56 protein-coding genes and 2 pseudogenes (1 of these 58 running past the window's edge) are annotated in these 54,796 nt (G+C 59.1%); 35 read left to right on the top strand and 23 right to left on the bottom strand.

The features are described 5' to 3' along the window. The first annotated feature begins 31 nt into the window (after positions 1 to 31). The 16 genes from urtB (at position 32) to CFBP6623_RS11300 (ending at position 12,682) form a co-directional block, all read left to right on the top strand. Positions 32 to 1,645: an urea ABC transporter permease subunit UrtB gene (gene urtB / locus CFBP6623_RS11375; protein WP_046797808.1), complete on the top strand. Its 1,614-nt coding sequence runs from the start codon at positions 32 to 34 to the stop codon at positions 1,643 to 1,645. Further along, the gene (gene urtC, locus CFBP6623_RS11370) at positions 1,642 to 2,817 is read left to right on the top strand and encodes an urea ABC transporter permease subunit UrtC (protein WP_046797809.1); all 1,176 of its coding nucleotides are present in this window, start codon (positions 1,642 to 1,644) and stop codon (positions 2,815 to 2,817) included. The genes urtB and urtC overlap by 4 nt, the downstream gene beginning before the upstream one ends. A 7-nt stretch (positions 2,818 to 2,824) precedes the next feature. Next, positions 2,825 to 3,586 carry an urea ABC transporter ATP-binding protein UrtD gene (gene urtD, locus CFBP6623_RS11365; protein WP_080841869.1) on the top strand — a complete coding sequence of 254 codons (762 nt, stop codon included), beginning with the start codon at positions 2,825 to 2,827 and terminating at the stop codon, positions 3,584 to 3,586. Positions 3,587 to 3,662: 76 nt separating this feature from the next. Then, a complete protein-coding gene (locus CFBP6623_RS11360) occupies positions 3,663 to 4,181 on the top strand; it encodes a hypothetical protein (protein WP_052818216.1) in 519 nt (172 codons plus the stop codon). Between the two features lie 14 nt (positions 4,182 to 4,195). Then, positions 4,196 to 4,891 (top strand): urea ABC transporter ATP-binding subunit UrtE, encoded by a 696-nt coding sequence (gene urtE / locus CFBP6623_RS11355; protein ID WP_046797812.1) that lies wholly within the window; start codon positions 4,196 to 4,198, stop codon positions 4,889 to 4,891. A 254-nt stretch (positions 4,892 to 5,145) separates the two neighbouring features. Further along, positions 5,146 to 6,399, top strand: a complete 1,254-nt coding sequence (locus tag CFBP6623_RS11350) for an alpha/beta hydrolase family esterase (RefSeq protein ID WP_046797813.1) — start codon at positions 5,146 to 5,148, stop codon at positions 6,397 to 6,399. After that, positions 6,306 to 7,157 carry an urease accessory protein UreD gene (locus CFBP6623_RS11345; RefSeq protein ID WP_167379134.1) on the top strand — a complete coding sequence of 284 codons (852 nt, stop codon included), beginning with the start codon at positions 6,306 to 6,308 and terminating at the stop codon, positions 7,155 to 7,157. The genes CFBP6623_RS11350 and CFBP6623_RS11345 overlap by 94 nt, the downstream gene beginning before the upstream one ends. Before the next feature lie 111 nt (positions 7,158 to 7,268). Further along, entirely contained in the window at positions 7,269 to 7,571 is a 303-nt protein-coding gene (locus CFBP6623_RS11340; protein WP_006315002.1) for an urease subunit gamma, read from the top strand. Positions 7,572 to 7,582: 11 nt separating this feature from the next. Further along, positions 7,583 to 7,840: a DUF1272 domain-containing protein gene (locus CFBP6623_RS11335; protein WP_080841870.1), complete on the top strand. Its 258-nt coding sequence runs from the start codon at positions 7,583 to 7,585 to the stop codon at positions 7,838 to 7,840. A 20-nt stretch (positions 7,841 to 7,860) separates the two neighbouring features. After that, a complete protein-coding gene (locus CFBP6623_RS11330; protein ID WP_046797816.1) occupies positions 7,861 to 8,166 on the top strand; it encodes an urease subunit beta in 306 nt (101 codons plus the stop codon). 1 nt (position 8,167) lies between these two features. After that, positions 8,168 to 8,524: a GFA family protein gene (locus CFBP6623_RS11325; RefSeq protein ID WP_046797817.1), complete on the top strand. Its 357-nt coding sequence runs from the start codon at positions 8,168 to 8,170 to the stop codon at positions 8,522 to 8,524. A 9-nt stretch (positions 8,525 to 8,533) separates the two neighbouring features. Next, on the top strand, positions 8,534 to 8,947 hold the full coding sequence (locus CFBP6623_RS11320; RefSeq protein ID WP_137002528.1) for a lysozyme inhibitor LprI family protein: 414 nt from the start codon (positions 8,534 to 8,536) through the stop codon (positions 8,945 to 8,947). 5 nt (positions 8,948 to 8,952) lie between these two features. Further along, positions 8,953 to 9,597, top strand: a complete 645-nt coding sequence (locus CFBP6623_RS11315) for a Urease operon accessory protein (protein WP_080841871.1) — start codon at positions 8,953 to 8,955, stop codon at positions 9,595 to 9,597. A 4-nt stretch (positions 9,598 to 9,601) separates the two neighbouring features. After that, positions 9,602 to 11,311, top strand: a complete 1,710-nt coding sequence (gene ureC / locus CFBP6623_RS11310; protein ID WP_080841872.1) for an urease subunit alpha — start codon at positions 9,602 to 9,604, stop codon at positions 11,309 to 11,311. A 9-nt stretch (positions 11,312 to 11,320) separates the two neighbouring features. Then, a complete protein-coding gene (locus CFBP6623_RS11305; RefSeq protein WP_062654256.1) occupies positions 11,321 to 11,992 on the top strand; it encodes a TIGR02117 family protein in 672 nt (223 codons plus the stop codon). 153 nt (positions 11,993 to 12,145) lie between these two features. Next, positions 12,146 to 12,682 (top strand): peroxiredoxin, encoded by a 537-nt coding sequence (locus tag CFBP6623_RS11300; protein WP_046797821.1) that lies wholly within the window; start codon positions 12,146 to 12,148, stop codon positions 12,680 to 12,682. A gap of 141 nt (positions 12,683 to 12,823) precedes the next feature. Here CFBP6623_RS11300 and CFBP6623_RS11295 read toward each other — a convergent pair. After that, a pseudogene (locus CFBP6623_RS11295) lies at positions 12,824 to 13,988 on the bottom strand (IS481 family transposase); the annotation flags it as partial. A 246-nt stretch (positions 13,989 to 14,234) separates the two neighbouring features. Here CFBP6623_RS11295 and ureE point away from each other — a divergent pair. The 4 genes from ureE to aidB all read left to right on the top strand — a co-directional run bounded on the left by ureE (position 14,235) and on the right by aidB (position 17,101). Then, positions 14,235 to 14,726, top strand: coding sequence for an urease accessory protein UreE (gene ureE, locus CFBP6623_RS11290; RefSeq protein ID WP_046797822.1), 492 nt, complete (start codon positions 14,235 to 14,237; stop codon positions 14,724 to 14,726). A gap of 3 nt (positions 14,727 to 14,729) precedes the next feature. Beyond that, the gene (locus CFBP6623_RS11285) at positions 14,730 to 15,401 is read left to right on the top strand and encodes an urease accessory protein UreF (protein ID WP_046797823.1); all 672 of its coding nucleotides are present in this window, start codon (positions 14,730 to 14,732) and stop codon (positions 15,399 to 15,401) included. Between the two features lie 260 nt (positions 15,402 to 15,661). Then, a complete protein-coding gene (ureG, locus tag CFBP6623_RS11280; RefSeq protein ID WP_046797824.1) occupies positions 15,662 to 16,273 on the top strand; it encodes an urease accessory protein UreG in 612 nt (203 codons plus the stop codon). A 3-nt stretch (positions 16,274 to 16,276) separates the two neighbouring features. After that, positions 16,277 to 17,101, top strand: coding sequence for an AidB family quorum-quenching N-acyl homoserine lactonase (gene aidB, locus CFBP6623_RS11275; protein ID WP_062654258.1), 825 nt, complete (start codon positions 16,277 to 16,279; stop codon positions 17,099 to 17,101). An 89-nt stretch (positions 17,102 to 17,190) separates the two neighbouring features. On the opposite strand, the gene CFBP6623_RS11270 is transcribed toward aidB, so the two are convergent. The 10 genes from CFBP6623_RS11270 to CFBP6623_RS11220 form a co-directional block, all read right to left on the bottom strand. Beyond that, the gene (locus tag CFBP6623_RS11270; RefSeq protein WP_046797826.1) at positions 17,191 to 17,880 is read right to left on the bottom strand and encodes a Crp/Fnr family transcriptional regulator; all 690 of its coding nucleotides are present in this window, start codon (positions 17,878 to 17,880) and stop codon (positions 17,191 to 17,193) included. A 472-nt stretch (positions 17,881 to 18,352) separates the two neighbouring features. Continuing rightward, positions 18,353 to 21,673 (bottom strand): efflux RND transporter permease subunit, encoded by a 3,321-nt coding sequence (locus CFBP6623_RS11265; RefSeq protein WP_046797827.1) that lies wholly within the window; start codon positions 21,671 to 21,673, stop codon positions 18,353 to 18,355. A 13-nt stretch (positions 21,674 to 21,686) separates the two neighbouring features. Beyond that, complete coding sequence (locus CFBP6623_RS11260; protein ID WP_046797828.1) at positions 21,687 to 22,880, bottom strand: efflux RND transporter periplasmic adaptor subunit; 1,194 nt, start codon at positions 22,878 to 22,880, stop codon at positions 21,687 to 21,689. 364 nt (positions 22,881 to 23,244) lie between these two features. Then, positions 23,245 to 24,237 carry an ABC transporter substrate-binding protein gene (locus tag CFBP6623_RS11255; protein ID WP_046797829.1) on the bottom strand — a complete coding sequence of 331 codons (993 nt, stop codon included), beginning with the start codon at positions 24,235 to 24,237 and terminating at the stop codon, positions 23,245 to 23,247. 21 nt (positions 24,238 to 24,258) lie between these two features. Then, positions 24,259 to 25,131 carry an ABC transporter permease gene (locus CFBP6623_RS11250; protein WP_046797830.1) on the bottom strand — a complete coding sequence of 291 codons (873 nt, stop codon included), beginning with the start codon at positions 25,129 to 25,131 and terminating at the stop codon, positions 24,259 to 24,261. After that, positions 25,128 to 26,003: an ABC transporter permease gene (locus CFBP6623_RS11245; protein ID WP_046797831.1), complete on the bottom strand. Its 876-nt coding sequence runs from the start codon at positions 26,001 to 26,003 to the stop codon at positions 25,128 to 25,130. The genes CFBP6623_RS11250 and CFBP6623_RS11245 overlap by 4 nt, the downstream gene beginning before the upstream one ends. A 237-nt stretch (positions 26,004 to 26,240) precedes the next feature. Next, the gene (locus CFBP6623_RS11235) at positions 26,241 to 27,035 is read right to left on the bottom strand and encodes an ABC transporter ATP-binding protein (RefSeq protein ID WP_046797832.1); all 795 of its coding nucleotides are present in this window, start codon (positions 27,033 to 27,035) and stop codon (positions 26,241 to 26,243) included. Continuing rightward, positions 27,032 to 27,469 carry an NUDIX hydrolase gene (locus tag CFBP6623_RS11230; RefSeq protein ID WP_046797833.1) on the bottom strand — a complete coding sequence of 146 codons (438 nt, stop codon included), beginning with the start codon at positions 27,467 to 27,469 and terminating at the stop codon, positions 27,032 to 27,034. Before CFBP6623_RS11230 ends, CFBP6623_RS11235 begins: the two co-directional genes overlap by 4 nt. A gap of 2 nt (positions 27,470 to 27,471) precedes the next feature. Beyond that, positions 27,472 to 28,929: a dihydropyrimidinase gene (gene hydA, locus CFBP6623_RS11225; RefSeq protein ID WP_046797834.1), complete on the bottom strand. Its 1,458-nt coding sequence runs from the start codon at positions 28,927 to 28,929 to the stop codon at positions 27,472 to 27,474. Next, the gene (locus CFBP6623_RS11220) at positions 28,926 to 30,173 is read right to left on the bottom strand and encodes a Zn-dependent hydrolase (protein WP_046797835.1); all 1,248 of its coding nucleotides are present in this window, start codon (positions 30,171 to 30,173) and stop codon (positions 28,926 to 28,928) included. The genes hydA and CFBP6623_RS11220 overlap by 4 nt, the downstream gene beginning before the upstream one ends. Positions 30,174 to 30,433: 260 nt before the next feature. Between CFBP6623_RS11220 and CFBP6623_RS11215 the strand changes: the two genes are divergently transcribed. The 3 genes and pseudogenes from CFBP6623_RS11215 to CFBP6623_RS11205 all read left to right on the top strand — a co-directional run bounded on the left by CFBP6623_RS11215 (position 30,434) and on the right by CFBP6623_RS11205 (position 31,921). Beyond that, the gene (locus CFBP6623_RS11215) at positions 30,434 to 31,075 is read left to right on the top strand and encodes a TetR family transcriptional regulator C-terminal domain-containing protein (protein WP_046797836.1); all 642 of its coding nucleotides are present in this window, start codon (positions 30,434 to 30,436) and stop codon (positions 31,073 to 31,075) included. A gap of 254 nt (positions 31,076 to 31,329) precedes the next feature. Beyond that, positions 31,330 to 31,653: pseudogene (locus CFBP6623_RS11210) on the top strand (DUF2325 domain-containing protein); the annotation flags it as partial. Beyond that, positions 31,634 to 31,921, top strand: a complete 288-nt coding sequence (locus CFBP6623_RS11205) for a hypothetical protein (protein ID WP_046797837.1) — start codon at positions 31,634 to 31,636, stop codon at positions 31,919 to 31,921. The pseudogene CFBP6623_RS11210 and the gene CFBP6623_RS11205, both read left to right, overlap by 20 nt. Before the next feature lie 6 nt (positions 31,922 to 31,927). Here CFBP6623_RS11205 and CFBP6623_RS11200 read toward each other — a convergent pair whose 3' ends face one another. The 5 genes from CFBP6623_RS11200 to uppO form a co-directional block, all read right to left on the bottom strand. Continuing rightward, positions 31,928 to 32,338: a DUF423 domain-containing protein gene (locus CFBP6623_RS11200; RefSeq protein ID WP_408606453.1), complete on the bottom strand. Its 411-nt coding sequence runs from the start codon at positions 32,336 to 32,338 to the stop codon at positions 31,928 to 31,930. Then, the gene (locus tag CFBP6623_RS11195) at positions 32,335 to 32,736 is read right to left on the bottom strand and encodes a group II truncated hemoglobin (RefSeq protein WP_046797838.1); all 402 of its coding nucleotides are present in this window, start codon (positions 32,734 to 32,736) and stop codon (positions 32,335 to 32,337) included. The genes CFBP6623_RS11200 and CFBP6623_RS11195 overlap by 4 nt, the downstream gene beginning before the upstream one ends. 103 nt (positions 32,737 to 32,839) lie before the next feature. Further along, positions 32,840 to 33,193, bottom strand: coding sequence for a HepT-like ribonuclease domain-containing protein (locus CFBP6623_RS11190; protein WP_046797839.1), 354 nt, complete (start codon positions 33,191 to 33,193; stop codon positions 32,840 to 32,842). Further along, a complete protein-coding gene (locus CFBP6623_RS11185) occupies positions 33,193 to 33,489 on the bottom strand; it encodes a nucleotidyltransferase family protein (RefSeq protein WP_003520575.1) in 297 nt (98 codons plus the stop codon). The genes CFBP6623_RS11190 and CFBP6623_RS11185 overlap by 1 nt, the downstream gene beginning before the upstream one ends. 38 nt (positions 33,490 to 33,527) lie before the next feature. Continuing rightward, positions 33,528 to 34,943, bottom strand: a complete 1,416-nt coding sequence (uppO, locus tag CFBP6623_RS11180; protein ID WP_046798396.1) for a polysaccharide biosynthesis phosphomannomutase UppO — start codon at positions 34,941 to 34,943, stop codon at positions 33,528 to 33,530. Between the two features lie 257 nt (positions 34,944 to 35,200). On the opposite strand from uppO, the gene uppM reads away from it, so the two are divergent. Further along, a complete protein-coding gene (gene uppM / locus CFBP6623_RS11170) occupies positions 35,201 to 36,826 on the top strand; it encodes a polysaccharide biosynthesis protein UppM (protein WP_167379135.1) in 1,626 nt (541 codons plus the stop codon). 19 nt (positions 36,827 to 36,845) lie between these two features. Here the strand turns inward: uppM and CFBP6623_RS26805 are convergent, their stop codons facing one another. After that, positions 36,846 to 37,055 (bottom strand): hypothetical protein, encoded by a 210-nt coding sequence (locus CFBP6623_RS26805; protein ID WP_003509414.1) that lies wholly within the window; start codon positions 37,053 to 37,055, stop codon positions 36,846 to 36,848. Between the two features lie 246 nt (positions 37,056 to 37,301). Between CFBP6623_RS26805 and uppL the strand changes: the two genes are divergently transcribed. Continuing rightward, entirely contained in the window at positions 37,302 to 38,096 is a 795-nt protein-coding gene (gene uppL, locus CFBP6623_RS11160) for a polysaccharide biosynthesis UDP-hexose transferase UppL (RefSeq protein WP_046797840.1), read from the top strand. A 241-nt stretch (positions 38,097 to 38,337) separates the two neighbouring features. Then, positions 38,338 to 38,583 (top strand): hypothetical protein, encoded by a 246-nt coding sequence (locus tag CFBP6623_RS11155; protein WP_046797841.1) that lies wholly within the window; start codon positions 38,338 to 38,340, stop codon positions 38,581 to 38,583. 24 nt (positions 38,584 to 38,607) lie between these two features. On the opposite strand, the gene uppJ is transcribed toward CFBP6623_RS11155, so the two are convergent. Both uppJ and uppH read right to left on the bottom strand, forming a co-directional pair. Further along, a complete protein-coding gene (uppJ, locus tag CFBP6623_RS11150) occupies positions 38,608 to 39,552 on the bottom strand; it encodes a polysaccharide biosynthesis UDP-hexose transferase UppJ (RefSeq protein WP_046797842.1) in 945 nt (314 codons plus the stop codon). 8 nt (positions 39,553 to 39,560) lie between these two features. Beyond that, positions 39,561 to 40,472 (bottom strand): polysaccharide biosynthesis endo-1,4-beta-xylanase UppH, encoded by a 912-nt coding sequence (gene uppH, locus CFBP6623_RS11145; protein WP_225339246.1) that lies wholly within the window; start codon positions 40,470 to 40,472, stop codon positions 39,561 to 39,563. Positions 40,473 to 40,684: 212 nt separating this feature from the next. On the opposite strand from uppH, the gene uppI reads away from it, so the two are divergent. Together uppI and uppG are read left to right on the top strand one after the other, a co-directional pair. After that, a complete protein-coding gene (uppI, locus tag CFBP6623_RS11140) occupies positions 40,685 to 41,755 on the top strand; it encodes a polysaccharide biosynthesis UDP-hexose transferase UppI (RefSeq protein ID WP_046797844.1) in 1,071 nt (356 codons plus the stop codon). 2 nt (positions 41,756 to 41,757) lie between these two features. Next, positions 41,758 to 42,837: a polysaccharide biosynthesis glycosyltransferase UppG gene (uppG, locus tag CFBP6623_RS11135; protein WP_046798398.1), complete on the top strand. Its 1,080-nt coding sequence runs from the start codon at positions 41,758 to 41,760 to the stop codon at positions 42,835 to 42,837. Positions 42,838 to 42,879: 42 nt separating this feature from the next. Here uppG and CFBP6623_RS11130 read toward each other — a convergent pair whose 3' ends face one another. Next, a complete protein-coding gene (locus CFBP6623_RS11130; protein ID WP_046798399.1) occupies positions 42,880 to 43,950 on the bottom strand; it encodes a hypothetical protein in 1,071 nt (356 codons plus the stop codon). A gap of 524 nt (positions 43,951 to 44,474) precedes the next feature. Between CFBP6623_RS11130 and CFBP6623_RS11125 the strand changes: the two genes are divergently transcribed. The 4 genes from CFBP6623_RS11125 (at position 44,475) to CFBP6623_RS11110 (ending at position 49,802) form a co-directional block, all read left to right on the top strand. Further along, a complete protein-coding gene (locus CFBP6623_RS11125) occupies positions 44,475 to 45,824 on the top strand; it encodes an O-antigen ligase family protein (RefSeq protein ID WP_046797845.1) in 1,350 nt (449 codons plus the stop codon). Between the two features lie 182 nt (positions 45,825 to 46,006). Next, on the top strand, positions 46,007 to 46,207 hold the full coding sequence (locus tag CFBP6623_RS27080; protein WP_062654262.1) for a hypothetical protein: 201 nt from the start codon (positions 46,007 to 46,009) through the stop codon (positions 46,205 to 46,207). A 2-nt stretch (positions 46,208 to 46,209) separates the two neighbouring features. Next, positions 46,210 to 47,409 carry an MFS transporter gene (locus CFBP6623_RS11115; protein ID WP_046798400.1) on the top strand — a complete coding sequence of 400 codons (1,200 nt, stop codon included), beginning with the start codon at positions 46,210 to 46,212 and terminating at the stop codon, positions 47,407 to 47,409. 443 nt (positions 47,410 to 47,852) lie between these two features. Continuing rightward, positions 47,853 to 49,802 (top strand): methyl-accepting chemotaxis protein, encoded by a 1,950-nt coding sequence (locus CFBP6623_RS11110; RefSeq protein ID WP_080841876.1) that lies wholly within the window; start codon positions 47,853 to 47,855, stop codon positions 49,800 to 49,802. 170 nt (positions 49,803 to 49,972) lie between these two features. On the opposite strand, the gene CFBP6623_RS11105 is transcribed toward CFBP6623_RS11110, so the two are convergent. After that, positions 49,973 to 50,302 (bottom strand): hypothetical protein, encoded by a 330-nt coding sequence (locus tag CFBP6623_RS11105; RefSeq protein ID WP_046797847.1) that lies wholly within the window; start codon positions 50,300 to 50,302, stop codon positions 49,973 to 49,975. A 366-nt stretch (positions 50,303 to 50,668) separates the two neighbouring features. Between CFBP6623_RS11105 and CFBP6623_RS11100 the strand changes: the two genes are divergently transcribed. From CFBP6623_RS11100 to CFBP6623_RS11090, 3 genes are all read left to right on the top strand, one after another. Next, the gene (locus tag CFBP6623_RS11100; protein WP_232370392.1) at positions 50,669 to 52,087 is read left to right on the top strand and encodes a tyrosine-type recombinase/integrase; all 1,419 of its coding nucleotides are present in this window, start codon (positions 50,669 to 50,671) and stop codon (positions 52,085 to 52,087) included. Positions 52,088 to 52,177: 90 nt separating this feature from the next. Then, positions 52,178 to 53,362: a DUF262 domain-containing protein gene (locus CFBP6623_RS11095; protein ID WP_080841877.1), complete on the top strand. Its 1,185-nt coding sequence runs from the start codon at positions 52,178 to 52,180 to the stop codon at positions 53,360 to 53,362. Further along, on the top strand, positions 53,352 to 53,981 hold the full coding sequence (locus CFBP6623_RS11090) for a HEPN domain-containing protein (protein ID WP_080841878.1): 630 nt from the start codon (positions 53,352 to 53,354) through the stop codon (positions 53,979 to 53,981). The genes CFBP6623_RS11095 and CFBP6623_RS11090 overlap by 11 nt, the downstream gene beginning before the upstream one ends. A 254-nt stretch (positions 53,982 to 54,235) precedes the next feature. Here the strand turns inward: CFBP6623_RS11090 and CFBP6623_RS11080 are convergent, their stop codons facing one another. Next, complete coding sequence (locus CFBP6623_RS11080; RefSeq protein ID WP_137002527.1) at positions 54,236 to 54,694, bottom strand: hypothetical protein; 459 nt, start codon at positions 54,692 to 54,694, stop codon at positions 54,236 to 54,238. Next, positions 54,691 to 54,796, bottom strand: the 3' end of a protein-coding gene (locus tag CFBP6623_RS11075) for a hypothetical protein (protein WP_080841881.1). It continues 239 nt past the right edge of the window; the window shows 106 of its 345 coding nt (coding positions 240-345); its start codon lies off the right edge, out of view; the stop codon is at positions 54,691 to 54,693. Before CFBP6623_RS11075 ends, CFBP6623_RS11080 begins: the two co-directional genes overlap by 4 nt.

Below are 54,796 nucleotides of genomic sequence, written 5' to 3'. Positions count from 1 at the left end.
GCCCCGTCGTAAAACGCCCAAGGAACCCGACATGACGATCCGATCTTTTCTCGGAGCCATCTTCCTCTGGCTCACCCTGGGGATCGCCGCCCAATCCTTCGCGCAAAGCGAGCCGAAGGCGCTGATCGACCAGCTCGGCACGGCGGATTTCAAGCAGGCCGAAGTGCTGATCGGGCAGATCGCTGCCACGGGCGATGCGCGTGTCGTGCCGGCGCTCGAGGCTTTTGCGGCGGGCGATCTTTACGTGCGCAAGGCCGACAATCTGGTTTTCATGACGAAACCGGCAGGTTCCAATTTTACGCTGATCGATCCGCTGACGGGCGAAAGTGCGGGTGAAGCGCCGAAGGCGGCTGTCAGCAAGATCAAGGTCAACAATAATCTGCGTCGCGTCATCCGCGCCGCACTTGGCGGCCTGACCCTGCTCAGCGCGGAAAAATCCGTGCGGCTTTCTGCGGCCGATGCGGTTCTGAAAGCGCCGAGCGCCGAAAATCTCGAATTGCTGGAAGCGGCCATCGCCAAGGAGACCGATACTGAGGTGCGGACCCGGATGGAGGAGGCGCGGGCTGTCTCGCTGCTCTCCTCCGAACGGTCGCTCGAAGAGAAAAGGCAAGCAATCGCGACCATCAAGAAGCTCGGCGGGCGCGATGCCATCGGCATTCTCATGGCGGCGTCGGCCTCCGTGGATCAAAGCCTGAAACCCGATATAGACGAGGCCATTTCCAGCATCGAAAGCGCGCTTGCCTTCTGGGATTACGTGCAGAATGTCTGGTATGGCCTTTCACTCGGTTCCGTGCTGCTGCTCGCCGCCATCGGTCTTGCCATCACCTTCGGCGTCATGGGCATCATCAACATGGCCCATGGCGAAATGGTGATGATCGGCGCTTACTCCACCTTCATGGTGCAGGAGGTGATCCGCTCCAGCTTCCCCGGCCTGTTCGACTGGTCGCTTGCCATCGCTTTGCCCGTCGCCTTTCTGGTGACGGCCTTTGTCGGCCTTGTCATGGAGCGCGGTGTCATCCGCTTTCTTTACGGGCGGCCGCTCGAAACGCTGCTCGCCACCTGGGGCATCTCGCTCATCCTGCAGCAGGGCGTGCGCTCCATCTTCGGCCCGACCAACCGGGAAGTCGGCAGCCCCGGCTGGATGTCCGGCTCCTTCAGCGTCGGTTATCTCAATTTCACCTGGAACCGGGTGTGGATCGTCTGTTTTTCGCTCTCGGTGTTCTTCGCGCTGCTGGTGCTCCTGAAGCGCTCCGCTTTCGGGTTGCAGATGCGCGCCGTGACGCAGAACCGTCGCATGGCCTCTTCCATGGGCATTCGCACGCCGTGGGTGGATGCCTTCACCTTCGCGCTCGGTTCGGGCGTTGCCGGTCTCGCCGGCGTAGCGCTGTCGCAGATCGACAATGTCTCGCCCAATCTCGGCCAGAGCTACATCATCGACAGTTTCATGGTGGTGGTGTTCGGCGGCGTCGGCAATCTCTGGGGAACGCTGGTGGGCGCCCTGTCTCTCGGCGTGCTCAACAAGTTCCTCGAGCCGACGGTGGGCGCCGTTCTCGGCAAGATCCTCGTGCTCGTTCTCATCATCCTGTTCATCCAGAAGCGGCCGCGCGGTCTCTTCGCACTCAAGGGAAGGGCGATCGAAGCATGATTACCGGCTTCCTCCTGCGCGCGCTCGATCGCCGCATTTCCATCGCCATCGGCATCATTCTCGCCATCGCCGTGCTGGTGCCGGCCTCCAACCTGCTGTTGCCTCAAGACAGCGCGTTCCGCATCCCGACCTATATCATGTCGATGCTGGGCAAATATCTGGCCTATGCGCTCCTGGCGCTCGCGCTTGATCTCGTCTGGGGTTATTGCGGCATCCTCTCGCTCGGCCATGCCGCCTTTTTCGCGCTCGGCGGTTACGCCATGGGCATGTATCTGATGCGGCAGATCGGCACGCGCGGGGTTTATGGCCATCCGGTGCTGCCTGATTTCATGGTCTTCCTCAACTGGAAGGAACTGCCGTGGTTCTGGCAAGGCTTCGACATGTTCTGGTTTGCGGCGCTGATGGTGCTGGTGGTGCCGGGCCTGCTCGCCTTCGTGTTCGGCTGGTTCGCCTTCCGCTCGCGCGTCAACGGTGTTTATCTCTCCATCATCACCCAGGCCATGACATATGCGCTGCTGCTCGCCTTCTTCCGCAACGACATGGGTTTCGGCGGCAATAATGGCCTCACCGATTTCAAGGACATCCTCGGCTTTTCCGTGCAAGCGGATGGCACCCGCGCCGTGCTGTTTGCCATGACGGCGGTGATGCTGGCGCTCTCCCTGCTGATCGCATCGGGCATCGTCAATTCCAAATTCGGCAAGGTGCTGGTGGGCGTGCGCGATGCCGAAAGCCGGGTGCGTTTCCTCGGTTTCCGGGTGGAAAACATCAAGCTCTTCACCTTCGTCGTTTCGGCCATGATGGCGGGCATTGCCGGCGCGCTGTTCGTGCCGCAGGTGGGCATCATCAATCCCGGCGAATTTTCGCCCGCCAACTCCATCGAAGTGGTGGTGTGGACGGCGGTGGGCGGGCGCGGCACGCTGATCGGGCCGATCATCGGTGCGCTGCTCGTCAATGGCGGGAAAAGCTATTTCACCGGCGCTTTCCCGGAATTCTGGCTGTTTGCGCTGGGTGGCCTGTTCATCGCGGTGACGCTGTTCTTCCCGAAGGGCATCGTCGGCACCGTGCAGCATTATCTGGCCGGGCGGCGTGAAAAGCGGGTTGCGCGGGCGGCAAGCAGCGCAGAGCCGGGCAATGACGGTGCCGTAACAGTGGCGCAACAGGCGGCGGAGTGAGGCGGATATGAACACGATTTCCGAAAAGAGAACGAAGAGCCTGCTTTATCTCGATGGCGTCTCGGTATCCTTCGACGGTTTCAGGGCGCTGAACTCGCTCTCCTTCGTGGTGGAGCCGGGCGAGCTTCGCGCCATCATCGGCCCGAATGGCGCGGGCAAGACGACGATGATGGACATCATCACCGGCAAGACAAGGCCGGATACGGGCACGGTGCTGTTTGAAGACAGTATCGACCTGACCAAGAAGGATGAGGCTGACATCGCCCAGCTCGGCATCGGGCGAAAATTCCAGAAGCCTACGGTGTTCGAAAGCCATACCGTCTGGGACAATCTGGAACTGGCGCTCAACCGCAAGCGCGGTGTTTTCGCGACGCTCTTCTACCGGCTGACGGAGGAAGACAAGGCCCGCATCGAGGAAATCCTCGCCACCGTGCGCCTTGGCCACCGCCGCGGCGATCTTGCCGCCAACCTCTCGCACGGCCAGAAACAATGGCTGGAAATCGGCATGCTCTTGGCGCAGGAGCCGAAGCTGCTTTTGGTGGATGAGCCGGTGGCGGGCATGACGGATGCGGAAACGGCGGAAACCGCCGTGCTTTTGAAGGAAATCGCCAAGACCCGCTCTGTTGTCGTGGTGGAGCATGACATGGGCTTCATCCGCGAGCTGGGGGTGAAGGTGACGTGCCTTGCCGAAGGCTCGGTGCTGGCCGAAGGGTCGATCGATTTCGTGTCCAGCGATCCGAAGGTGATCGAGAATTATCTGGGGCGATAGAAAGAGCTGGCCTCTACTTGTGCCTGTAATAATAACCGGATTTAAGTTGAAAAATTTAAAATCTGGAGTTGATCGAATGGCGTTGATTGGAATTCTGGTTATGGCAATCGGTGCTGCGGCAGTCTGGTATTGGCGATTGAAGATGGTGCGTGAGGCCGGTAGCGAAATCATCGACACCGTCGAGAAAATGCGGGGCGCCTATAAGCGCAGGGCATTTCGGAAAAAGGCCGAAGTCGCACCAATCGCGTCCATTCGTGATCCTGCGATTGCTGCGGTGGCATTCTTCATGTGCCTTGCCAACGAAAAGCCGATGTATCTCGACGCGGCAAAAAAAGTTGTCCGTGAAAAGATGAGAGACATCATTTCGCCGGCGGATATGGAAGAAATTATCGTCTTCGGAGAATGGGCATCCAGAAATGTCGTCAATCCCGAAGACCCGATCCGCAGATTTCGCGATTTATGGGCGAATGCGCTCGATTTCGATGAAAGACGACAGTTGATCGATATTGCCGAAGAGGTCAGCCAGGTCGGTGGCGACAAGACCAGCGAGCAGGAAAATGCCCTGCAGGCTTTGAGACGAACATTGCTGAATTAGAACAGGTGGATGAAATGCTGAACGTCGACAACATCAACCTCCATTACGGCGCAGCGCAGGCCCTGCGCGGCGTTTCGCTGACGGCGGAGATGGGCAAGATCACCTGTGTCCTCGGCCGCAACGGGGTGGGCAAAAGCTCGCTTCTGCGCGCCGTTACCGGCCAGCACGCCACCAGTGCCGGGACGATCAGCTTTGAAGGGGCGGCGCTGGATGGGCTGGCGCCTTACCATCGGGCCAAGCGTGGTGTCGGTTACGTGCCGCAGGGACGGGAAATCTTTCCGCTGCTCAGCGTTCAGGAGAATCTCGAAAGCGGCTATGCGCCGCTGCCGCGTAAGGAGCGGTTCATCCCGGATGATATTTTCAGCCTGTTTCCGGTGCTGCAATCCATGCTGGGAAGGCGCGGCGGGGATCTCTCCGGTGGTCAGCAGCAGCAGCTCGCCATCGGCCGGGCGCTGGTGACGCGGCCGAAAATCCTCGTTCTCGACGAGCCGACCGAAGGTATCCAGCCGTCGATCATCAAGGATATCGGCCGGGCGATCAAATATCTCAGGGATTCCACCGGCATGGCCATCCTGCTGGTCGAGCAATATCTGGATTTCTGCCGTGAGCTTGCCGATTACGTTTACATCATGGATCGCGGTGAGATCGTGCATGAGGGGCTGGCTGAAACGCTGGATACGCCGGAAGCGCGGCGTCATCTGACAGTATAAATCGAGACTAAAAATGCTGCGCGCCGATCACGGCGTGCAAACGGCCGATTAATATTTTGAAAGCCTATGCGCCTCTGCATGGCTTTTATGCGCAATTTTAGCATTTCGTTGAATAAAAGCCTGTGATATTGGCAGCGCAAATGCTGCATGCGAGACACAGGAAAAGTCTATTCGCACGCCGCGACAGTTGATCCCTTACATTCCATGCACCTCCGACGTATCGTCGGAGACATAGTGCCAATAAAGGCGTGTCAATGCATCAAGACTTTGCAACTGGCCGGGCTGCCCGGTTGTTCCGCTCCGCCCGCACCCTCGTTCTGGGCATTGCGATGTGCGCAAGCGCCGGTGCCGCGGCGTCGGCATCGACCTGCGGTCAGCTTCCCGGACCCGGCATGGAGCCAGGCCGGCATGATTTTTCCATTCTCTCTAACGGGCACAAACGCGACGGCGTCTATTTCGTTCCCTCCGCCTATGACGGAAAAAAGCCGTTGCCGGTGGTATTCGATTTCCATGGCTCCAACAGCAATCCGCACGGTCAGCTGAACCGCAGCGGCTGGGACAAGCTTGCCGAGCGTGATGGCCTGATGGTCGTGGCACTGGCTGGCAGTTTGAACGGCGAATTACCCGGCACCCATGCCTGGAACGTGCCGGGCGTTACCACGCGCCCCGGTGGACTGGATGAGGTCGGTTTCATTCGCAATGCGATTGACATGGTCAAGGGCAAATTCTGCGTGGATGAAGAGCGCTTTTACGGTTCCGGTTATTCCGGCGGCGGGCGCATGCTGTCGCAATTCATCTGCAATGGCAGCGCGGATTTCACCGCCGCGGGCTTTGTCGCTTCGCTGCGCGCGGGTTATCCGCTGGAGACCGAAGGCAAGTGGGGACCGGATGCGGCAAGCTGCGCACCGGCGCGGCCTATGTCGATCATCGCCTTTGCCGGGTTGAAGGATCCTGCCAACCCCTATCAGGGTGGTGGCAAATCCTATTGGCAATATGGCGGTGAGACGGCGCTGAAGCGCTGGGCCGAGATGGATGGTTGCAAGGGCGGCGCCAAAACCAAGCCGGGTGAGAGCTTCACCGTGAATTCCTATGATGTCTGCAAGGGCGGTGCGCGCATCCAGTCCTATGTCATTGAAAACTGGGACCATGCCTGGCCGCGCGCCGCCATGAAGGCGGAAGTGCTGGCCGCGAGCGCCGTCGTTACCCGCAAACCCGGCGGCGAACAGACGCCGAAGGCGGAACCCGCCGTGGAGCGCAAGATGCCCACAGGCGAAGTGACCCGCACGGTTGATGCGGCCGAAAGAATGTGGGACTTCTTCCGTAATACGGAAGGGCAGCTGGTGGTGGACGCCGTCGTCAAGAAGGATTGTGGCGCCAAGGCCTCATCCGCTTCCGCAACTACATCGGAGACCGCGTGCAGCAGCAACAGCAAGCCATCGGCACTTCCGGTTGCGAAGACGCTCAACCTGTCCGGCAGCAGCGCGCCCGTGGCAGAGGACGCATTGTAACCAAGGCGGTTGAAGGGCGCAGCCGGCTGGACGAGTTGTTTCAGGAAGGCTGCGCCAAAATCCGACTGCCGGATACGTTTTCGAACGAAGCCGAGGCCATTCTCATCAATTCTTCCGGCGGGTTGACCGGCGGAGACGAAATAGAGTGGCAGGCCACGGCCGGTGCCGGCACCTCGCTGGTGGTGACAACGCAGGCCTGCGAAAAGGTCTATAAGGCATCATCAGGCACAGCCACCGTCACCGCCCGCGTTTCGGCCGGGCCGGGTGCCCGGTTACACTGGCTGCCGCAGGAAACCATTCTCTTCGACCGCGCTTCCCTGAGCCGAAGACTAGAAGCCGATCTTGACCAATCTGCCGAATTCATCGCCGTCGAAGCCGTTTTACTTGGCCGCCAGGCCATGGGCGAGATGATGACGCATGGCCTTTTTCGTGACCGCTGGCGCATTCGCCACGGCGGCAGGCTGGTGCATGCCGAAGAGCTTCTGCTCGAGGGTGAGGTGGCGGAGCTGACCGTAAGGCCGGCGGTTCTGGCCGGTCAGGTCGCCTTTGCGACGCTGCTTTATATCGGGCCTCTCTCCGAGGCGCTTCTGCCTAAAATCCGGGCTATTGCCGGTGAAAGCGGCGGCGCCAGCGAATGGCAGGGCAAGCTTGTCGTGCGCGTCTCTGCCGCCGATGGTTTCTCCCTCAGAAAATTGCTTTTTCCGATCATTTCGCTCTTGCGAAACGGCGCGCCAGTGCCGAAAGTCTGGAATCTGTAACCTCCGGATCGCTCGCGACAGGCGACCTACCGGGGTCTGTCAAACAAGTCGGATCTGTTCCCCCAAACCCTCAGTGGTTTGCGGAGCAGGTGCGAAAGCTGCGGGACGACGATGAACCTTAGCCCAAGAGAAAAAGACAAGCTGCTGATTTCCATGGCCGCCATGGTGGCGCGCCGCCGGCTGGAGCGTGGCGTGAAGCTGAATTACCCGGAAGCGATTGCGCTGATTAGCGATTTCGTCGTCGAGGGCGCCCGTGACGGCCGCGCCGTTGCCGACCTGATGGAAGCTGGCGCGCATGTGATTTCCCGCGATCAGGTGATGGAAGGCATCGCCGAGATGATCCATGATGTGCAGGTGGAAGCGACGTTTCCGGATGGCACCAAGCTGGTGACCGTCCACGAACCGATCCGATAGAGGAGGGTGGCATGGCGCTGGAACTGAGGCCCAATTGCGAATGCTGCGACCGCGATCTTGCACCCGACAGCCGGGATGCAATGATCTGCTCGTTCGAGTGCACCTTCTGCGTTGATTGTGTGACGGATGTGCTTCAAGGCGCCTGCCCGAATTGCGGCGGTGAGCTGGTTCGCAGGCCGGTCCGCCCGGCGGCAAAACTCGTCAACAATCCGGCGTCAACGACGCGCGTGCTGAAGGCCGAAGGCTGTGCGGCCGCGGCGGCCGCCTGAGACAGATGAAGGAGAGCACCATGAAGCCAGGCGAAATCATTGCCGCAGAGGGCACCATCGAGCTCAATGCCGGCCAGCCGACGGTGACGATCGAGGTGGCCAATTCGGGCGACCGGCCGGTGCAGGTGGGCAGCCATTACCATTTCTTCGAGACCAATGCCGGGCTTATTTTCGAGCGCGACAAGGCGCGCGGCATGCGTCTCGATATCCCGGCAGGCACGGCGGTTCGTTTCGAACCCGGCCAGAAGCGGGAAGTAACGCTGGTGCCGCTTTCCGGCAAGCGTGAGGTTTACGGTTTTCGTCAACAGGTCATGGGGAGGTTATGAAATGGCCAGTGCGCATTATCATGGAAGCTGCCAATGCGGCGACGTCAGCTTCGAGGTCGATGCCGATCTCGATCACACCATTGTCTGCAATTGCTCACGCTGCAAGCGTCTGGGTTCCACGCTTGCCTTTGCCCCGCGCGAGAAATTCACCCTGCTTTCCGGCGAGGACAAACTGACGGAATACCTCTTCAACAAGCACCATATTCATCATCTTTTCTGCTCCACCTGCGGCATTGAGAGTTTCGCCTATGCCGACGGGCCGGATGGAACTCCGATGGTGGCGGTGAACGCCAATTGTCTCGATGGCGTCGATCCGCGGGCGCTGAAGCCGCAGGCTTTCGATGGCGCGGCGGCCTGAATGATGGGTATGAGCAGGAAAAACTTCGGTTTCGTGGCAGCCTTGCTGCTGACCGGCGGCTTGTCGCTGCCGGCGGCGGCGCAGGATGAGCCGGATTGCAAAGCGCCGGAAACGCAGACGGATATGACCATCTGCGCCGGCAAGGATTATGAAAAGGCCGACAAGCAGCTCAACGCCGAATACCAGAAGCTGCGCAAGGCGCTCACTGCGCGCGACAAGACGGCGGATGCGGACGGCAAGGGCGCGACCGAGGCGCTTGTAGCGGCCCAGCGTGCCTGGGTGGCGTTCCGCGATGCCAATTGCGCGCTTTCCGGCTTTCAGGCCCGCGGCGGCACGATGGAGCCGATGCTGATTTCGTCCTGCCTCGCTGAAATGAGCGGCAAGCGGGCGGAAGAACTGCGCCAGCTTGGCGAGGGTTTCTGAACGGCATGGGGCGGCGCATCACGATTGTCGGAAACGGGGAATTGCCGTTGGGTGCGGCTGATTTCATCGACCGTTCCGACATCGTCATCCGCTTTAATGATTGCCGGTCGCTGGGGCCTGGCGGCACGCGCACCGATGTGGTGGCTGTCTGCAACACGGGGCGGCCGGGCCGTGAGATGACTGAAGGCACCGACTGGCGCGAGAGTGACGGGGTGCGGCAGGCTACCGCCATCTGGTCGGTGCGTGATCCGGCAAAGTTTGCCGAAATGGAGCCGGATATTCGCCGGCGCTGGCCGGAACTGACCGATTTCTGTGCCGATTATACCGCCGCTTTCGCTGCAATTGCGCGGGAAACCGGCAAGAGCCACATCGTCATTCCCCGCGGCGTGCATGACAGGATGGATGTGGCGCTCGAAGCCTATACGCCCGCGCCCTATGTCTGCCCCAGCACCGGCCTTTTTGCCATCGCCCATGTTCTTGAGAGTGTGAGCGGCGATGGTGACGAGGTGGCGATTGCCGGTTTCGGCCATCAGGGCTGGAGCGGCCATCCATTTGCCGCCGAACAACAACTGGTCGAAGCCCTCACAAATGAGGGCCGGCTGACACGAATTTCTCCCACATCGATTTTCTCCGCGTCCGAAGGAGCCTGAGCCTATGCCTTACAAGATTTCCCGCGCTGCCTATGCCGGCATGTTCGGCCCGACCGTTGGCGACAAGGTGCGTCTTGCCGATACCGAACTCTTCATCGAGATCGAAAAGGACCACACGACCTATGGCGAGGAAGTGAAATTCGGCGGCGGCAAGGTCATTCGCGACGGCATGGGCCAGAGCCAGGCGACGCGGGCGCAAGGCGCTGTCGATACCGTTATCACCAATGTGGTGATCGTTGACCATAGCGGTATCTACAAGGCGGATGTGGGCCTGAAGAATGGCCGCATCCACGCCATCGGCAAGGCGGGCAACCCGGATACGCAGCCGGGCGTGACGATCATCGTCGGTCCTTCGACGGAGGCGATTGCCGGTGAAGGCAAGATCCTGACGGCCGGCGGCATGGATGCGCATATCCATTACATCTGCCCGCAGCAGATCGAGGAAGCGCTGATGAGCGGCGTGACCTGCATGCTGGGCGGCGGCTCCGGCCCGGCGCATGGCACGCTTGCCACCACCTGCACCGGTGCATGGCATATCGAGCGGATGATCGAAAGCTTCGATGCCTTCCCAATGAATCTGGCGCTGGCCGGCAAGGGCAATGCCTCGCTGCCCGCACCGCTGGAAGAGATGATCCTCGCCGGCGCCTCCTCGCTGAAGCTGCACGAAGACTGGGGCACGACGCCCGCCGCCATCGACAATTGCCTGACGGTTGCCGATGAATATGACGTGCAGGTGATGATCCACACCGACACGCTGAATGAAAGCGGTTTCGTGGAAGATACGGTCGCCGCGATAAGGGGCCGCACCATTCATGCCTTCCACACTGAAGGGGCGGGCGGCGGGCACGCGCCCGATATCATCAAGGTCTGCGGCAATCCGAACGTCATTCCGTCTTCCACCAACCCGACGCGGCCCTATACCGTCAATACGCTGGCCGAACATCTGGATATGCTGATGGTGTGCCACCACCTGTCGCCGTCCATTCCCGAAGATATCGCCTTTGCCGAAAGCCGCATCCGCAAGGAAACCATCGCGGCGGAGGATATTCTCCACGATATCGGCGCGTTCTCGATCATCTCTTCCGACAGCCAGGCCATGGGCCGCGTCGGCGAAGTGGCGATCCGCACCTGGCAGACCGCCGACAAGATGAAACGCCAGCGTGGCCGCCTGAAGGAAGAGACCGGCGAAAACGACAATTTCCGGGTGCGCCGTTACATCGCCAAGTATACGATCAACCCAGCCATTGCCCAGGGTGTCAGCCACGAGATCGGCTCCATCGAAGTCGGCAAACGTGCGGATCTGGTGTTGTGGAACCCGGCCTTTTTCGGCGTGAAGCCGGAGATGGTGCTGCTCGGCGGCTCGATTGCCGCCGCCCCGATGGGCGATCCGAATGCCTCCATCCCCACACCGCAGCCGATGCATTACCGGCCGATGTTTGCCGCCTATGGCAAGCTGCGCACCAATTCCTCGGTCACTTTCGTCTCGCAGGCGTCGCTGGATGCCGGCCTTGCCCAGCGCCTTGGCGTCGCCAAGACGCTGCTGCCGGTGAAGAATGTGCGCGGCGGCATCTCCAAGGCGTCGATGATCCACAATTCGCTCACCCCGCATACCGAGGTCGATCCGGAAACCTATGAGGTGCGGGCGGATGGCGAACTTTTGACCTGCGAACCGGCGACCGTGCTGCCGATGGCGCAGCGTTATTTCCTGTTTTAACGGCGTTTCGTGTTGAGATTTATCACAAAGTGGATCGGCGGCGGCGTGCTGCTGATTGTCCTGTTTCTTGTGCTCGGCACCCCCGTGCCGCGTCCCTTTTTCGCTGACAATGCAGACGGCGGCGCGAAGGATCGCGAGATTCTGCTATTGTCCAATCCGATCCACACCGATATCGCCCTGCCGGTCGATGACGATCTGCGGCGGGTGTTTTCCGAGTTGCAGGAGGACGGTATTGCCGTCAATCATCCCGCAGCTGCCTATCTGGTGTTTGGCTGGGGTGGACGGTCGTTTTACATAGAGACGCCCACCTGGGCCGATCTGAAACCGCTGCCGGTGCTGCGCTCGTTCACGCTTGACCGATCGGTGATGCATGTGGACGTGACGGGAGACTTTCCCGCCGATATGGCCGGAGTGAAACGGCTTCGTATTTCAGAAGCAGGCTATCAGCGCCTTCTCGCCGGTATCAGGGCAAGTTTTGTCAGAAATGACGGCAAGGTCCAGCTTGTCCCCGGTGCCGCCTATGGTTTGACGGACGCGTTTTTCGAGGCGAATGGCTGGTTTAATGCGCTGGCCGGCTGCAACACGTGGTCGGCAGCCATGTTGCGCGAGGCCGGTATTCGAACAGGCTGGTGGACGCCCTTGCCGCCGCTGTTGCGCTGGTCGGTCGATCTCCACAATTGATCTTCCACAGATGCGGGATTTCGTACATTCGATGACTTGAATCCGATTTTTATGCTGCACCGCAGCGCATCTTGCGCTATGGAAACGGCAAAAGAATTCCGTGCGGATTGATCCCAAGCGATCCGCGTAAAACACCTGATCAGGAGAAAAGCCATGCTCGGCAAAAAAGTGCCCGCCGTAACTTTCCGCACGCGCGTTCGTGACGAGGCCGTGGGCGGCCCCAACCCGTTCCGCTGGCAGGACATGACCTCCGATGATTATTTCAAGGGCAAGAAGGTCGTTCTGTTTTCGCTGCCGGGCGCCTTCACGCCGACCTGCTCGACCTATCAGCTTCCCGATTTCGAAAAGCTGGCTGGCGAATTCCGCGCGCTCGGCGTGGATGAAATCTATTGCCTGTCGGTCAACGATGCCTTTGTCATGAATGCCTGGGCAAAGGGCCAGAACCTCGAAAACGTCAAGGTCATTCCGGATGGTTCGGGTGAGTTCACCCGCAAGATGGGCATGCTGGTCGCCAAGGACAATCTCGGTTTCGGCATGCGCTCCTGGCGTTACGCCGCCGTCATCAATGACGGTCTGGTGGAGCAGTGGTTCGAGGAAGAGGGCTATCAGGATAATTGCGAATCCGACCCTTACGGCGTTTCCGCGCCGCAGAACATTCTGGAAAACCTGAAAAGCCGCGCTGCGGCCTGATTTTGGTTTTGTGAAGGCCCGGCACCGATGTCGTGTTCGGGGTGCCGACAGCAGGCGAAAACCTCTCCTCCGTCATCCTCGCCCCTGAGGCGAGGATCCATAAACGCCTGACGGGTGGATCCTCGGGTCAAGTGTAAAGACCGGAGACATCCCTGACATGTGTTCGGAGAGATCCCTGACAGTCAGACTTTGTCTTCGAGGTTTATCTTTGCGATCTGCGTTGCCCCGAAGAACACGCCGAAGAGACCTGGGCTGTTGAGTGGCCGGATGGCCAGGCGCTCGCTTCTGAAAGCGTTCGGGATGCGCCATGCTTTGCCCTTGAAGCTGAGATAGCCTTTGGTAGAACTGACGCTGCGCACGATCTCGCTTCTGTCGTAGACGGGCTCAGGAAGCTGGCTTGGAAATGGGCGTGCAGAAGGCCGATAGCGGCTTGCAGGCACAGCCATGTCGATCGCTTCATGCGGGCGATGGTGATTGTAAATCTCACGCCAGCGGTCGAAAGCTCTCTGGGCATGGGCCTGATCCTTCAGCGCGGCGAAGTCCGTCACCTCGGCCTTGAGGCTGCGATGGAAACGCTCGTTCTTGCCGCCCCCTGCGGATGATAGGGTCGTGAATGGATCAACTCGATGCCAAGCTTCAAAAGCCAGACCCGCAAGCGCGTCCACTGGTTTGGAACACCTGCACCCCACGGGTTGCCATTGTCGCAGTAAATCGCCAGCGGCATGCCATAGCGGCGAAAGATCGTCTCCAGCTTCGTCTGTACGGTCTCCAGTTGCTCGTTGAGGCAGGCCTCTATCGCGATGGCAAAGCGGGAGTGGTCATCGATGATCGTCAGGGGGTAGCACCAGTTGCCGCAGCCCATCTGCGTACGCCCCTTGAAGTCCATCTGCCACAGAAGGTTCGGTGCTTCACGCTCGAAGCGGCTCTCTGTCATGCGCTCACTTGCCTGCGGTCCGATCCGACCATGGCGGGACAGGACAGCATGCACGGTGGATGCTGAGGGAGGCTCGATGCCCAGATCCTGCATTCGCCTTGCGATCTTGCGAGCACCCCAGGCAGGGTGCTCGTCACGAATGGCAAGCACGCAGCGCTCCAGATCATCGGATGTCCGTCGAGGGCTTGAGTGCGGACGACGGGAGCGATCCTTTACCGCCTCTCCCGCATTCGCCCGACGCCGCCAGAGATAACCCGTTTGCCGACTGATGCCGAAGCGCTTGCACAGGGCCGAAACATTGGCCCCGTCCAACGTCGCAAGCAGCACGAACTCCCTACGCTGGTCCATGACAGAAATCTCCCGCCAAGCCATCCCGCCCCTCCTCTGCCAACCGGCAAAAGTGTCAGGGATGTCTCCGAACATCTGTCAACTATGTCTCCGGGCTGAACATCAAGCCCGAGGATGACGGCGAAAGTGGAGAAAGGTTTGCACCTGGCCCGGCTGTGATGCCGGGCTTTGTCATTCTGGTGGCCATGTGCCCTGAAATCGCGCCTTGAAATCCCCCCGCCTATCCGGCAAAAATCAGACCCCCAAGACAGTTTTCGAACGGATCATCCCATGCTGCGCGTTACCTCTTACCATCCCGCCGGAACCCCTGGCGACGAGCCTTCCGGTTATGTCACGCTGGCGCATGACCAGCGGCATCTGCGCCGCAAGCTGCTGCATCTGCAAAATGACGAGATGGTGATGCTCGACCTGAAGGAAGCCGTGCTGTTTGCCCATGGCGACCTTCTGGTGGTGGAAAACGGCGATCTGATCGAGGTTCGGGCCGCGGCTGAAAAGCTGTTTGAAATCACGCCGAAGGATCGGCTTCACCTGATCGAGCTCGCCTGGCATCTGGGCAACCGGCATCTTTCGGCACAGATCGAAGAAGAGCGCATTCTCATCCTGCGCGACCACGTCATCCGCGCCATGCTCGAAGGTCTCGGCGCCACGGTGCGCGAGGTGGAAGAACCTTTCCAGCCGGCCCGCGGTGCCTATCACGCCCATGGCGGCCATTCCCATGGTCACGGGCACGGCCATGATCACCACCATCATGATCACGGCTGATCCGTGAGCGACGATCGCGGCGTTGCCGCGCTGCTGCGGCTGATGGCCTGGCTGTCGCCGGCATTTCCGGTTGGCGGTTTTTCCTATTCCGGCGGGCTTGAAAAGGCGGTTGAGGATGGGCGTGTGCCTGATGCAGCCGGTCTTCTTGGCTGGGTGGAGACGCTTCTGCGCCACGGCAGCCTGTGGAACGACGCGGTGTTTCTGGCGGAAGGCTGGCGCAGGGCCAGCGATGCCGCCGCCCTGAATGAAACAGCCAATCTGGCGCGGGCGCTGGCCGGCTCGGCGGAGCGATATCGTGAAACGATACTTCTGGGTGATGCCTTCGTTGCTGCCGCAGGCGCATGGCCGCATGTGGTTCTGGAACTGTTGCCGGAGGAATGTCCATATCCTGTCGCCGTCGGGGCAGTGGCCGCCGCGCATGGGGTGCCGCTTAAGGAAACACTTGCCGCTTTCGCACATGCCGGCGTCTCGCAAATGGTTTCGGCCGGCATCCGCCTTGGCGTGGCAGGCCAGAAGGATGGTGTCGCCATTCTGGCAGCAAGCGAGGCGGTGATTGCGGAGATGGCTGCGCGGGCTGCGCAATCCACGCTCGATGACCTCGGCAGCGCGACGATCATCGCCGATACGGCGGCGATGCGCCACGAGGTGCAGGGCACGCGGCTTTTCCGCTCCTGAAAGTTACAGCATCGATGGAGCGAGCGCATGCCGCTTGTTTCTTCTCCCCGAGGGGGGAGAAGTCCGCGGCAGCGGGATGAGGGGGCGAGCTCCCCGAAATCCGGCGACGTTGCCCCCTCATCCGACCCTTCGGGCCACCTTCTCCCCCTCGGGGAGAAGAAACTCGCGGCACGATCCTTGCATATCTTGAAGCGAGTAGCGGAGGAGATATGGTGAGACAGAACCAAAGCATAGAAGGAAACACAGTCGTGAAATCGGGCATGAAATCGGGCAATGGCCCGCTGCGCGTTGGCATTGGCGGGCCGGTTGGTTCGGGCAAGACGGCGCTGACGGAAAAGCTCTGCAAGGCGATGAGCGCTGATTATTCCGTCGCCGTCGTTACCAACGATATCTATACGAAAGAGGATGCCGAGGCGCTGGTGCGCATGCAGGCGCTGCCGTCGGAGCGTATTGTCGGTGTGGAGACGGGCGGTTGCCCGCATACCGCTATCCGCGAGGATGCGACGATCAATCTGCAGGCGATTGCCGGGCTCAATGCGCGCTTTCCCGATCTGGATGTCGTCTTCATCGAATCCGGTGGCGACAATCTCGCCGCGACCTTTTCGCCCGATCTTGCCGATATCACCATCTATGTGATCTCCGTCTGTCAGGGTGAGGAAATTCCGCGCAAGGGCGGGCCAGGCATCACCCGCTCCGATCTGCTGGTCATCAACAAGAAGGATCTCGCACCTTACGTCGGGGCCGATCTGACCGTAATGGATAATGATGCGACCCGCATGCGCAATGCCATGCCCTTCGTCTTCACCGATATGAAGCGGGGCGATGGGGTGGAGCATATCGTCGGCTTCCTGAAAGAGCAGGGCGGTCTCTGAGCCATGAATACGCCTCTTCGTTTCAGCCCCTATGCCGTGTCCCGTTTTGTCGACGGCGTCTACAAGGCGCCGGTCGGCCATCTCATCCATCGGCAGGGCGAGGTTGCGCTGGCCGCGGTTCTTGCCGGGCTTGAAGGCGAGACGGTGGATGTGGACGTCAATTGTTTCGCGCTCTCCGGGCCTGATGGCATCTGGCTGATCGATGCCGGTTGCGGCACCGCCTGGGGTGCGGCCTATGGCCATGCCCGCGCGGCGATGATCACCGCCGGTATTCAGCCGGCCGATGTGACGCGTGTCATCCTCACCCATATTCACGGCGACCATGCGCTTGGCCTCATTGATGGCGACCGGCCTTATTTTCCCAATGCGGAAATATGGGTGCCGGAGGCCGATCTTGGCTTTTTCTCCAGCGCGGATGCCCGCAAGAGCTTGCCGCCAGCCCGGCAGGGCGGTTTCGATCTCGCCGCCCGGCTGCTCGATATCTGTGGTGCCATGCTGCGGCCGATCCCCATGGGAACGGTTGCCGACGATATCGAGGCGATCGCCATGCCCGGCCACACGCCGGGGCATGCCGGCTATCTCATCGGCAGCGGTGATAACCGGCTGTTATTGTGGGGTGATGTGCTGCATGTGAGTGGATTGCAGGCTGACGATCCTGAAATCGCTTTCGTTTACGATATCGATTCCGAACTTGCCTATGCCACCCGTCTTGCGGCGCTGGCCGAGGCGGCCGATCACGGCTGGCTGGTGTCCGGTGGCCATCTTGGCGGCTTTTTCCATATTGAACGGCAGGGCGACGCCTTCCGCTTCGTGCCGCAGCCGGGCTGATCTGCCCTTTCCACAATGGCGAAATCCACAATGGCGAAAGGCGGGCTGCCGGCTGGCATCCCGCCCTTCTTCCTCTCCCGCTGTCTTTTCTAGATCTGCTTCAATGCGGCGACGTCATTGACCTGCACGATGCGGCCACGCACGGTGACGCCTGATTTTTTCAGCGCCGAGAAGGCGCGTGACAGGGCTTCCGGCGCAAGGCCGAGCTTGCCGGCAAGCAGGCTTTTCTGGAACGGCAGCCGCAGCGAAAAGGATGTCGCATCACGCGGGCCCTGATTGATGAGATAATGGGCGACGCGTTGTGGCGCGGTCTGCAGCCGATCGTTGGCGATGCAATCCATGGTGCCAAGCAGGCTGTTGGAAAGACAACGCATGACGGCTTTGGCGATTGCCGGTTCCTGATCGATCAACGCCCGGATTTTCGCGAGCTCGAAACGCGCCACGGTGCAGCTTTCCGCCGCCTGCGCGCTGTAGCGATAGGTGTCGCTGCCGAAAATCAGGCATTCGTTGAAGGTATCGCCCGGACCACTGACGCGCACATCCGCCTCGCGCCCATGCCTGTCCAGCCGGTAAAGCCTGATATAACCCGACAGAACGCAATAAAAATGCTGCGCCGCTTCGCCTTCCTTGAAGAGCACATGGCGGGCGTTGACATTGATGATGGTCGCCGCCTCCATCAGCTTCAACGCCACTGCGTCATCCGCTATCCCTATCAAGGGCGCGCGCAGCAGAATGTTCCTGTCCCTGTTGCTCAGTTTCACGGTCTTGTTCACGTCCATCCGGCTCCCGCTCAAACCTTTTGCCGGGCTGTCCGAAGCGATACGAAACCGGGGATGTTCCGTCTCTCTCACGCCTATCTGCAAAGAACTCATCGCATTATCCTTCGACCGGCAATTCCCGATGCGAGGGAGATTAGCAGTTCACCTGAAAAGCGAATTGATTTCGATCAAACGGGGTTGCAGTCGTTATGTGAGAGGAAATGACGGGCCGTTCGTGTTTCAAAGCACAGAGGGAAATATGGGGCGGGCGATTGCCACATATTTCTTCTCCCCGAGGGGGAGAAGTCCGCGGCAGCGGGATGAGGGGGCGAGGGTAGAGGGATTCGGCAAGGTTGCCCCCTCATCCGACCCTTCGGGCCACCTTCTCCCCGGCGGGGAGAAGAAACAAGCGGCGACGTTTTGCCCTTTAAACGTCCGCCCAAAAGAAACGCCGGGCACAAGGCCCGGCGTCTCAATCGTTATTCTGCAAGCTTTATTCCGCAGCAAGCGGCGGCAGCCGCAATATGTTGCTGCCCTTGTCTGCGGCCTTGTCGCCGGTGCCCTTTTCCATGCCGGCGACCCGCGCCTCCAGCGAGGAGAGCGCCAGGCTGTTTTCGCGGGCGATCTCCGAGAGTTTCTCGTTGGAGAGAGCCTCTTCCTCCTCTTCCTTCTTGCCGACGAAGCGGCCGAAGAGGTGGGCGAGCAGGCGCGACAGGTCGTCCATGATCAGGAAGAAGGCAGGAACCACGATCAGCGACAGAACGGTCGAGACGATGATGCCGCCGATGACCGCGATTGCCATCGGCGCGCGGAACGAGCCGCCTTCGCCGACGCCGAGTGCCGAGGGCAACATGCCTGCCGACATGGCAATGGAGGTCATGATGATCGGGCGGGCGCGCTTGCGACCGGCCTCGATCATGGCATGCACCCGCTCCATGCCGTGACGGCGCATCTCGATGGCGAAGTCTACCAGGAGGATGGCGTTTTTCGTCACGATGCCCATCAGCATCAGGATGCCGATGAGAACCGGCATGGACAGCGCGTTCTGGGTGATGATGAGCGCGACGGCCACGCCGCCGATGGCGAGCGGCAGCGAGAACAAGATGGTGAAGGGCTGGATGACATCCTTGAACAGCAGGATGAGCACGACAAGCACCAGCAGCAGGCCAAGCAGCATGGCGTTGACGAAGCCCTGCTGCATTTCACCCTGCACCTTGGCATCGCCGCTTTCCGCCAGGCGCACACTTGCCGGCAGCTTGGTTTCCTCGACGATCCGCTTGAATTCGGCCGTCGAGGTATCGAGCGCCGTGCCGAATGGCACGTCGGAGCCGATGGAGACGACGCGGTTGCGGTCGTTGCGCTTGATCGAGCTCGGACCTTCCGAATAGTCGATATCGGCAACGCTGTAGAGCGGCACCAGCGAGCCGGATGCGGTCTTGATCTTCAGGGCGCGGATGGTGGCGAGATCGCGGCGGGTATCGATGGACGCCTGCACGCGGATCGGAATCTGCCGGTCATCCAGCGAAATCTTCGTCAGCTGGGCGTCGATATCGCCGATGGTGGCGACGCGAACCGTCTGCGAAATCTGCTGCGGCGTGATGCCGAGGCGGGCGATTTCATCCTTGCGCGGGCGGATCTGCAATTCCGGACGCGGCAACGCGCCTTCCGAGCTGACATTGGCAAGGATGGGTGAGGCGCGTAGACGGCTTTCGAGAATGCCGACGGCGTCGTTCAGGTCCTTCTCGTTCGACGACAGGAAGTTGAAGCTCAGTTCGCGTTCCGCACGGTCGTTCAGCTTGATGATGCGCACATCCGGAATGGCGCGGACCTTGGCGAAGATGTCCCGCTCCACATCCCATTGCGGACGTGTGCGGCCCTTTTCTTCCACCTTCGGAAGATATTGGCCGATGAGCGGAATGGAGCCCAGCCCCTTGTTGACCAGCACCTTCAGCAATGAGTGGTCGATATGCTGGAGGATGACGTTGACGGTGGCGCGGCGAAGTTCCAGATCGCCCTTGGGCGAAGCACCGCCGAGAATGAAGACGCTTTCCACGCCGTTGATGTCACGGATGGCATGGAAGATTTCGGTCGTCGTCCGGTCGGTTTCATCCAGCGTCGCATTGGGCGGCAGTTCCACCGAGAGCGTCACGCGCGATGCGTCGTCCGGCGGCAGGAAGCTGCCCGGAACGCCGGCGAGAAGAATGACGGAGGCGACGAGGAAGCCGACGGCGCCGATGAGCGTGAGGTAACGCGCCCACCATTTGCGGGTGGTGGCGGAAACCATGCGCGTATAGGCCTTCATCAGCCGGCCGTCATTGTCGTGATGGTCGTCCATCGCGTCTTCGGCGCGCATCAGATAGGCCGCCATCAGCGGTGTGATGAGGCGGGCCACCGCCAGCGAGAAGAACACCGAGAAGGCAACCGTCAGACCGAACTGGATGAAGTACTGACCGGGAATGCCGGGCATGAACGAGACAGGCACGAAGACGGCGATGATGGTGAAGCTGGTGGCGATGACGGCGAGACCGATTTCGTCGGCGGCCTCGAGCGCTGCCCGATAGGGCGTCTTGCCCATCTTGATGTGACGGGCGATGTTCTCGATTTCCACGATGGCGTCGTCCACGAGAATACCCGTGGCGAGCGTCAACGCCAGGAAGCTGACGAGGTTGAGCGAGAAGCCCATGATATCCATGATCCAGAAGGTCGGGATCGCGGAAAGCGGTAGCGCGACGGCGGCAATCAGGGTGGCGCGCCAGTTGCGAAGGAAAAGCAGGACCACGATGATGGCGAGGATGGCGCCCTCGATCAGCGTATCAAGCGCCGCCTTGTAGTTGCCATAGGTGAAATAGACGGCGTCATCGACCATCTGGATCGAGACTTCCGGATGATCCTTGCGGACCTTTTCGAGGCTTTCCGCCACGGTTTCGGCGACCGAGACTTCGCTTGCACCCTTGGAGCGGAACACCGCGAAGGTGACGGCGGGGTTGCCGTTGAACCGCGAGAAGGATTTCTGTTCCTGATAGGTGTCGGTCACCGTACCCAGTTCGGAAAGCTTGACGAAGCGGCCGTTGGAGAGCGCGATGGTGGTGTTGGCAAGCTGCGTCACGTCGCGGGTGTCACCGAGCGTGCGGATCGTCTGCTCATTGCCGCCGACCTGGCCGCGGCCGGATCCGAGATCGACGTTGGTGCCGCGCAGCTGGCTGTTCACCTCGCTTGCGGTGATGCCATAGGCATCAAGCTTTTCGGGGCTGAGCGAAACGCGCACCTCCCGGTCCGCACCGCCGTAACGGTCGACCTTGCCGATGCCGGACTGGCCCTGCAGCGAGCGCTTGATCGTGTCGTCGACGAACCAGGACAGTTCTTCGAGCGTCATGTTCGGCGAAGAAACGGCAAAGGTCTGGATCGCCTGGCCTTCGACGTCGATCTTGCTGACGACAGGCACTTCGATATCGGCGGGCAGATCGCTGCGGATCTTGTCGATGGCGTCCTTCGTGTCCTGAACCGCCTCTTCCGTCGGCTTTTCGATGCGGAAGACGACCGTGGTCGTCGATTGGCCGTCGACTACGCTGGACTGTATTTCATCGACGCCGCTGATGGCGGCGACCGCGTCTTCGATCTCCTTCGTCACCTGCATTTCCAGCTCGGAGGGCGAAGCGCCGCTCTGGGTCACGGTGACGGCAACGACGGGGACGTCGATATTCGGAAAACGGGTGATCGGCAGGGTCTTGAAGGCCTGCATGCCGAGGATCATCAAAAGCGCGAAGCCGAGAAGCGGCGCAATCGGGTTACGGATTGACCATGCGGAGAAGTTCATTTCATTCCCTCAGTCAGTTGGACGCAGCCGTCTGGGCTTCAACCGGGCGGATCCGGTCACCATCGCGCACGAATGCTCCAGCTTTCTCGACAACCTTGTCTCCAGCGGCAAGGCCGCTGACAATTTCGATGAAACCGCTGTCTTCTATGCCGGTCTCGATCTTCACCTGCTTGACGACGTCGCCTTCCACCTTGCGGGTGGTCGAGCCTTCGCGTCCGGAAGTGACGGCCGATAGCGGCAGGGCAAGCGCGTTCGTCTCTTCAACGATGATCTCGGCGCTAGCATACATGCCTGATCGTGCCGGGCTGTTTTCCGGCAGCACCACATGCACGGAACCGAGGCGCGTCGTCGGATCGACGGTCGGCGAAACGAGGCGCACCTTGCCCTCTATTTTCTGGGCTCCGCCGGCAACCGTCAAATAGGCTTTCTGGCCGGCCTTGACCTTCTGGATATCGGTTTCCGAGAGATCAGCGACGAGTTCGATCGCGCCATCCTTGATGACGGTGAAAAGCGGATTTCCGGCACCGCTGGCAATGGCCCCGACCTTGGCGTTCTTGGCTGAGACGATGCCGGCGACAGGAGTTTTCACGCCGGTGCGGGTCAGTTTCAGATCGATATCGTCGATCTGCGCGGCGACGACCTTGATGTCAGCCTCGCCGGCGGACACCGCCTGTTTTGCTGCCTCCAGCCGGGCCTGTGCCACTTGCGCGGCGGCTTCGGTCTTTTCCGTCTCCGAAACCGAACCGGAGCCGCTCTGGCCGAGCTTGGCGGCGCGGTCACGCTGACGAAGGGCATCGTTGAGATTGGCCTGCGCTTCCAGCACCTGCGCCTTCGACTGGGTGACGGAGGCTTCGGCCTTGGCCTTGTTGGCCTCAAGCTGGCTCTTTTGCAGCACAAGGCTGTCGGACGAAAGCACGGCCAGAACTGCATTGGCTTCCACCCGGTCGCCAATATCGGCATTCAGCGTGTCGATCGACAGGCCGTCAACCAGCGGCTGGACGTAGATCTCGTCCACGGGGCGGATTGTGCCTGTCGCGATGATGCGGTCCACGAGATCGCGTTTTGCGGCGTGCGCCACGATGATGGAGGGCAGGTTCTGCTGTTTGACCGGTGCCGGCGCTTCGCCTTCGGCGGCAGCCGAAAAGGGCAGGGCCGTTGCGGAAAGAAGGACGAAAACGAAGCGGTTAAAAGTAACTTTATGCTGCATGTGTCTTGGCTCGCGCAATATCCGATCACATGTCCTGCAGCCGTGAGGCGTGTTTTAATAGGTCATGCGATAGCGAATGTGAAACAAGGGATCACAATACTTCCTTTTCGATCCTCCCGATTCAAACGCCCCTCAACGCGAATCTCAAGCACCTTGCCCTTGTGCTTTTTCTACAAGATCAAATTTGGCAGTCTTGTGGGCGGGACTCTAATTGTTGTTGTCGTGCAAATCAATCCGCATAGCCGCGATGGTTGATATACATTTTTGTATAGGCCCGGATATTGCAATTCATCAAATACGTTACCACTGAAAAACGAAACGCGCGGGCGGAGCCGCGCGTTCCATGCTTTCGGGTTCGATTTGACTATTTCAGCGCCGCATCGGTGATTTCGGTGGTGTAGGCGCCGGATGGTTCCTTGGTGATGACCGGATCGGACCCGCCGCCGAGCAGCGTCTTGACGGTGCGGTCGTAATCCGCCTTGTCGAGCGCGCCTTTCGAGCCGGCCGTGAGTTTTGCCACTTCGCCCATCATGCGCTTCTGGTGCTTTTCGGTCTGGGCGCCGGAGGCGTCGTTTTCGAGAACGATGTCGGCCGCATCGTCAGGGTTTTCTTCCGCCCACTTCCAGCCCTTCATGGAGGCACGGACGAATTTGACCATGTCTTCCTTGAACTTGGCGTCCTTCAGCTTGTCTTCGAGAACATAAAGCCCGTCTTCGAGCGTCGCCACGCCTTCGTCCTCATATTTGAAGGTGACGAGTTCCTCCGGCTTGATGCCGGCGTCGATAACCTGCCAATACTCATTATAGGTCATGGTGGAAATGCAGGCGGCCTGCTTTTGCAGCAGCGGATCGACGTTGAAGCCCTGCTTCAGGACGGTGACGCCATCCGCGCCGCCGGTGGTTGGGATTTTCAGGTGCGCCATCCATGACAGGAACGGATATTCATTGCCGAAGAACCAGACGCCCAGCGTCTTGCCCTTGAAGTCGTCGGGCTTGGTGACGCCGGTTTCTTTCAGGCAGGTGAGCATCATGCCCGACGATTTGAATGGCTGGGCGATATTGACCAGCGGCACGCCCTTTTCACGGGTGGCGAGTGCGGATGGCAGCCAGTCGACGATCACATCCGCACCGCCGCCGGCCAGAACCTGTGCCGGTGCAATATCCGGGCCGCCCGGCTTGATGTCGACATCAAGGCCTTCGGCTTCGTAAAAACCCTTGTCCTTGGCAACGTAATAACCGGCGAATTGTGCCTGGGTCACCCATTTCAGCTGCAGGGTGATCTTGTCGGCGGCCTGCGCACTGAAGGCCGTCATCAGTGACGCGCCGGCAAGAAGCATGGATGCAAGTTTCATTTTCATCGCTGTTCCCTTTTTCGTTATTTACGTTCGTCCCCCACGGACGGACGGATGCCAGAAGGTGACGGCCCGCTCTGCGAGCGCCACCAGACCGTAAAAGCCTGAGCCGGCCAGTGCGGCGACCGCGATTTCGGCCCAGACCATATCGACATTGCTGCGGCCCATTTCCGCCGAGATGCGGAAACCCATGCCGACGATGGGTGTGCCGAAGAATTCCGCGACAATTGCGCCGATCAGCGCCAGCGTGGAATTGATCTTCAGCGCATTGAAAATGAAGGGCCAGGCGGCGGGCAGGCGCAGCTTTACCAATGTCTGCCACCAGCCGGCGGCATAGGTGCGCATCAGGTCGCGTTCCATGTGGCTGGAAGCGGCAAGCCCCTGAACCGTGTTCACCAGCATCGGGAAGAAGGTCATAATGACGACGACCGCCACCTTCGACTGCCAGTCGAAGCCGAACCACATGACCATGATGGGGGCGATGCCGACCACCGGCAGAGCGGAGACGAAATTGCCGATGGGCAGCAGCCCGCGCTGGAGGAAGGGTGAGCGATCGATGAGGATGGCGACGATGAAGCCGAGGCCGCAGCCGAGCACATAACCCGTCAGCACCGATTTGAGGAAGGTCTGGCGGAAATCCGCCCAGAGGATCGGCAGGGAGCCGAGAAGGCGGGCAAGAATGGCGCTGGGTGCCGGCAGCAGGATGGGCGGCACGGAAAACCCGCGCACCACACCTTCCCAGATGGCGAGAATGGCCAGCCCGAAGAGAAGGGGTACGGCGATGCGGCTTGCGCGTTTTGCCGCCTGCGCGGAAAATCTGCGGCGCACCAGCCATTCGTTGCAGGCCCAGGCGGCAAGCCAGAACAGGATCGCGCCGAAAAACCAGCCGGGGTTCGTCATGGCCTTGCTCCCATTCGTTTCAGGACCGCGGCGTGGGCGATGCCGATGATGGACACCAGAAGCGCTGCGACACCGGCGGCCATGAACAGTGCCGCCCATATCTGCACCGTCTGGCCATAATAGGAGCCGGAAAGCAGCCGCGCACCGAGACCGGCGACGGCCCCCGTCGGCAATTCGCCGACGATGGCGCCGACCAGCGCAATCGCAATGGCGATCTTCAGCGAGGTGAAGAGATAGGGGAGTGCGGCGGGCCAGCGCAGCTTCCAGAAGATTTGCGCAGGCGAGGCATAATAGGTGTGCATCAGATCAAGCTGGATGGTTTCCGGGCTTCTGAGACCCTTCACCATGCCGACGACGATGGGGAAGAAGGAAAGATAGGTGGAGATCAGCGCCTTCGGCAGCAGCCCGGAAATGCCGATGGAATTCAGGACGACGATGATCATCGGTGCGACGGCGAGGATCGGGATCGTCTGGCTGGCGATGATCCACGGCATGACGGAGCGATCCATGGCGCGATTGTGGATGATCGCGACGGCAAGCAGGATGCCGAGCACCGCACCGATGGCGAAACCGAGCAGCGTGGCGGAGAGTGTGACGCCGGCGTGATAGATGAGGCTGCGTTTGGAGGTGATGGCCTTGTTGACCGTGGTGTCCCACAGTTCGGCGGCAATCTGGTGCGGGGCGGGGAGAACCGGGCGTTCCTGTGCGAAGGTTTGCGGTAGGAGTTCGAAGAAGCCCGGCGTCTGGCCGGCGCGGGTGGCCTGATCGCGGGCGAAGGGGATGTTGAGATAGATGACGGCGAGGTGCCAGAGGATGAGGATGGCGAGGAGGACGGTTAGGATGGGGAGGATGCGGTGGCGGAGGAGGGTCATTGGGGGAGCCTCCGTGGGTGGGATTTGCGCTTGCTCCGAGGGTGACGCTTACCCCCCTCTGCCCTGCCGGGCATCTCCCCCTCAAGGGGGGAGATCGACTCGTGGTTAGGTCTCGACCATCTCAATGTTTGCGAATGAAGCGGCGGTCGCGCCTCTTGCCAATCTCCCCCCTTGAGGGGGAGATGCCCGGCAGGGCAGAGGGGGGTAACGCCTGCCGCGAAGGCCTCGTTTCTCAAGTCACCCCTCATAGCTATGCCCCGCCTTCAACCCCTCACGCACACGATGCGCAATCGCAAGGAACTCCGGCGTTTCCCTGATCTCAAGCGGCCTCTCCCTCGGCAAGGTGGACGTAATCACATCCGTCACCCGACCCGGCCGCGGCGACATGACGACGATTTTCGTCGAGAGATAAACGGCTTCCGGAATGGAATGGGTGACGAAGCAGATGGTCTTGCCGGTCGTATCCCAGAGTTTCAGAAGTTGTTCGTTGAGGTGATCGCGGACAATTTCGTCCAGCGCGCCGAAGGGCTCATCCATCAACAGCAGGTCGGCGTCGAAAGCGAGCGCGCGGGCGATGGAGGCGCGCTGCTGCATGCCGCCGGAAAGCTGCCAGGGGTACTTCTTGCCGAAACCGTTGAGGTTGACGAGGTCCATCGTGCGGTCGATGCGTTCGCGTTGCTGGGCTTTGGTGTAACCCATGATTTCGAGCGGCAAGGCGATGTTCTTTTCGATGCTGCGCCAGGGATAAAGCGCTGCGGCCTGAAAGACATAACCGTAGGATCGGTCTTGCCGGGCGTTTTCCGGCGTCGTGCCGTTGACGGTGATCTCTCCCGACGTGTGTTTTTCGAGATCGGCGATGACCCTGAGAAAGGTGGTCTTGCCGCAACCCGACGGACCGATGAAGGAGACGAATTCGCCCTTGCCGACCTCCAGGTCGACATTGGACAGCGCATGTACCGGGCCATCCCCCGTTTCGAAGGTGAGGCCGAGATTTCTGGCGGAAACGACGGAATAGGGGGAGGCCGGATTCATCGTGGCTTGGTTTCGCTTTCCATCAGGGCCGCGCGCGCCAGTGGCAGCATGCGGGTTTCGGTGAGTCTGGCGATCGGCAGATCGGGTTTGGCGTCGAGATCGAGCCAGCGCACTTCCTCGATTTCCGCCTGCGGCAGGACCTCGGTATGAAGTCTGGCTGTAAAAGCATGGGCGACGACATCTGCCCCCGGCTCATTGGCGGCTTCCTCGCGAAAAACGCCCTCATAACGAACGGCATGCTCGGGCAACATCAGGCCGATTTCCTCGGCAAGTTCGCGGTGAAGCGCCTGTTGCGGTGTTTCGCCCGGGTCGATCTTGCCGCCCGGTTGCATGAATTGCGTGGTGCCGCGCTTGCGCACCACCAGCATCTGCCGCCGCTCGTTTAAAAGAACGGCAGCGGCGATGATGATCTCACGTCTTGCTTCGGTGCTCATGGTTACACGCCCGATGCCGGGATGCCGCTGCGTTCCACCCGGCGTGGCGAAACGAGTTCCTTCCAGGTGGAGAGCGCGCGGCTGACGGCGGGGTAGGGGTCGCGGGCGACGAACTGGCCGTGGCCCGGCTGTGTTTCGATGCTGCCCTCCTCGATGCTGACGAGACCGCGCGACAGGGTGAAGCGCGGCAGTCCCCTGATCTTTTGTCCCTCAAACACGTTGTAATCGATGGCCGACTGCTGGCTCGCCGCGCTGATGGTCTTTTTCAGTGCCGGATCCCAGACGACGATATCGGCATCGCTGCCAACGAGGATTGCGCCCTTTTTCGGATAGATGTTGAGGATCTTGGCGATGTTGGTGGAGGTGACGGCGACAAATTCGTTCATCGTCAGGCGTCCGGTCGCCACACCATGGGTCCAGAGCAGCGGCATGCGATCTTCCAGCCCGCCGGTGCCGTTCGGTATCTTGCGGAAATCACCGATACCGAAACGTTTCTGCTCGGTGGTGAAGGCGCAATGGTCGGTCGCCACGCATTGCAGCGAGCCGGAGGCCAGACCCGCCCAGAGGCTGTCCTGATGCTGCCGGTTGCGGAAGGGCGGCGACATCACCCGGCGGGCGGCGTGATCCCAGTCGGCATTGGCATATTCGCTTTCATCGAGGATCAGGTGCTGGATCAGCGGTTCGCCATAGACCCGCATGCCGTTTTGCCGGGCGCGGCGGATCGCTTCATGGGCCTGCTCACACGATGTGTGGACGACATAAAGCGGCGCACCCGCCATATCGGCGATGATGATGGCGCGGTTGGTTGCTTCACCCTCCACGGAGGGAGGACGGGAGTAGGCGTGCGCCTCCGGCCCGACATTGCCTGCCGCCATCAGTTTTTCCTGCATCTGCGCGACGATATCGCCGTTTTCCGCATGCACGAAGGGAATGGCGCCCAGTTCGGCGCAGCGCGAAAAGGAGGCGAACATCTCGTCGTCATTCACCATCAGCGCGCCCTTATAGGCCATGAAGTGCTTGAAGGAGTTGATGCCCTTTTCCCGAACCACCGTCTTCATCTCGTTGAAGACCTGCTCGCCCCACCAGGTGACGGCCATGTGGAAGGAATAATCGCAATTGGCGCGTGTCGCCTTGTTGTCCCATCGTTGCAGGGCATCGAGAAGCGACTGCCCCGGCTCCGGCAGGCAGAAATCCACTACCATGGTGGTGCCACCGGCGAGCGCCGCCCGCGTGCCGCTCTCGAAATCATCGGCGGAATAGGTGCCCATGAAGGGCATTTCCAGATGCACATGCGGATCGATGCCGCCGGGCATGACATAACATCCGGTGGCATCGAGCACCGTGCCGCCCGTCAGATCGGGCCCAATCCCGGTGATCCTGCCGCCTTCGATCTTCACATCGGCCTTGTAGGTCAGGTCGGCGGTGACGATGGTGCCGTTCTTGATGATGGTGGCGGTCATTCCACGATCTCCGCCGTCTCCAGCACCGCATGCAGCAGCACGTCGCAGCCGGCCTTTGCCCATTCCTGCGAAATCTCTTCCGCCTCATTGTGGGAAAGCCCGTCCACGCAGGGGCAGAAGATCATGGTGGAGGGGGCGACCCTTGCCGTCCAGCAGGCATCGTGGCCGGCGCCGGAGATGATGTCCATGTGGCTGTAGCCCAGTCTTTCGGCGGCGGCGCGCACGCGGCCGACCAGCACCGGATCGAAGGTGACGGGGTCGAAATGGCCGATGGCCTCGATCGTGCAGCCGACGCCGAGTTCTTCGGCGATAACAGGCACCTCGCGCTCGAAAATGGCGCGCATGCTGTCGAGTTTCGCCTGTGAGGGGGTTCTGAGGTCGATGGTGAAGACCACCTTGCCGGGCAGCACATTGCGGGAATTGGGGGTGAAGATCATCTGGCCGACGCCGGCGACGGCGCCCGGCTGGTGGGCCATCGCCACTTCCTGCACCTTTTCGAGAATGCGGGCGGCGGCAAGGCCGGCATTGACGCGCATGGCCATCGGGGTGGAACCGGTATGGGCTTCCTTGCCGGTTAACGTCACTTCCAGCCACCATAGCCCCTGGCAATGGGTGACGACGCCGATCTGTTTGCCTTGCGCCTCCAGGATAGGTCCCTGTTCGATGTGATATTCGAAATAGGCGTGCATTTCGCGCGCGCCGACGTCTTCTTCGCCCAGCCAGCCGATGCGCTTCAGTTCGTCACCATAGGTCTTGCCGTCGGTGTCGGTACGGCTATAGGCGTAGTCGAGATCGTGGATGCCGGCAAAGACGCCTGATGCCAGCATGGCGGGCGCAAAACGTGCGCCTTCCTCGTTGGACCAGTTGGTGACGGTGATCGGGTGTTTGGTCCTGATATTGAGGTCATCAAGGCTGCGCACCACCTCCAGCCCGGCCAGCACGCCAAGCACGCCATCGAACTTGCCGCCCGTCGGCTGGGTGTCGAGATGGCTGCCGATATAGACGGGAAGCGCATCCGGGTCCTCGCCCGGGCGGGTTGCGAACATGGTGCCCATGCGGTCGACGCCCATCGTCAGCCCGGCCGCTTCACACCAGCGCTGGAACAGGCTGCGGCCTTCCCCATCCTCATCGGTCAGAGTGCGGCGATTATTGCCGCCGGCGATGCCGGGGCCGATCTTCGCCATGTCCATCAGACTATCCCACAGACGGTCGCCATTGACCGTCAAGTTCTTACCCGCCGCCATGAAATGTCGTCCTCACCTGTTTTGTTTTTATCGAAGCAAAGCTTGTGCCGTTCCCGTTTTTGCCGACTAAGATAACAGCCATTGCCTTGTGCTGGCGATGATGGATAAATTGACCGGCTGGTAAACAATGCAAATTTGCGATGACGTCAGCAAGGGACTTTCGTGACGAATCGCACTAATTTTGCCCAAACTGTACGCGTCGATTATTTTTTAATCATACTGTAGCGGCAATTGCATCGAAAAGAAACAGAGAGCAGAGAATGGCCATACCGCGCGCAGCGAAAACACAGAAGCGGACCCGCATTCAGGAGGAAAAGCAGGAAGCTATCCTCGAGGCAGCGCTCAGCGTATTTTCCATCAACGGCTTTCGTGGTTCCACCATAGACCAGATTGCCGAGGCGGCCGGCATGTCCAAGCCGAATGTGCTTTATTATTTCCGCACCAAGGAGGCGATGCATCGCGCGCTTATCGAGCGGGTGCTGGATACATGGCTTGATCCGCTCAGGGCTTTTGACGCCGAGGGCAATCCGGAAAGCGAAATCCGCTCCTATATTCGCCGCAAGCTGGAAATGTCGCGGGATTTCCCGCGTGAAAGCCGGCTGTTCGCCAATGAAATCCTGCAGGGCGCGCCGCATATCGAGGATGAGCTTAAAGGACCGCTGAAGCAACTGGTGGATGAAAAGGCCGAGGTGATCCGTGCCTGGGTGAAGGCCGGCCGGATCGCCAAATGTGACCCCTACCATCTCATCTTCTCGATCTGGTCGACCACCCAGCACTATGCGGATTTCGATGTGCAGGTGCGGGCGGTGCTGGGTGACAAAAACGGCGGCGATGGTCGTTTTGAAGATGCGGCCCGGCATCTGGAGCAGCTTTTCATGGGTGGATTGCGGCTAAACGGCTAAGCGGGATGGGGTCTCGCGAATATGTGATCGATGTTTTGCGTCAAAACATGAGGAAAATGATCACCTTTATACTTTACTCCAAAACTCATCTTTATTATGGTGCCGCTATCCCGAACGTCCGGGGCATGAAAAATCAACCGGCAGGTGAGGGAATGGCACGCAAGGAAAAGAAGAAGGCCGAACGCGGCGGCAAGCAGGGCAAGGGCGCGCCTCAAAACGAAAAGGACGTGGCCGAACAGCAGCTTTCCGGGCCGAAGAGCTTTCTTTATGTTGGCGGCCGTGACTGTCAGGTTGCCCATCTTCGCCAGATCGCCAGCAATTTCGGCGCCGAACTTATCCATCACGATGGGGGATTGCGTGAGGCGGTGTCGCGCATCGATACCGTTCTTCCTTCCGTCGACTGCGTTTTCTGCCCGATCGACTGTATCAGCCACGATGCGTGTCTGCGGGTGAAGTCGGGTTGCAAGAAATTCGGCAAGACGTTCATTCCGCTGCGCAATGGCAGCAAATCCAGTCTGGAGCGGGCGCTGCAGACGATGAATGAACGGACCTCCGGCGATGAGCGACGAGCGCAATAATTTCCATGATGATGAGCCCGCGGCAGCAGAAGCCTGCCGCGTGGAACTGCACAAGATGGCTGAACAGGGCGCCGATCCGGCCCTGACGGACATGTATGAAATCGTCGGCGAACGGGAGCGGCGCAACCGTGCGGCGGCGGCCGACAGCAATGTGGTGGTCTTTCCCCATCTGCGTACCCGCCAGCCCGGCGAAACGCCGTCCTTCGCCCTGGGCGAAGCGGCTGAAGGCGGCCGCAACATCCTGTCATTTCGCTGGACGCGGCGTTAAGGCCGATCAGCCTTTCGGCTTCAAAAATGCCCCGGCGCAGAGCACGAGCCACCCGGCAATCATGCCGAGGCCACCCGTGGGCGCGGCGAAGGGAAACAGGCTGTGGCCGGAAAAATGCCTGACGACGAGATCGCCGACGAAGACCGCCGTGCCGAGGCCGAGGATCAGGCCCGCCGGAATGGCCGTTCTGATGCGATCCGCGCCGATATGGAGCGCCACCAACACCGGGGCATGCGCCAGCGCCATGGCTGAGGCATTGCCCAGCATATAGGTTTCGCCCGTGTGGGTGGCGGCGGCGGCAAGCATCACACCGGCAGCCCCAAGCAAACCGCCCAGCAGCAGAATGAAAGATCGCAACCGTTCGCGCGGCACTGTTGCGTCTGTCGAACTTCCGTCGCTCATGCTTGAATTGCTCATGGGCTGTCCGCCTCCTGGTTCTGCATGTGAAAGGCCAGCCGCTCCACCGGCGCCCAGATGATCTCGCGCAGCTTCGGGTTCTCGATGGTTTCATCCATGGCGCGGCGGAAGCAGAGCAGCCATTCGTCGCGCTCGGCAGGGCCGATGGGCGCGACGAAATGGCGGCGGCGCAACATCGGATGGCCGTGTTTCTCGACATAGACGGGCGGTCCGCCAAGATATCCCGTCAGATAATCGTAAAACTTCGCTTCACTACCGGAAAGATCGGCAGGGTGAATGGCACGGCAACGCGCCGCCTCCGGCAGGGTGTCCATCAATTCATAGAAACGCCTGGTCAGGGCCTTGACGGTCGCATCGCCGCCGATCGCTTCATAAAGGGTAATGGTCTCGCCGCTCATCGTCCGCCTCATCTGGCCCTTCGGTCCTTATCGCTTTCTCAAGCGGGAAGAGCAACAGGGAAAGGCGGGATGCGACATTTGGGACATTGTGCCGATAGAAACCTCAGTTTTCGGGCCCGACGGATCGTTGAATAGCCTGAACGGCTATTTTGAGTGGCGCGACATGTTCGGTCACCACGGCCCAAACCACATCGTCCGCGATCTTGTGGTATTCATGGCGGAGAATATTGCCGATTCCGAAAATCTGTTTCCATGGAATGTCCGGCGCGAGGTTTAGCAATTCCTCCGGTATGTGTCGCGATGCCTCTGAAACGATCTCCAGAGCGCGCTGTACAGCAAGCTTGAGGAGCCAATTTTGCTGGAAATCAGCAAGCGACAGGCCTGCGGTGTGGGTCTCAATACCGTTTATGGCCTCCAGAATTTCGGCGAGAACCGGCCCGACCCTGCGTCTGGTCATCAAAATATCCGTACGGCGGATTGCTCGATGTCATTCCGGAGCAGCGGATGGAGGCTGTTGCGTGTTGTCACGTCGACTTCCACGGCTAATTCCTCTTCCAGAAACTGCTTGATACCGACGAGATCGATCAACGAGAAACGGCGGCCCGGATCATAGTCGATGAAGATGTCCAGATCGCTGGAGGCAAGGGCCTCATCGCGGGCCGTCGATCCAAAAAGATAGAGCGACGTCGCGCCCATGCTTTTCACTGCATGGGCGTGTCGCTTGAGTTTTCTTATTGCGTCCGTTCTCTTCATGCGCGCAGCTTACACCATCGCGTATGCGGCATCCACTCTCACCCAAAATTGCGGATGAGATCGAGCCCCTTGTTCAAAAGCGTTTCGGCTTCGTCCTGATTGGCGGCTTCGACGTAGCAGCGCATTTCCGGCGCGTTGCCGGAAGGGCGGAAGTGGATGGTGCTGCCGTCGGTGAGCGCCACGCGCAGGCCGTCGATGTCGCTGAGCGTCTTGACCTTGCCGACCGGGGCAAGGAAAGCCTCGAGATTGTCGCGAGACGCGCGCAGATGCGTCATCAGGGCGGCGCTTTTTTCCTGGGCGAAATTCTCTAGACGGTCGGCGGCGGCGACTGGCAGATTGTAGGCGGCGGCGATCTCCGACAGCGGCTTTTTCTGCTCGGCCGACAGAAGCAGCACAGCGAGAACCGGCAGGAAGCTGTCACGCGTCGGTAGTGGCGAAACTGCCCTTCCATTGAGCGTGAATGCCGAAGCCGTCAGCAGGCCGCCATTGGCTTCGAAGCCCATGACGCCGTTTCTGCCGGCGGCAAGCGCCTCTGCCATGCCGGCGATGACGAAAGGCGAGCCGACCTTGGTGCGAACGACCTCGAAGGAACCGCTCGCTTCAATGCCGGAATTGGAGGTGACGGGGGTGACGACCACGCCGGCATCGAGGAAATTGGCGGTGATGAGCCCGATCAGGTCGCCGCGCAGCGGCACGCCGTTCTCATCGGCAAGCAACGGGCGATCACCGTCACCGTCAGCGGAAACGATGGCGTCGAGACCATGCTCCGGGGCCCACTTCCTGAGAAGCGCCAGCGTTTCCGGCGAGACCGCCTCGGTATCAACAGGAATGAAGGTCTCCGAGCGACCGAGCGCCACGACGTTAGCGCCATAATGGGCGAGAACGTCGACGAAGAGATCGCGGGCCACGGTGCTGTGCTGGTAAACACCGATCTTGAGGCCCGACAATGCCTTTTCCGGCAGAAGGGCGATGTTGCGTTCGTAAAACAGTTCGGCTGCGGTTGCGGAATGGTCTTCCGCCGTCGCGGCCTCGTCGCTGATGCCTTCCGCTTCGACTTCGGCTGCAAGGGCGGCGATTGCCGTTTCATCCTGCTTGTCGATTTCGCCGTCCGGGCGATAGAATTTGATGCCGTTGCGATCGGCCGGAATGTGCGAGCCGGTGATCATCAGCGCGCCGGCCTTCAACGACAGGCCGTAAAGCGCCAGAGCGGGTGTCGGCACGGTGCCGCAATCGAGGGGGGTAAGACCGGCGTTTTTCAGCGCGGCGATGCAGGTTGCCGAAACATCGGGGCTCGAATCCCGGAAATCGCGGGCCACGAGAATGGGGTCGCCCGCCTTTGCCTGACCCGATGTGAGAAGGTGCCTTGCAAATGCCGTGGCATACACGGCCGAGGCTTTTCCCTTCAGATCGACAGAGAGGCCGCGAAGGCCGCTCGTTCCAAATTTCAGGCTCATGCCAAACTCCGTTTCGATAAAATCTTTGAGGTTCAAATGGATAATGCAAAAATATAACGCCTGAAAGAACCGTATCGATCCATTCACGTCAATCCTCTCTTTCATGATGGACGCGAATGGGCGATGATTGCGGGGATGAAGCGGGTAACTTAAAATTCACCCGTCATATTTAAACTTGTCCGTCTATAGCGGCTGTGGCGACGATGGAAACCATCTGTTGCCGGCCTTTTTGTGGTTCATTCGAGTTGGATTGGCTGATGTACAGGCTTCAAAAGGCGGGACATAAGCAGGCACGTCCGCTTGATGAAAAAACGGCGCCCGCCGCGAGAACCCACGGTTCCCTGCTGGACGATCTGGTGGATGAGGACGAGGTTTTCGAACGCACGGTGCTGAAAGAACATCTGGAGCCGAAACCGGTCGCCGCAGCAGAGCCGGCTCCAGCCGAAAAGCCAGTGAAACCATCCTCGCCGACCGGTAGTCTGGTGGCCGCGCTGCCGGGCCTGAAATATATCGACAGGATCGGCGTGGACGATATCCTCATCTGGCTGCGTAACGGCATTGTCTGGATCGTGCTGGCGATCATTCTCTGCGTCGCCGCCGCACTTACCTATGCTTCCATGACGCCGCCGCGTTACACCGCCTATACGGATATCGTCGTTAATCCCTCCAATCTCAACGTCGTCAATGACGGCGTGTTTTCACCGAGCCAGCAGCGCGACACCCAGATCCTCGAAGTGGAAAGCAAGCTGCGCACCATCACCTCGCGCAACGTGCTGGCACGGGTGGTGGATGAGCTGAAGCTCGATCAGGATGCCGAATTCATCAGCCCGCCGCCGCTTGCCCGGCTGAAGGCGATGTTTTCGTCGAAGCCGGAAGATGGCGACAACCGGGTCGGGGCGCTCCGTTCCCTCGGCGACCGGGTGGCGGCGGAACGCGATCCGCGCTCCTTCGTGGTGACGCTCTCGGTCTGGACCAACGATGCGGAAAAATCCGTGACGGTTTCCAAGGCCATCGTCAAAGCCTTTGAAAGCGAGTTGTTCCAGACGACCTCCGACAGCAGCCAGCGCGTTGTCGACGATCTCAAGAAACGGCTCGAGGAGATGCGCGAGAACGTGACGGCTGCCGAAAAGCGGGTGGCGGATTTCCGTCGTGAGAACGGGTTGCAGGAAAATAACGGCCAGCTGGTCAGCAATCTCGCCTCCGGCGAACTGAACGCGCAGGTTCTTGCGGCACAGCAGCGCGTCATTCAGGAAGAATCACGTCTGAAGCAGATGGAAGCGGCGATTGCCCAGAACCGCACGCAGAGCGATGCCATCTTCGACAGCCAGACCATGAACACCATCCGCGCACAATATAGCACCCTGCAGCAGCAGATCGGCGCGATGACGCTGACCTATGGCGCGCGGCATCCGCGTCTGGCAACCGCAGGGGCGGAGCGCGCCATGCTGGAACGCGGCATGGCGGATGAAGCGCGGCGCATCCTGCAGGCGGCCAAGACCAATGTCGCCGAGGCCCGCTCCTCGCTCGATGCCCTCAGATTGAAGGCGGTAGCGGAACGGGCCAACGTCTTCACCGACAACGAGGCGCAGGTGCGGCTCAGGGATCTGGAGCGCGACGCCAATTCGGCCGCCGCGATCTACGAGACCTATCTTACCCGCTCGCGCCAGCTTGCCGAACAGCAGTCGATCGATTCCACCAATGTGCGGGTAATTTCACAGCCTGTCGCCCCGAATTCCAGAAGCTGGCCGCCAGGCAAGCTGACCTTCCTGATTGCCGGTGGCGCAGGTGGTCTGTTCCTTGGTCTCGGCATTGCCGGGGCGCTCGGGCTCTGGGGTTATCTGCGCCGCAACGACCACGATGAAAGTGCTGCGCGATACGCCTGATGAGGCTGGCCCGCTGCGCCTATTCTTCCGAAATCAGGCCGTCATACACTTCGAGCAGGGCAGCGGCGATGGCAGCACCCAGCGCATTGCCTGCATCCCGAATGCCAGCCTCGTCGCCGTCGCGGACCGAAATGGCGAGATCGGACGCTTCGTTGGCGACGATTTCCTTTGCCCGTTCTATTGCCCAGAGGCCGAAATCGCCGCGGTTGTCGATCGAGATGGTTTCCATGGCCGGGACCTTTTCTGTGGTGTGGTTTCGCCGTTCCTTAACCCATCGGCCGGGAAACCGGAATAGGCGGAAAGCGTGGTCTCAACCTCCGGGCGTGTAAATCGTCCGCTTCAAACGATGGGTTTATAAAAATATTAATGATAGTTCTTCGTAGTGTTTGAAGCCTTATACCTTAAGCATATGTGTGACTATAACAATGAAACGATGCCTATCTTGGACACCGGACAGATTATGACAGGGAGCGAAATGCCGGATGCGAAAGGGCCGAACACGACCTGGCCCGTCATTCCGCTTGCGGCTTTACCCATCACTGACGCGACGATAGAAGAAACGGCTGAGGATTTCATCCTGCGGGCGGGGCACGTGCGCGCTGTCGGCGCAAGGCCGTTCTATTCGACCTCGGCGAACGGTCAGGTCATCGCGCTCTGCCATCACGACAGGGAATTTGACGCCATGCTGCGGCAGGCGGACCAGATTCACGCCGACGGCATGTCACTGGTCATCTTTTCCCGCACGTTCTGCCCGAATGCACTGCGCGAACGCGTGGCCACGACGGATCTCGTTCATGCGGTTGCCCGCCGGGCCGAAGAGACGGGTGCGCGGTTTTATTTCCTCGGTGGCTCCGAAGAGGTCAACCGCGCCGCGGTGGAGGAAATGCAGAGGCTTTATCCGCGCCTGGTTTTTTCCGGGCGGCGCAACGGTTATTTCAGCCGGGACGAAGAAGAGGCGATCCTTGCCGATGTCGTCGCATCGCAGACCGATATTCTCTGGGTCGGCTTCGGGATTCCGCTGGAGCAACGCTTCGTTTCGCGCAATCTGGACAGGCTTTCCGGCATTGCCGTGGTCAAGACGTGCGGTGGTCTGTTCGATTTTCTCGCCGGCAAGAACAGCCGCGCGCCGCAATGGATGCAGGATATGGGGCTGGAATGGCTCTACAGGGCGATGCTTGAGCCGAGACGCCTCGGCAAACGTTACCTGCTGACCAATCCCATCGCTATATATTCGCTTCTGAAACACAGTTACCGGGCTTCGGGACGCTGACGAAGCGGAGAGGAAGACGGCGGTTTTGCCGTCCTCGGTTTTGCCATTCTCAGTTTTGCCATTCTCAGTTTTGATTGCGCAGCGGATTTTTTGAAAGCCGCGCGCTCCAATCTATATGAGATCATCCTAACGTATTGAAACGATGCGCCTCGCCGCTAAAATACGTTGCAACTGGGCGCAACGGCGTTACACTGGGGAAATATTATAAATTTATTCGAATCAGAGATATTTGAGGGCAGCGATGGTCATTACGTCCATTTCTCTTTTTGTCTATGGGATTGGCACTGTTACCTCTCTCGCCATGACCTATATTGAAGGCGCCCGCCGCGACAGGGATTGGGATTTTTATCGGGTGACCGGTATCGTTCTTTGTTTCTTGTGGCCGGTTCTCGTTCCGGTTCTCATTCTTGCAGCCGTGTTTTCTTCCTTCGGTTTCCAGAAACGCATGAATGCGATTTCGCTGGGCAGGGAAAAAACGCTGAGCTGACACGGGTGCCCGTAATGAGGAATATCAGGCCTTTTTCACCGGCGCCTTATAGGGCGTGAGCGTGATGCCCAAGCTCGCCATCACGCGGCCGATGGACATCAGCGGCGGATGGGTGGCAGGCAAAAGCGCCCCGGTTTTCAGGAAAGCGGCAATGGCGCGGATGAGCGACAGGCACAGGCTGACGACGTTTTTGGCGGCAAGCAGCAGTCCACCCTTGAGGCCAGGGCGGCGAGCGCGGTCGATGCTATAATTGATGATGCCGGTTCTTAGCGAGCGCTCCATGATCCAGCGCGGCGCCATGCGGTTTTCCGGCACATATTCGATGATGAGGGCTTGAGCGTTCCAGGCGAATTTGAAACCGGCCTTACGGCAGCGGGTGAAGAAATCCATATCACCACCGCCGAGGAAATTGAACCGCACGTCGAATTCCGGTTTTGACAAGCTTTCGAAAACTTTCCGCGAAATCAGGCAATTGCCCGATCCGTGGATCTGCTCGACGAGACCGGTCGGCGCTTCGATGGAGCCGAACAGCGGATGTGACAGCACCGCCTTTGGTGCGGGTGCGTCGAATTCACGGTTGACCGGTCCGCCGACGATATCGGCGCCGAAGGACCTGGCCGCCGACACCATTTCGGCGAGCCAGACGGGGGAGGCGGCCTCGTCGTCATCGATCATCAGGAACCATTGAGCGGAGGGATAGCTCTGCCGGGCGGTGCGGAAGGCGGTATTGATGGCGTAACAATTGCCCTGCGTCGGCTCCACCAGTGTCTGGCCGGTCATGCCGCTTTCGCCAAAAAATGCACGCGCGACGGCAAGGCCCTGCTGGCCTGCGCCATCATTGTCGACCACGACGATGGCGAAGGGGAAATCGACCTTCTGGGCCGCGAGCGACAAAAGCGTCTTTCGCAAGCCTTCGGGCCGGCGGAAACTGGGAATGCACACCACCGCTTCCGGCATGATCTCGGGCATGGAAACTCCTAAATACCGGCAAGCGCTGCGGCGGAAAAAACGACGGCCCTGAGGCTTTGGCGGGGGCGATGAATGAGGGTATCGGCAAGCGCCGAAAAGGCCTCACGGTACCGGCGGGCGCGGAAGGCCTGCGCCACTGTGTAGGCATTCATGTGGTTTTCGGATTTGTGGCGAAGCCGCCGCAGTTCCTGCGGGGAAATGGCGGCGACGATGGCGGGGTCGGAAAACACCGCCTCGATGGCCGGCTCGCAATCCCGGAAGGTCAAAAGCCGGTTCATCATCACGCTCGTCCGATGCACCCGGTAATCGAGAACATGGCAGCCGGGCAGATAGACAAAGCGGCCGGCAGCGGCGAGCCTGCACCAGCCATACCAGTCTTCCGCGTAACGCAGGGTCTCGTCGAAACCGCCGAAATCCTGAAAGATGCGTGTCCTGACCAGCATGATGCCGCCATTGACGATGAAGTTTCCGCCCAGCAGCGGCTGGAGGATGAAACCGTCAGGCTTTTCACGCCGGCGGATGAGATTGCGCCGGCCGATCTTTGCGCCGTTTTCGTCGATACGCTCATAATCGCCATAGACGGCAACGACGTCAGGGCCGGAGATGCCGGCGCAAAGGGCGGCGATGGCGCTCGGCTTCAGACGGTCGTCGGCATCGAGGAACATCGTCCATTCGCCGCGTGCCTGCGACAGGCCGAAATTGCGCACGGCGGAAACGCCCTGCCGGCCCTGCGGCCGGGCAAGCAATTTGACACGCGGATCGGAGAAACCTTCCACCTTTTGCGCGGTGGTATCGGTGGAGCCGTCATCGACCACCAGCACCTCGCAAATGGTCTCGCCCTGAAGCAGGACGCTTTCGATCGCTTCCACGATGTAACGCTCGCCGTTGCGAACGGGAATGACAATCGAAACGGAAACCAAGGTTTTCAACTCCATAAGGGTGGGCCAAGAATTCGCACAGCGAAGTTACTACCGGATTAAGCGGGCCTCGCCAATTATGACGTGGTATAGCGTCGGTTAACCTTGCAAATCTTTAATATCCTTTTGGCATGATCGTGGTGTTATGTTTTGAGAATTAGAGCGCGGTTGCGTCCTGTTGGACATTGATGCGCCAGGGTTGCGGAGGCGGGTAAATGCGGATCGGGCGACGGAATTTTCTGGGCGGTGCGGCAAGTGCCGGCCTGTTGCATGCCATGGCCGGCCCGGCCCTTGCCGTGCAGAAGAAGACACCGGTCAAAACCGCCCCTTACGGCGCCGCCGTCTATCTGCCGGATCTTAATGCCGATAGCCGCATTGGCACGGCTGTTGTCAAATATTGCTCGCGCATCACCCCGGTTACCGAAATGAAATGGGAGGTCATGCGGCCTTCCGCTGACGTGTTCGATTTCGCTGCCGCCGATGCAATCGCCAACTTCGCGCGTCAGCACAAGCTTTCCATGCACGGCCATCCGCTGATCTGGTACGCCTCCAACGCACCCTGGCTTGCAAGTATCGGCGGCGGCGGCAAGGTCGAGAAACTGATGGAGACCCACATCGTCAAGGTGATGGAGCGTTACAAGGACGTGATCCACAGCTGGGACGTGGTCAATGAGCCGATCCCCGACGTGCCGGGCAATGTGCGCGCGCGGCGCGATGCCTGGTATTACGGAGCGGGGTCGGACGCCATCAAGAAGGCCTTCGATATTGCCCATGCGGTCGATCCGAAGGCGCAGCTTGTTCTCAACGAATATGATGTGGAATTCGCCGTCGAAAAATCGCCGGCCAAACGCGCGGCCTTCCGCAACCTCATTCTTGAACTGCTTGAGAAGGGCGCGCCGATCAACGCCATCGGCCTGCAGGGGCATCTGCGCGGCGGCTGGCCTATCGCCAAGGACGAGCTCGCCGCCTTTGCCACGGAAATGCGCAGCTACGGCCTTGCCATTCTGGTGACGGAGCTGGATGTGATGGACCAGACGCTGCCCGGCCCGGAGGCCGAGCGCGATATGCTGATCAACGGTCAGGTCCGCGATTTTCTCGAAGCGGCCTCGGCGGGTGGGGGGCTTTCCTCGATCACGACCTGGGGCATTTCGGACCAATATAGCTGGATCCGCTGGGCCTATCCGCGCCGGGACGGCACGGCCAATCGGCCGCTGCCGTTGGACTGGAGCTTCAACGAAAAACCGATGATGGCCGTCATCAACGAATTCCGGAACCGTGGTGCATGAGCATGAGTGCTGAAACTTTGCTTCCTCCCGTACAGAAAGCACTGCAGATCAATCTGCATCCCTTCGACGCACCGCATGCGGCCCTTACCCTGCCACATCAGCTGCGGGTCTGGGGCGGTCAGGTGGACCGCATTCTTCTGACTGTTGATACCGGGCAGGTCGGGGCAGGCCGTTACAAGGGCAACGGCTTTGATGCGGCCAGCAAACGCCTTTTCGACATGTTGGAGGAAATGCAGACCAATTATCCGCATCTGTATGTGGATGTGGTTGATTACAGCGATGCGGCACGCAATCTGGTGGCAAAGACCTTCTTTTCGCGCTCGCCGATCCCCTATCCGGCCAAGGCCTTCGATGGTGGGCCGTTTCATGTTTATTTCTACGGGCTGAAACGCGCCAATGCCCGTTATGTGCTGCATATGGACAGCGACATGATGTTTGGCGGCGGCAGCCAGAACTGGTTCGAAGAGGCCGTTGCCCTGCAGAGGGCCAACCCCGATGCCCTGTGCATCACGCCGTTTTCCGGGCCGCCGACCGTGCGCGGCGATCTTGATATTTCCCGCCATGTCGGCATGCCGGGCGTGAGGAATATTCCAGAGCCGCGCAAGCTGCCATCGCGCGTCCCCACATGGCGCTTCGCTACTGTCTCCACGCGGCTTTTCATGATTGACATGGACCGCTTCGCCAAACGGATCGGCTCGCTGGAACTGCTGCGGCCGGATGCCAAGCGGCGTATCCGCTCCTACGCCTATAACCAGCAGCCGGTCTCGATGCCCGCCGAAGAGGTGCTGAGCACCAACATGATGCGCGTGGGCGTGCACCGGCTGGATTTTCTCGGTACGGGAAAGGGCATGTATTCGTTGCATCCGCCCTATCGCTCGCCGGAATTCTACGCGGCGCTGGGGTCGATCGTCGAACGTATCGAAAAGGGTGACGTTCCCGAAGGGCAGCTGGGCGACTTCGATATCAATGGATCGATGGTGGACTGGACCAGCGCGCTGGCGGCCAAGACGCGCTCCAAACGTTACGCGAAGGCGCTGCGCCACCTGATCTCGGCGAATGTGCAGCGTTTCACCAAGGCGTAAAACGTTGCGGCCTGCCTTCTGCGTCAAACACGTGGGGGCGGCTCAATAGTCGGTTATCAGCTTGCTCCAGCGTTCCGAGCACAGGCCGCCAATATAGATGTCGCCGGCAATCGCCCGCTCCCGCAGTGCTTCATCCCGGGTTGCCATGCAGAAATATCCGTCATGGCGAAAGCTCATATGGTTCTGGCGGTACAGTGCATTTATGAGAAAGGGCTGCGACATGCCGGTGACGTGGGCGTAGTTCTCGTCGTCGAAATGGCGGAACAGGGTGTTGAGCACGTCGTTTTCACGACCGGCATCGCAGACGAGATTGAGCACATAGGCGGTTCTTCCCGGCTGGCCAAAAAACAGGGCGGCGCCCATGACATGGCCTTCGGCGGTTTCGATGGTCAGGCTTTTCAGTTCACCGAGGCTCTCATTGGTCCTGCTCATTTCTATCAGCCAGTGGAACTCGTCGTGAGACCATTCCGGACGAATGGAGAACCGCTCGATCATCGTCAGCGCCTTGCGGCGGAATGTCTCGAAATCCACGGTTCTTACCCTGGCGCCGGCGACTTGATGCGGCCTCAAGCCTTTTTTCCATGATCGCAGAATACCGTCGACAAATCCAAGCGCCGACAGGGCAAGGGTGGTCTTGGCCAGTTTCGAGCGTCGCGGCATGCGCAGCGCGATCGTGCAGAAGGGCTTGAGGGCCTTGTGCCATTGCAGGCTTTCGATCGGCATCATGGTGCCGCCGATCGCGACCCAGTGATCGGCGCTGACGGGGGAGGCCGTGTCCGAAAACAGCATGTCATGTTTCGCTGCCCGCATGCTGCGAGACAGGCGGGCAGCCCCCAGCGCGCCGAGTTTCCCATCCGATGCGAAAGCGCATAATAATCTGGCGGTAATGGCTTTTCCATTCGCGATAAACCGCATGGGGACCGCGAGAATGACGCTTGTGACCCTGTTTTCCCCCGCGTCATAGACGACGCTGCCATACTCCGGATCAAAGATGGGGCTGCTGAAGAACAATGTCTCGACATAGGAGCGCAAATCGAAGTTTACTTCACGCCCGGTCTTCTTGAAAGCGCTGTTGAGCACCGCCTCGACCGCCTCGACATCGTCCCTGCGCATGGGGCGAATACCGACCGTTCCGGACTTGTCCGGGCACCGTGTCGATTGACCGCTATCGCCATCGTCCATGTTGGTGTGTCTCGGAACGTCCACCTTAGGTCTCCAGCCTTATGCGCAATTATGAGATCAACTCAAGGATATATCTTAAGTTGTTAATAGAGGCTAAAGAGAGCCTTGGGCTATGCCCTCAATACGCCCAAATGGATATTCCATCGCGTAGGTAGAAGTAATTTATTCGATGGTTTATTTCGTTCTAATATTAATTAAATCAAATATTTGATTTCAACGGGCAGAATTTTTTCCGGCGGAAATTCCGTCACTTTCCAAATTGACCTGCCGAATTCGGCTCTGTTTCTCTGCCTGTGCGCCTATCCCTTCCTAACAAAAGAAAATGACGAAATTACTATTCTTCCGTGCATTACGAATAACTAAAAAATAGGATATTTGCAGGATATTCCTGTGACGGGGATGAAGCATCGGATACGATGTGTGCCGACGTGGAAAAAGGAAGAGAAAAACCCCTTATGGATGCAGCGGACGACGGACAGGGGCGTGGATATTGGCGGGACGCATTGTTTTATGTGACCTTCCTTTACTTCACGATCGGCTTTTCGCCCTATGTTTCACTTTCCTCCACTTATTCCGGCTCCGCCATGGCAGCCGGCTCCAGTCTTCTCAACCAGTTCACCGCGATCATTCTGCTTTTCAGTTTCGTGGCGTTCATGGCGAAGGAAAAGTCGTTCTCGATCCTCTTTGCACCGCGCCTGCTGATAGCGGCGATTTTCGGCTGGTATGCGTTCACTTCGCTGGTGGGCGAAGCGCCGATGTTCTCGCTGCGGCGACTGGTCATGTGCGCCATCATCTGTGCGCTTGCCGATGGTTTCCTGCAATTGCCGCGCTCCGAGCGGCATTTCACCACAATGCTTGCCTTCTGCGTGTGGATTATCCTGTTCCTTTGCTATTTCGGTATCGCCGCTCTGCCCGGACGGTCGATTCATCAGGTCAGCGATGCGCTGGAGCCGTTTCTTGCGGGCAACTGGCGGGGCGTCTTCAATCACAAGAACGAGGCTGCCTCGATCATGTCGGTGCTGATCATCGTCGGGATCTATCTTTGCAGGCGCTGGTCCTTCTTCGGGGGGCTGGTGGTTCTGTTGCTGTCGCTCATCTTTCTGGTCAAGTCAGGCGGCAAGACGGCACTTGGGCTGATGCCGATCATCATTGGCACAGGCTGGTTCATCGTGCGCTGGCCCCAATGGCGATATCTAATGGTGACCCTGCTGATGGTGGTCTTCGCGACGGTGGTGATCGGCACCACCGTCGATCCCGTCTTTTCGCAGATGCTGACCAAAATGGGTATCGACGCCAGTTTCACAGGCCGAACCGATATCTGGACCATCGCCATTGATTATATCCATCAGCGACCGGTTTTAGGATATGGATATCAGGCCTTCTGGCGCAGCGACGCGCTGCTATCGAGTTCCATTGAAAACAATAGCTGGGCGGCGACCGCGCCGGCTGCGCATAATGCCTATTTCGACCTCGTGCTTGCGGGTGGCGTGCCGGGTCTGGTGCTGGTGCTGGTATGGATTTTTCTGCTGCCGCTTCATTATCTTGGCAAAATGGATGAGGCCACGCGCAAAAGCCCACTGACAAGGCTCTATGTCGGCGTGTGGCTTTATGTGCTGCTTTACAGCTTTCTGGAAACGATCCTCATGCTGAGTGCGGGTTTCGTCTGGTTTTTCCTTATCGTTGCCGTGATGGGCCTGCATCTGCAGGCAACTGCCAGCCTGGTTCAGGATGAGAAGCGGCGGGAGCCGGCCCGCGCCGACGGTGAAGGGATGATGGTGCCGAAGCCTCTTTCGCGCCACCCATAGGCAGTTGGCTGCCGACGATATCGGGCAGGAGGAAACCGGCTTGTGCGCGTGGCTACGCCGGGGTGATGGCGGGACTGGAGACACCATCCGCCATTGATGGGCATATGTTTTTTATCGCGGCTATTGACCTCAACTATAGTTGAGGAACTATCAGAGCATGGAACACTGTTGAAGGACGTTCCATGAGCGATATTATACTCTCCCTACGGATCATATTTGGCAGCGGGCGCAATCCGCGGTTCTGCGACGTCATCGGCAAATGGCTGCTGGTGCGGCCCCGGCCGCCGGTGGTAAGCGCGCTGGTGACGATGATGAACACACCTGGCTGGTGGGCGCATGTGCTGAAGCAGGCGCGTTCCTCTACCCCTTGCAGGGAGGCGTGACGATGGCTGAAAATTCCACGGCGCTGAAAATCACCCTGCTGTTTGTCGCCACACTCACCATCATGGCCGGGACGACGGTTGCGCCCTCGCTGCCCGCTATCGAGCAGAACTTCCTGTCGACAGCCAATGTCGGGCTGTTGAGCCGTATGGTGTTGACCTTGCCATCGGTTTTCGTCGCACTCTGCGCGCCCGTCGCCGGGATGCTGGCGGATCGCTTCGGCCGCAAACGGCTGCTGCTGGGCGCAATCCTGCTTTACAGCCTTTCCGGCATATCCGGTCTTTTTGCTGACAGCCTTGCGGGCCTGCTCGTTGGACGGGCGTTTCTGGGTCTGGCGATCGGCGGCATCATGACGATCGGCACGGCTCTGGTGGGCGATTATTTCGAGGGGCCGGCACGGGAGCGCTATCTCGGGCTGCAGCAGGCTTTCACCCAGCTCGGCGGCGTCTTGTTCGTCGTGGCGGGTGGATTGCTGGCCGATATTCACTGGCGCGCACCCTTTGCGGTCTATGCCGTCGCCCTCGCCATTCTGCCGGCGGCCCTGCTTTTCCTGAGGGAACCGGCACGGGGCGATAGCCGCGCCCGGGACGCCGGGCCGGCTTTTGCGGTCAATTGGCCGCTGGTGGCTGTGCTGGCGGTGGCAGTGTTTCTCGTCAACGCGCTGTTTTACACCATCCCCTCGCAATTGCCGTTTTTCATGCGTGAACTCGGCGTGTTTTCCGGCAGCGTTGCGGGATATGCGATTGGCATCTTCAATCTGGCGGGCGCGCTGACGGCGCTCAATTTTGCAAGATTGCGCAGGCATATGGGGGTGGCCGCCATTCTTGCCGTTGGGCTGGTGCTGATGGCGACGGGATTTGCGCTGCTTGCCATGGCAGACGGGCTGGTCCCCATGCTGTCTGCGGTTGGTGTGGCGGGGCTTGGTCTCGGCCTTGTGATGCCGGCCATCATGTCCACGACGATCATGCTAGCACCGCTGCGGCTACGCGGGCGTATCGCCGGCATCGTCACGGCATCGATGTTCCTTGGGCATTTCATCTCGCCGCTGGCGAGCCAGCCGTGGATTGCCCGGTTCGGTTTTGCAACGGCCTATCGCGATATCGCCCTGGTCTTTGCCGTTATGGCCGGTCTTGCGGCATTGGCCGCCATTATTCAGCACTGGGTGGTGATGCGAAAGGCACGGTCTTTTGCCCGAAGCGGATAAGGGCCTGGCAGGGGCGGCGGCTACCCGCCGCCGCACGCGTCTTGATTTGGCAGGGCTGGCGCTGATGGCCCTGCCGTCGCTTTGCCGTCTTATATTTGCCGGGCGTCCGGATAGGAAGGAATTGTAAAGTTTTTAACTATAATCATTTTATCAGACAAGAAATGGCAGTCGGCATCCAAAAAGCAGCCCTTCCATTTTTCTCGAAATGTGGTCCGGCGTCCCCGCTCGCTGGCGGGCCGCCCGCGTCGCACGAATGGTAACCTGCCGATTTCTGAGGAAAAGGCATTACCCTTCGCGGACGCACGCATGATGCAAATTACGGCCCGAGCCGATGATGCGTCTCGTGAAACCTTGATGATCAAGGTGTTCGACGTGCAATGCCAGTCTTGCCGAACACCTCCGGCACGGGGAAGGAGCGGCTTTTGTTGACGTGAGGTTTCCCCGTGTCCTTTCTTCAAAATGCCAGCATCCGCACCAAAATCCTGTCGCTTATTCTGCCGCTCTGTATCGTTGGCCTTGGCGCCACCGCATTCATGTCCAACCGCTACAAGGAAGCGGATACGACCTATTCATTCTTCATTGCCAACGACAACGCCGCTCTGGTGGAGCTTGCGCGCGCCAACCGAAACCTCGTCGCAGTTGCTTATGGCGCCTATCAGGTAATGGCCTATGACGCGGCCGGACCGGATATCAAGGTCGCGCGGGATTTCTACACCGAGAGCAAGAGGCTGCTGGTGATGCGCCTTAACAATGTGAAGGCGGCATTTCCGGAAGAGACGACTGCCATTGACGGGTTTCTTGCAAAGTCGCAGGAGATTACCGCAATCACGGACAAGGCGGTTGAGCTGGGTCTGGCCAATCAGAACGAAGACGCGGCAGTCCAGATGCTGAAGGCCGATGCCGCCATTCGCCCGACGGCTGACAATATGGCGGCGCTGCTGGAAAAGCTGGTCAACGGCGTTGCCAAGGGAAGTGGCGAGCTGACGGATGAGACCAATTCGACGATCCTGACATCGCTTGCCGTGATTGGATTTGTTTTCTCCATCGGCGTCATTCTGGCGATTTTTGTGGCGTCGCGTGGCATCACAACCCCGATCGCCCGTCTGCGCGAGCGCATGGTGTCGCTTGCCGGCGGCGAGACGGCAACGGAAATCGACGGCATGGGCCGCGGAGATGAAGTCGGCCAGATGGCCAAAGCCGTTCAGGTGTTCCGCGAAAATGCGCTTGAACGCCTTCGCCTCGAGCAGGAGACGGAAGCCAATCGCAGCCTGTCGGAAAAGGACCGCATCGAGCGTGAGCAGCAGAAGGCAAACGAAGCGGCCGACGTCAAATTCGCCGTCGAAAATCTGGCTGCCGGCCTTTCGAAACTGTCCGAAGGTGATGTTTCCTACCGCATCGGCCAGCCGTTCACCGCGACGCTGGATAGCGTTCGCAACGATTTCAACATGTCTGCCGAAAAGCTGCAGGCGGCCCTGACCAGGGTTGCGCAGAATGCCGGCGGCATCGGTGCCGGCGCAAACGAGATCAAATCGGCCGCTGACGATCTTGCCAAGCGCACGGAACAGCAGGCCGCAGCCGTGGAGGAAACCGCCGCCGCCCTGGAAGAGATCACCACCACGGTGCGCGATTCCACCAAGCGCGCGCAAGAAGCCGGCCAGATCGTCAGCCGGGCCAAGGCGGGTGCCGAACAATCCGGCGAAGTGGTGCGCCGCGCCGTGGTCGCCATGGAACAGATCGCAAAATCCGCCAATGAGATCAGCAACATCATCGGTGTGATCGACGAGATCGCCTTCCAGACCAATCTTCTGGCGCTGAATGCCGGTGTGGAAGCCGCGCGTGCGGGCGAGGCGGGCAAGGGATTTGCTGTCGTCGCGCAGGAAGTGCGCGAGCTTGCGCAGCGCTCCGCCAGTGCGGCCAAGGAAATCAAGGCGCTGATCAACACGTCTAACGATCAGGTGCAGCAGGGCGTTCAGCTGGTGGGCGACACCGGCAAGGCGCTGACGACCATCGTCTTAGAAGTGCAGGAAATCAACCGGCACGTGGTCTCCATCGTGGAATCCGCGCAGGAGCAGTCTTCCGGTCTCCAGCAGATCAACACGGCCGTCAACCAGATGGATCAGGACACGCAGAAAAATGCGGCGATGGTGGAGGAAACCAACGCCGCAAGCCATAACCTCGCCAAGGAGGTCGCGTCGCTCAATCAGCTGCTCTCGCAGTTCAGGCTTGCCGACGCCGCCTATCAGCAAAAGAGCCAGCGCGCTCCGGTTCGCAATGCCGGCGGCAACGACAGGCCGGTAGCATCCCCCGTCCGCGCGCTGGGCCGCAAGATCGCATCCGCCTTCTCGGGCAACGCGGCCGTGGATACGTCAAAGGATGACTGGCAGGAGTTTTAAGCGAGGGTTGGTTGTTTGCAGTAGCGTCGGCGGGGTTATCCCCGCCGATGTTCAGGAAACATGCCGCGCAATCGAAAATCGTTTGCGCGGCATAATTTTAACAACGGATGATCGGTCTATTCTACCCTCACGGCAGCTCTGCGTGGAACCGCAGAAGCGCAAGGCCGAAATCACTTGCCCTGCAGGACACGGATGTACACCGGCCTGTGATTGACATAGTCGCTATACGTAATCCGCTTGCTTGCGACTGCATCATATGTCCGCTTGCAATAGGTGAAAGCAATGTTGCTGCTCGGGCTGACATTCATAAGCTTCGCCATTTCGGCGCTGTCACTTGGAGAGACCTTCCTTGTGGCTTCTTCACATTTTTTTATCACGTCACGTTTGATGGCCGGGCTGCCGCTGACCATTTCTTGCTCGCGATTAAAATTCGCTTCTGTCTGGCATCCCGCCAGAATGAATACAGATATCGAAAGAGTAAAAATCGTCTTTGTTTTCATTTATTAAGCGTCCATATTTGTATTTGCTATCTGATTATCAATGTACGTATACATCCATAATTTTATATTTTAATCCAATTTGCGGAATATAATTTTTTATATGGACGACTGAGCTGCGGCTTTGTGTTTTTCACGAAATTTGCAATGAAAATCTGGAAAATATTACCGCTACTGCGCGCCCTGCTGTTTTGATCTCGCCTCTCGATCGAATAGATTGAAGAGGTGGAAGGCGTGGCATAATGTTGCCAACATGAGGCAAGCCGAAGCCTTGCTCACATTTCCTTGCGAGTGTGAAGTAACTTACAATGCGGCGAGATTTCTAGCTTCGGTAAATGGCGCACCCGACAGGATTCGAACCTGTGACCTTTGGAATCGGAAGGCAGGGGTGAAAGATTTTCTGCCGCTTCCTCTTGTTTACTCCAAATTGATTTTGCTATCCAGATCAAGCGGAAAGCCTTTTCCGCAATTACAACGGTCTGGATCAAGTTTACCCTGATTTGCTTCCTGCCGCTTCCTATGTGCTTCCTGTACAGGACGGAGAAAGCCAGCGTGGCAAAGCTGACAAAGCGGATGATAGACGGCCTCGCGGCTGGCGACAAAGATTATTTCGAGTGGGATGACGAATTGCCCGGCTTTGGGGTTCGCGTATGGCCTAGCGGTCGCAAGACCTATGTCGCGCAATACAGGGCGGGCAAACAGACGCGCCGTTTCAAGATTGGAGTCCATGGCCCGTTGACCGTGGAAGAGGCACGGAAAGAAGCAAAGGCAGTTCTTGGTGACGTTGCGAGGGGCGAAGATCCGCAGCTTGACCGTTCAACGCGGCGGAAGGCACTAACCGTCAAGGAACTGTGCGATCTGTATTTTGAGGCGGCAGACAAAGGGCTGGTATTCGGAAAGCGCGGGAAACCGAAAAAGGTGTCCACCTTATATGTCGATAAGGGTAGGGCAAACCGCCATATCATCCCACTCATTGGCAACAGGCGTGTACAGGAACTGAAGACCGCCGATGCCATCAAGATGATGCGCGACGTGACGATCGGCAAAACAGCGGCTGACGAGAAAACAGGGAGGCTGCGTGGCCGCGCGGTGGTGACAGGCGGGGCAGGGACGGCGTCGCAATCTGTGACGCTCTTGAGTGCCATTCTCACCTATGCCGTGTCCGAGGGTATCATTCCGAACAACCCCGCGCGCGGTATCAAGAAACCGGCGGTCGGGAAAAGGACACGCCGATTGAGCGCAAAGGAATATAGAGCCCTTGGAAAAGTTCTGGAAAATGCGGACGACGAACTCTGGCAAGGCGTTGTCGGCACGAAGCTGTTTCTTCTGACAGGCTTTCGGCTCAGCGAAATCGCCGGGCTGATGTGGTCGGAAGTTGACGAGAGCGGAAGCTGCCTGCGGCTTGACGATTCCAAAGAGGACGCTTCCGTTCGTCCGGTGGGTAACGCAGTGTTCAAGGTTCTGCGAGACGTTCCAAGAGATGGGGATAACCCCTACGTTCTGCCGGGGCCAAGAAGCGAGAAAGGCCACTACACCGCGCTGGACGATGCGGTTGACCGCCTGACGAGCCGGGCGGGATTAGCGGGTGTAACGTCGCATACGTTACGGCATTCTTTCGCCAGCGTTGCGGGTGATCTCGGGTTTACCGAAATTACAATATCCGCGTTGTTGGGCCACGCGGCCGGCAACGTGACGCAGCGATACGTTCATCACCTCGACGCAGTGCTTATTGCAGCTGCCAGTAAGGTCTCCGACGAGATCACGCGTTTATTGTCTGAGGAAGTTTAGGTTCTCGGCAATTGTTGGTATTTTTTATGGCGCAGACTTTAGAAATTGGTAGCTTGTCCGATGTAGGGCTAGGCCCAAAGAGGATCCAAGATGATTGAAGATGAAGATTACAGAGATCAGCCGTTCGAGTATGATGAGCAGGCCGAGGGAAGCGACGACTATAAAGTTCGGCCAGAGGATTTCAAAAATCTCTTCATAATTCCGTCTGATTGGACAGTATCGACTATTCGCGATCAAATCGCCACGGAACTCGATTTAGACCCCGAGTTCCAGCGTCGCGCGGTGTGGAATAAAGTGGCGAAATCCCGCTTTATCGAGTCCCTTATCCTTGGGATACCTATTCCACAAATCCTGCTGTCTTCAGACTCGCGCTCAAAGGCATCTTATATCGTTCTTGACGGTAAACAGCGCCTTATAGCGATCAAGCAATTTTTCGATCAGCAATTTGATGACGGCACGACGTTCAAACTTTCGGGTTTGGAAAACCTTGACGAATTGAATGGTAAAACTTGGGACGACATCCAGCGTATTAGCAAGTTCAAAAGGGCGATCGAGAACGCAACAATACGTACTGCCGTCCTCAAAGGCTGGGAAAAAGAAGCAGTATTGTACGAAATATTCTATCGCTTGAACTCGGGGTCGGTGAAGCTTTCGCCAATGGAGTTGCGTACAGCGCTGCACCGTGGTCCCTTCTTGCGTTTCGTTATCCGATGGACTGAACAACTTTCAGAACTTCACGCGCTGTTGCGCCTCAAAGCTCCAGACAAGAGAATGTCTGATGTAGAGCTTACTGTTCGATACTTGGCGTACAAAGACTCCAAGATTGAGTATCGAGGGAATTTGAAAGACTATTTAGATAAATACTGCCGACAAAAAAATGATGATTTTGACGTATCTGCGCTGGAGAAGCAGTTGTCCACGTTCGAATCATCGATCGGCGCGGCTAGAAAGGTCTTCGGGCCTAAAGCTGTGTGTAGAAAATGGCTTGCTGACAAAAACGAGTTCGATACCCGCTTCAACCGTGCAATTTTCGACGTAATAATTGGGTCATTTGCTCATGACGAGTTTCGTGCGTGGGCGCTCAAGCATGCCCCAGCCGTTCGGAATGGCTTTATTGAACTTTGTCAAACCGACCATCGATTTGTAACGTCTGTCGAGACAACGACAAAAAGTACGGGAGCGACACGGTATAGGTTCGAAAAGTGGTATGAAGTTGCTAGTAAGCTGTCGGGTGTAAAGTTGACTCTTCCAAAGATAGCTAGCGATGCCGAATAGCGATGCATTCTCCGAACTTCGCTCCGGTATCGTTGACGCGCAAATCATCTGCAACAAGGTTCCAAAAGGGGAGCCGAAGACAGATTTACATTATCTAAAAATCCGCTCGTTAATCCTGTTGTCACACGCGGTGTTGGAGCAGTATCTTGAAAAGCTTTCACTTGAGGTTGCCCAGAAGTCGATAGACCGGTTGACGGACGAGCGTGTTCTCACGTTGCCGATGTTATCGCTAATATCCGCACACAAAAGTAAGTTGCACGAGTGTGTGGATTGCTTCGACAATTCAGTGAATTTTTTTCAGTCAATAGAGGGGGTCGGCAACGCCGCAATTTCCGCCCATGAGAAAGTTGTCGAAGACAATCACGGTATAAAGGCAACGAACCAAGATAAGATTTTTCATCCGCTTGGAATTGATACCAAGGCCGCCGAAAATCTGACGCTTAGGGCTGCGCTAGACAGCTATGGAAGCAAACGGGGTTCGGTTGCACATAACTGGGGGATAACCACGATCCACACGCGCGGCGATATTGAGAGTGATCTCAAAACAATAACAGAACAACTTGCTGCGTTTGACGAGCGGGTTGTCCTGTTGTCAGAGCGTGAATATCACTCGTTTTAAGGCCCGCTAGCGTTGCTCAGAGGTCGATGAAACGGACCGTGAGAGGCGCTTCGATGCCCATGCGTCAAGATCACAAATGTGGTAAAGTGGAATTCTTCCAGTGTATTGCATCGTTGGGCCGCCCCCTACTGTGGCGAGTTTAGCCAGAGTAGATACGGCAATATCTATGCCGTGGACGGAAGCAAGATAGGCCGGGACGTCCTTCCGGCGGAGCCGCGGGCGCTGGCTGTTTTTTACAGGCATGGCTACTTCGTTCATCGCGTACCCTCCTCGATCCGAATGAATCTGGCCGTTTCGCCCTGGACAACGAAACGAAATGGGACGTCAAAGTCCGACCACCAATAGGCATCGATATCGTACCGTCCTTCCTTCATCTCACACGACGAAATCAGGTCTTCAATCGAATATGCCAACGTGTCGTTGTCGCGTTCGAAGCGGAAGCAGTTGGCCTCCTGCGGAACATGGAAATCGGTTGACCAAGTGCCATCAGCATCTACGGTCAGGACGAAATCGCCAAACACGCGGTTTTCATTAAATGGAACGATGTCTCCGCGCTGCAATCGCTGCGAATAGGTCTCATCATCGTGGGCGTCTTCTGGCGGACGCAGGAACCACATTTCGCCCGTCTGACAAATGAAGTTGTCCGGGTTCTCCTGTGGGTCGGGAATGTACTCATCCCGCCACGCGGATGGCAGATATTTCAATTTAGTCATGAGTTTGACTCCGGTTGTTGCGGATCGAAGAACCTGCACGCCACCGCACTCGCGGGGATCTTCCGGCGGGCCTTGTTCAAAATTGGTTTGTTGCAAAGCGCG

Origin of the sequence: Agrobacterium tumefaciens (assembly GCF_005221385.1) — a bacterium.
GTDB classification, from domain to species: domain Bacteria; phylum Pseudomonadota; class Alphaproteobacteria; order Rhizobiales; family Rhizobiaceae; genus Agrobacterium; species Agrobacterium tomkonis.
This window is presented reverse-complemented; position numbering and strand designations above follow the sequence as displayed.

What these genes read in the sequence shown, in the direction of transcription:
- urtB (WP_046797808.1), top strand. Translation starts at nt 32, where the DNA reads ATGACGATCCGATCTTTTCTCGGAGCCATCTTCCTCTGGCTCACCCTG.
- urtC (WP_046797809.1), top strand. Translation starts at nt 1,642, where the DNA reads ATGATTACCGGCTTCCTCCTGCGCGCGCTCGATCGCCGCATTTCCATC.
- urtD (WP_080841869.1), top strand. Translation starts at nt 2,825, where the DNA reads ATGAACACGATTTCCGAAAAGAGAACGAAGAGCCTGCTTTATCTCGAT.
- CFBP6623_RS11360 (WP_052818216.1), top strand. Translation starts at nt 3,663, where the DNA reads ATGGCGTTGATTGGAATTCTGGTTATGGCAATCGGTGCTGCGGCAGTC.
- urtE (WP_046797812.1), top strand. Translation starts at nt 4,196, where the DNA reads ATGCTGAACGTCGACAACATCAACCTCCATTACGGCGCAGCGCAGGCC.
- CFBP6623_RS11350 (WP_046797813.1), top strand. Translation starts at nt 5,146, where the DNA reads ATGCATCAAGACTTTGCAACTGGCCGGGCTGCCCGGTTGTTCCGCTCC.
- CFBP6623_RS11340 (WP_006315002.1), top strand. Translation starts at nt 7,269, where the DNA reads ATGAACCTTAGCCCAAGAGAAAAAGACAAGCTGCTGATTTCCATGGCC.
- CFBP6623_RS11335 (WP_080841870.1), top strand. Translation starts at nt 7,583, where the DNA reads ATGGCGCTGGAACTGAGGCCCAATTGCGAATGCTGCGACCGCGATCTT.
- CFBP6623_RS11330 (WP_046797816.1), top strand. Translation starts at nt 7,861, where the DNA reads ATGAAGCCAGGCGAAATCATTGCCGCAGAGGGCACCATCGAGCTCAAT.
- CFBP6623_RS11325 (WP_046797817.1), top strand. Translation starts at nt 8,168, where the DNA reads ATGGCCAGTGCGCATTATCATGGAAGCTGCCAATGCGGCGACGTCAGC.
- CFBP6623_RS11320 (WP_137002528.1), top strand. Translation starts at nt 8,534, where the DNA reads ATGAGCAGGAAAAACTTCGGTTTCGTGGCAGCCTTGCTGCTGACCGGC.
- CFBP6623_RS11315 (WP_080841871.1), top strand. Translation starts at nt 8,953, where the DNA reads ATGGGGCGGCGCATCACGATTGTCGGAAACGGGGAATTGCCGTTGGGT.
- ureC (WP_080841872.1), top strand. Translation starts at nt 9,602, where the DNA reads ATGCCTTACAAGATTTCCCGCGCTGCCTATGCCGGCATGTTCGGCCCG.
- CFBP6623_RS11300 (WP_046797821.1), top strand. Translation starts at nt 12,146, where the DNA reads ATGCTCGGCAAAAAAGTGCCCGCCGTAACTTTCCGCACGCGCGTTCGT.
- ureE (WP_046797822.1), top strand. Translation starts at nt 14,235, where the DNA reads ATGCTGCGCGTTACCTCTTACCATCCCGCCGGAACCCCTGGCGACGAG.
- ureG (WP_046797824.1), top strand. Translation starts at nt 15,662, where the DNA reads ATGAAATCGGGCAATGGCCCGCTGCGCGTTGGCATTGGCGGGCCGGTT.
- aidB (WP_062654258.1), top strand. Translation starts at nt 16,277, where the DNA reads ATGAATACGCCTCTTCGTTTCAGCCCCTATGCCGTGTCCCGTTTTGTC.
- CFBP6623_RS11270 (WP_046797826.1), bottom strand. Translation starts at nt 17,880, where the DNA reads ATGGACGTGAACAAGACCGTGAAACTGAGCAACAGGGACAGGAACATT.
- CFBP6623_RS11265 (WP_046797827.1), bottom strand. Translation starts at nt 21,673, where the DNA reads ATGAACTTCTCCGCATGGTCAATCCGTAACCCGATTGCGCCGCTTCTC.
- CFBP6623_RS11260 (WP_046797828.1), bottom strand. Translation starts at nt 22,880, where the DNA reads ATGCAGCATAAAGTTACTTTTAACCGCTTCGTTTTCGTCCTTCTTTCC.
- CFBP6623_RS11255 (WP_046797829.1), bottom strand. Translation starts at nt 24,237, where the DNA reads ATGAAAATGAAACTTGCATCCATGCTTCTTGCCGGCGCGTCACTGATG.
- CFBP6623_RS11250 (WP_046797830.1), bottom strand. Translation starts at nt 25,131, where the DNA reads ATGACGAACCCCGGCTGGTTTTTCGGCGCGATCCTGTTCTGGCTTGCC.
- CFBP6623_RS11245 (WP_046797831.1), bottom strand. Translation starts at nt 26,003, where the DNA reads ATGACCCTCCTCCGCCACCGCATCCTCCCCATCCTAACCGTCCTCCTC.
- CFBP6623_RS11235 (WP_046797832.1), bottom strand. Translation starts at nt 27,035, where the DNA reads ATGAATCCGGCCTCCCCCTATTCCGTCGTTTCCGCCAGAAATCTCGGC.
- CFBP6623_RS11230 (WP_046797833.1), bottom strand. Translation starts at nt 27,469, where the DNA reads ATGAGCACCGAAGCAAGACGTGAGATCATCATCGCCGCTGCCGTTCTT.
- hydA (WP_046797834.1), bottom strand. Translation starts at nt 28,929, where the DNA reads ATGACCGCCACCATCATCAAGAACGGCACCATCGTCACCGCCGACCTG.
- CFBP6623_RS11220 (WP_046797835.1), bottom strand. Translation starts at nt 30,173, where the DNA reads ATGGCGGCGGGTAAGAACTTGACGGTCAATGGCGACCGTCTGTGGGAT.
- CFBP6623_RS11215 (WP_046797836.1), top strand. Translation starts at nt 30,434, where the DNA reads ATGGCCATACCGCGCGCAGCGAAAACACAGAAGCGGACCCGCATTCAG.
- CFBP6623_RS11205 (WP_046797837.1), top strand. Translation starts at nt 31,634, where the DNA reads ATGAGCGACGAGCGCAATAATTTCCATGATGATGAGCCCGCGGCAGCA.
- CFBP6623_RS11200 (WP_408606453.1), bottom strand. Translation starts at nt 32,338, where the DNA reads ATGAGCAATTCAAGCATGAGCGACGGAAGTTCGACAGACGCAACAGTG.
- CFBP6623_RS11195 (WP_046797838.1), bottom strand. Translation starts at nt 32,736, where the DNA reads ATGAGCGGCGAGACCATTACCCTTTATGAAGCGATCGGCGGCGATGCG.
- CFBP6623_RS11190 (WP_046797839.1), bottom strand. Translation starts at nt 33,193, where the DNA reads ATGACCAGACGCAGGGTCGGGCCGGTTCTCGCCGAAATTCTGGAGGCC.
- CFBP6623_RS11185 (WP_003520575.1), bottom strand. Translation starts at nt 33,489, where the DNA reads ATGAAGAGAACGGACGCAATAAGAAAACTCAAGCGACACGCCCATGCA.
- uppO (WP_046798396.1), bottom strand. Translation starts at nt 34,943, where the DNA reads ATGAGCCTGAAATTTGGAACGAGCGGCCTTCGCGGCCTCTCTGTCGAT.
- uppM (WP_167379135.1), top strand. Translation starts at nt 35,201, where the DNA reads ATGTACAGGCTTCAAAAGGCGGGACATAAGCAGGCACGTCCGCTTGAT.
- CFBP6623_RS26805 (WP_003509414.1), bottom strand. Translation starts at nt 37,055, where the DNA reads ATGGAAACCATCTCGATCGACAACCGCGGCGATTTCGGCCTCTGGGCA.
- uppL (WP_046797840.1), top strand. Translation starts at nt 37,302, where the DNA reads ATGCCGGATGCGAAAGGGCCGAACACGACCTGGCCCGTCATTCCGCTT.
- CFBP6623_RS11155 (WP_046797841.1), top strand. Translation starts at nt 38,338, where the DNA reads ATGGTCATTACGTCCATTTCTCTTTTTGTCTATGGGATTGGCACTGTT.
- uppJ (WP_046797842.1), bottom strand. Translation starts at nt 39,552, where the DNA reads ATGCCCGAGATCATGCCGGAAGCGGTGGTGTGCATTCCCAGTTTCCGC.
- uppI (WP_046797844.1), top strand. Translation starts at nt 40,685, where the DNA reads ATGCGGATCGGGCGACGGAATTTTCTGGGCGGTGCGGCAAGTGCCGGC.
- uppG (WP_046798398.1), top strand. Translation starts at nt 41,758, where the DNA reads ATGAGTGCTGAAACTTTGCTTCCTCCCGTACAGAAAGCACTGCAGATC.
- CFBP6623_RS11130 (WP_046798399.1), bottom strand. Translation starts at nt 43,950, where the DNA reads ATGCGCAGGGACGATGTCGAGGCGGTCGAGGCGGTGCTCAACAGCGCT.
- CFBP6623_RS11125 (WP_046797845.1), top strand. Translation starts at nt 44,475, where the DNA reads ATGGATGCAGCGGACGACGGACAGGGGCGTGGATATTGGCGGGACGCA.
- CFBP6623_RS27080 (WP_062654262.1), top strand. Translation starts at nt 46,007, where the DNA reads ATGAGCGATATTATACTCTCCCTACGGATCATATTTGGCAGCGGGCGC.
- CFBP6623_RS11115 (WP_046798400.1), top strand. Translation starts at nt 46,210, where the DNA reads ATGGCTGAAAATTCCACGGCGCTGAAAATCACCCTGCTGTTTGTCGCC.
- CFBP6623_RS11105 (WP_046797847.1), bottom strand. Translation starts at nt 50,302, where the DNA reads ATGAAAACAAAGACGATTTTTACTCTTTCGATATCTGTATTCATTCTG.
- CFBP6623_RS11095 (WP_080841877.1), top strand. Translation starts at nt 52,178, where the DNA reads ATGATTGAAGATGAAGATTACAGAGATCAGCCGTTCGAGTATGATGAG.
- CFBP6623_RS11090 (WP_080841878.1), top strand. Translation starts at nt 53,352, where the DNA reads ATGCCGAATAGCGATGCATTCTCCGAACTTCGCTCCGGTATCGTTGAC.
- CFBP6623_RS11080 (WP_137002527.1), bottom strand. Translation starts at nt 54,694, where the DNA reads ATGACTAAATTGAAATATCTGCCATCCGCGTGGCGGGATGAGTACATT.